Origin of the sequence: Thermococcus alcaliphilus, assembly GCF_024054535.1 — an archaeon.
GTDB lineage: Archaea > Methanobacteriota_B > Thermococci > Thermococcales > Thermococcaceae > Thermococcus_A > Thermococcus_A alcaliphilus.
This window is the reverse complement of sequence record NZ_JAMXLV010000019.1, coordinates 1-55452: the sequence shown is the minus strand read 5'-3', so window position 1 is coordinate 55452 and position 55452 is coordinate 1. Positions and strand designations below refer to the sequence as shown.

The 55452-nt window shown below is 43.6% G+C and carries 61 protein-coding genes and 2 pseudogenes (1 of these 63 only partly in view); 38 read left to right on the top strand and 25 right to left on the bottom strand.

Annotation, left to right across the window (positions count from 1 at the left end):
* Nucleotides 1-294, bottom strand: the start of a protein-coding gene (locus tag NF859_RS04075) for an MFS transporter (protein WP_252743134.1). Its footprint begins 813 nt before the window's first position; 294 of the gene's 1107 nt are visible here — the first part of the coding sequence; it begins with the start codon at nt 292-294; the stop codon falls past the left edge of the window.
* A gap of 83 nt (nt 295-377) precedes the next feature.
* Between NF859_RS04075 and NF859_RS04070 the strand changes: the two genes are divergently transcribed.
* Together NF859_RS04070 and NF859_RS04065 are read left to right on the top strand one after the other, a co-directional pair.
* Nucleotides 378-1037, top strand: coding sequence for a M48 family metallopeptidase (locus NF859_RS04070; RefSeq protein ID WP_252743133.1), 660 nt, complete (start codon nt 378-380; stop codon nt 1035-1037).
* Nucleotides 1034-1789, top strand: a complete 756-nt coding sequence (locus NF859_RS04065; RefSeq protein ID WP_252743132.1) for an MBL fold metallo-hydrolase — start codon at nt 1034-1036, stop codon at nt 1787-1789. The genes NF859_RS04070 and NF859_RS04065 overlap by 4 nt, the downstream gene beginning before the upstream one ends.
* An 81-nt stretch (nt 1790-1870) precedes the next feature.
* Here the strand turns inward: NF859_RS04065 and NF859_RS04060 are convergent, their stop codons facing one another.
* From NF859_RS04060 to NF859_RS04050, 3 genes are read right to left on the bottom strand one after another with little or no spacing between them, the layout of a single operon-like run.
* Entirely contained in the window at nt 1871-2284 is a 414-nt protein-coding gene (locus NF859_RS04060; RefSeq protein ID WP_252743131.1) for a secondary thiamine-phosphate synthase enzyme YjbQ, read from the bottom strand.
* A complete protein-coding gene (locus NF859_RS04055) occupies nt 2259-2558 on the bottom strand; it encodes a VanZ family protein (RefSeq protein ID WP_252743130.1) in 300 nt (99 codons plus the stop codon). Before NF859_RS04055 ends, NF859_RS04060 begins: the two co-directional genes overlap by 26 nt.
* Entirely contained in the window at nt 2555-3451 is an 897-nt protein-coding gene (locus tag NF859_RS04050) for a thiamine-phosphate synthase family protein (protein ID WP_252743220.1), read from the bottom strand. Before NF859_RS04050 ends, NF859_RS04055 begins: the two co-directional genes overlap by 4 nt.
* Nucleotides 3452-3546: 95 nt before the next feature.
* Here NF859_RS04050 and NF859_RS04045 point away from each other — a divergent pair, with 95 nt between their 5' ends.
* Nucleotides 3547-5082: a D-glucuronyl C5-epimerase family protein gene (locus tag NF859_RS04045; RefSeq protein WP_252743129.1), complete on the top strand. Its 1536-nt coding sequence runs from the start codon at nt 3547-3549 to the stop codon at nt 5080-5082.
* Nucleotides 5079-6203, top strand: a complete 1125-nt coding sequence (locus NF859_RS04040; protein ID WP_252743128.1) for a D-glucuronyl C5-epimerase family protein — start codon at nt 5079-5081, stop codon at nt 6201-6203. Before NF859_RS04045 ends, NF859_RS04040 begins: the two co-directional genes overlap by 4 nt.
* Here NF859_RS04040 and NF859_RS04035 read toward each other — a convergent pair.
* Nucleotides 6183-6770, bottom strand: coding sequence for a hypothetical protein (locus NF859_RS04035; protein ID WP_252743127.1), 588 nt, complete (start codon nt 6768-6770; stop codon nt 6183-6185). The two genes, NF859_RS04040 and NF859_RS04035, sit on opposite strands and share 21 nt — an antisense overlap.
* Nucleotides 6771-6900: 130 nt before the next feature.
* Here NF859_RS04035 and NF859_RS04030 point away from each other — a divergent pair, with 130 nt between their 5' ends.
* From NF859_RS04030 to NF859_RS03965, 17 genes and pseudogenes are all read left to right on the top strand, one after another.
* Entirely contained in the window at nt 6901-8097 is a 1197-nt protein-coding gene (locus tag NF859_RS04030) for a cysteine desulfurase (protein WP_252743219.1), read from the top strand.
* Between the two features lie 33 nt (nt 8098-8130).
* Complete coding sequence (locus NF859_RS10635) at nt 8131-8256, top strand: hypothetical protein (RefSeq protein ID WP_289846415.1); 126 nt, start codon at nt 8131-8133, stop codon at nt 8254-8256.
* Nucleotides 8257-8427: 171 nt separating this feature from the next.
* Complete coding sequence (locus NF859_RS04025; RefSeq protein ID WP_252743126.1) at nt 8428-9630, top strand: hypothetical protein; 1203 nt, start codon at nt 8428-8430, stop codon at nt 9628-9630.
* 28 nt (nt 9631-9658) lie between these two features.
* The gene (locus NF859_RS04020) at nt 9659-10231 is read left to right on the top strand and encodes a hypothetical protein (RefSeq protein WP_252743125.1); all 573 of its coding nucleotides are present in this window, start codon (nt 9659-9661) and stop codon (nt 10229-10231) included.
* 68 nt (nt 10232-10299) lie between these two features.
* Nucleotides 10300-10575: a hypothetical protein gene (locus NF859_RS04015; RefSeq protein WP_004068159.1), complete on the top strand. Its 276-nt coding sequence runs from the start codon at nt 10300-10302 to the stop codon at nt 10573-10575.
* Nucleotides 10575-11375, top strand: coding sequence for a hypothetical protein (locus tag NF859_RS04010; RefSeq protein ID WP_252743124.1), 801 nt, complete (start codon nt 10575-10577; stop codon nt 11373-11375). Before NF859_RS04015 ends, NF859_RS04010 begins: the two co-directional genes overlap by 1 nt.
* Nucleotides 11376-11387: 12 nt before the next feature.
* The gene (locus NF859_RS04005; protein WP_252743123.1) at nt 11388-11963 is read left to right on the top strand and encodes an AAA family ATPase; all 576 of its coding nucleotides are present in this window, start codon (nt 11388-11390) and stop codon (nt 11961-11963) included.
* 133 nt (nt 11964-12096) lie between these two features.
* Nucleotides 12097-12279, top strand: coding sequence for a hypothetical protein (locus NF859_RS04000; protein ID WP_252743122.1), 183 nt, complete (start codon nt 12097-12099; stop codon nt 12277-12279).
* A 30-nt stretch (nt 12280-12309) separates the two neighbouring features.
* Nucleotides 12310-12537: pseudogene (locus NF859_RS10695) on the top strand (type II toxin-antitoxin system RelE family toxin); the annotation flags it as partial.
* Nucleotides 12538-12584: 47 nt separating this feature from the next.
* Nucleotides 12585-12719 (top strand): hypothetical protein, encoded by a 135-nt coding sequence (locus NF859_RS10630; protein WP_289846414.1) that lies wholly within the window; start codon nt 12585-12587, stop codon nt 12717-12719.
* A 67-nt stretch (nt 12720-12786) separates the two neighbouring features.
* Nucleotides 12787-13359, top strand: a complete 573-nt coding sequence (locus NF859_RS03995; protein ID WP_252743121.1) for a hypothetical protein — start codon at nt 12787-12789, stop codon at nt 13357-13359.
* Entirely contained in the window at nt 13356-13622 is a 267-nt protein-coding gene (locus NF859_RS03990) for a hypothetical protein (protein WP_252743120.1), read from the top strand. The genes NF859_RS03995 and NF859_RS03990 overlap by 4 nt, the downstream gene beginning before the upstream one ends.
* A 163-nt stretch (nt 13623-13785) precedes the next feature.
* A complete protein-coding gene (locus tag NF859_RS03985) occupies nt 13786-15165 on the top strand; it encodes an ATP-binding protein (protein WP_252743218.1) in 1380 nt (459 codons plus the stop codon).
* Between the two features lie 123 nt (nt 15166-15288).
* Complete coding sequence (locus NF859_RS03980; RefSeq protein WP_252743119.1) at nt 15289-15498, top strand: hypothetical protein; 210 nt, start codon at nt 15289-15291, stop codon at nt 15496-15498.
* 68 nt (nt 15499-15566) lie between these two features.
* A complete protein-coding gene (locus NF859_RS03975; protein WP_252743118.1) occupies nt 15567-16112 on the top strand; it encodes a hypothetical protein in 546 nt (181 codons plus the stop codon).
* Between the two features lie 167 nt (nt 16113-16279).
* Nucleotides 16280-16858 (top strand): hypothetical protein, encoded by a 579-nt coding sequence (locus tag NF859_RS03970; protein ID WP_252743117.1) that lies wholly within the window; start codon nt 16280-16282, stop codon nt 16856-16858.
* Nucleotides 16858-17340, top strand: coding sequence for a flavodoxin family protein (locus NF859_RS03965; RefSeq protein ID WP_252743116.1), 483 nt, complete (start codon nt 16858-16860; stop codon nt 17338-17340). Before NF859_RS03970 ends, NF859_RS03965 begins: the two co-directional genes overlap by 1 nt.
* Here the strand turns inward: NF859_RS03965 and NF859_RS03960 are convergent.
* From NF859_RS03960 to NF859_RS03950, 3 genes are all read right to left on the bottom strand, one after another.
* Entirely contained in the window at nt 17302-17724 is a 423-nt protein-coding gene (locus tag NF859_RS03960) for an EamA family transporter (protein WP_252743115.1), read from the bottom strand. The genes NF859_RS03965 and NF859_RS03960 overlap by 39 nt on opposite strands.
* Nucleotides 17725-17726: 2 nt before the next feature.
* A complete protein-coding gene (glmM, locus tag NF859_RS03955) occupies nt 17727-19076 on the bottom strand; it encodes a phosphoglucosamine mutase (protein ID WP_252743114.1) in 1350 nt (449 codons plus the stop codon).
* Between the two features lie 72 nt (nt 19077-19148).
* Entirely contained in the window at nt 19149-19604 is a 456-nt protein-coding gene (locus tag NF859_RS03950; RefSeq protein WP_252743113.1) for a hypothetical protein, read from the bottom strand.
* 126 nt (nt 19605-19730) lie between these two features.
* On the opposite strand from NF859_RS03950, the gene NF859_RS03945 reads away from it, so the two are divergent.
* Genes NF859_RS03945 through NF859_RS03930 form a run of 4 tightly spaced genes read left to right on the top strand, consistent with a single transcriptional unit; the run spans nt 19731 to nt 24498 of the window.
* A complete protein-coding gene (locus NF859_RS03945) occupies nt 19731-20999 on the top strand; it encodes a BMP family lipoprotein (RefSeq protein ID WP_252743112.1) in 1269 nt (422 codons plus the stop codon).
* Between the two features lie 46 nt (nt 21000-21045).
* Nucleotides 21046-22575, top strand: a complete 1530-nt coding sequence (locus NF859_RS03940; protein WP_252743111.1) for an ABC transporter ATP-binding protein — start codon at nt 21046-21048, stop codon at nt 22573-22575.
* Entirely contained in the window at nt 22565-23596 is a 1032-nt protein-coding gene (locus tag NF859_RS03935; RefSeq protein WP_252743110.1) for an ABC transporter permease, read from the top strand. The genes NF859_RS03940 and NF859_RS03935 overlap by 11 nt, the downstream gene beginning before the upstream one ends.
* The gene (locus NF859_RS03930; protein WP_004068173.1) at nt 23593-24498 is read left to right on the top strand and encodes an ABC transporter permease; all 906 of its coding nucleotides are present in this window, start codon (nt 23593-23595) and stop codon (nt 24496-24498) included. The genes NF859_RS03935 and NF859_RS03930 overlap by 4 nt, the downstream gene beginning before the upstream one ends.
* Nucleotides 24499-24504: 6 nt before the next feature.
* Here NF859_RS03930 and NF859_RS03925 read toward each other — a convergent pair whose 3' ends face one another.
* Nucleotides 24505-25476, bottom strand: a complete 972-nt coding sequence (locus tag NF859_RS03925; RefSeq protein ID WP_252743109.1) for a metal ABC transporter solute-binding protein, Zn/Mn family — start codon at nt 25474-25476, stop codon at nt 24505-24507.
* Between the two features lie 83 nt (nt 25477-25559).
* Here NF859_RS03925 and NF859_RS03920 point away from each other — a divergent pair, with 83 nt between their 5' ends.
* Nucleotides 25560-27359: a DUF4932 domain-containing protein gene (locus NF859_RS03920; RefSeq protein ID WP_252743108.1), complete on the top strand. Its 1800-nt coding sequence runs from the start codon at nt 25560-25562 to the stop codon at nt 27357-27359.
* A 373-nt stretch (nt 27360-27732) separates the two neighbouring features.
* Here NF859_RS03920 and NF859_RS03915 read toward each other — a convergent pair whose 3' ends face one another.
* From NF859_RS03915 to NF859_RS03905, 3 genes are all read right to left on the bottom strand, one after another.
* On the bottom strand, nt 27733-28026 hold the full coding sequence (locus tag NF859_RS03915; RefSeq protein ID WP_252743107.1) for a hypothetical protein: 294 nt from the start codon (nt 28024-28026) through the stop codon (nt 27733-27735).
* 12 nt (nt 28027-28038) lie between these two features.
* On the bottom strand, nt 28039-28686 hold the full coding sequence (locus tag NF859_RS03910) for a phosphoribosyltransferase (RefSeq protein ID WP_087035864.1): 648 nt from the start codon (nt 28684-28686) through the stop codon (nt 28039-28041).
* Between the two features lie 76 nt (nt 28687-28762).
* Nucleotides 28763-30109: a M20/M25/M40 family metallo-hydrolase gene (locus tag NF859_RS03905; RefSeq protein WP_289846412.1), complete on the bottom strand. Its 1347-nt coding sequence runs from the start codon at nt 30107-30109 to the stop codon at nt 28763-28765.
* Between the two features lie 156 nt (nt 30110-30265).
* On the opposite strand from NF859_RS03905, the gene vapB reads away from it, so the two are divergent.
* The 3 genes from vapB to NF859_RS03890 are packed head-to-tail and all read left to right on the top strand — an operon-like array spanning nt 30266 to nt 31163.
* On the top strand, nt 30266-30487 hold the full coding sequence (vapB, locus tag NF859_RS03900; protein ID WP_252743105.1) for a type II toxin-antitoxin system VapB family antitoxin: 222 nt from the start codon (nt 30266-30268) through the stop codon (nt 30485-30487).
* Entirely contained in the window at nt 30474-30866 is a 393-nt protein-coding gene (locus NF859_RS03895) for a type II toxin-antitoxin system VapC family toxin (protein WP_252743104.1), read from the top strand. The genes vapB and NF859_RS03895 overlap by 14 nt, the downstream gene beginning before the upstream one ends.
* Nucleotides 30867-30908: 42 nt before the next feature.
* On the top strand, nt 30909-31163 hold the full coding sequence (locus NF859_RS03890; protein ID WP_252743103.1) for a hypothetical protein: 255 nt from the start codon (nt 30909-30911) through the stop codon (nt 31161-31163).
* Here the strand turns inward: NF859_RS03890 and cysS are convergent, their stop codons facing one another.
* Complete coding sequence (cysS, locus tag NF859_RS03885) at nt 31164-32594, bottom strand: cysteine--tRNA ligase (protein ID WP_252743217.1); 1431 nt, start codon at nt 32592-32594, stop codon at nt 31164-31166.
* Between the two features lie 122 nt (nt 32595-32716).
* Here cysS and NF859_RS03880 point away from each other — a divergent pair, with 122 nt between their 5' ends.
* Both NF859_RS03880 and mrtA read left to right on the top strand, forming a co-directional pair.
* Nucleotides 32717-33634 carry an FKBP-type peptidyl-prolyl cis-trans isomerase gene (locus tag NF859_RS03880; RefSeq protein WP_289846411.1) on the top strand — a complete coding sequence of 306 codons (918 nt, stop codon included), beginning with the start codon at nt 32717-32719 and terminating at the stop codon, nt 33632-33634.
* Nucleotides 33635-33665: 31 nt separating this feature from the next.
* On the top strand, nt 33666-34262 hold the full coding sequence (gene mrtA, locus NF859_RS03875) for a CPBP family archaeomyxosortase MrtA (protein WP_252743102.1): 597 nt from the start codon (nt 33666-33668) through the stop codon (nt 34260-34262).
* On the opposite strand, the gene NF859_RS03870 is transcribed toward mrtA, so the two are convergent.
* Together NF859_RS03870 and NF859_RS03865 are read right to left on the bottom strand one after the other, a co-directional pair.
* A complete protein-coding gene (locus NF859_RS03870) occupies nt 34249-34920 on the bottom strand; it encodes a DUF4097 family beta strand repeat-containing protein (RefSeq protein WP_252743101.1) in 672 nt (223 codons plus the stop codon). The two genes, mrtA and NF859_RS03870, sit on opposite strands and share 14 nt — an antisense overlap.
* A gap of 52 nt (nt 34921-34972) precedes the next feature.
* Nucleotides 34973-36856 carry an ATP-binding cassette domain-containing protein gene (locus NF859_RS03865; protein WP_252743100.1) on the bottom strand — a complete coding sequence of 628 codons (1884 nt, stop codon included), beginning with the start codon at nt 36854-36856 and terminating at the stop codon, nt 34973-34975.
* Nucleotides 36857-36952: 96 nt separating this feature from the next.
* On the opposite strand from NF859_RS03865, the gene NF859_RS03860 reads away from it, so the two are divergent.
* Nucleotides 36953-38812, top strand: a complete 1860-nt coding sequence (locus tag NF859_RS03860) for a prolyl oligopeptidase family serine peptidase (RefSeq protein ID WP_252743215.1) — start codon at nt 36953-36955, stop codon at nt 38810-38812.
* 77 nt (nt 38813-38889) lie between these two features.
* On the opposite strand, the gene NF859_RS03855 is transcribed toward NF859_RS03860, so the two are convergent.
* The gene (locus NF859_RS03855; RefSeq protein ID WP_252743214.1) at nt 38890-41481 is read right to left on the bottom strand and encodes an ATP-dependent helicase; all 2592 of its coding nucleotides are present in this window, start codon (nt 41479-41481) and stop codon (nt 38890-38892) included.
* Between the two features lie 100 nt (nt 41482-41581).
* On the opposite strand from NF859_RS03855, the gene NF859_RS03850 reads away from it, so the two are divergent.
* Entirely contained in the window at nt 41582-41863 is a 282-nt protein-coding gene (locus NF859_RS03850; protein ID WP_252743099.1) for a hypothetical protein, read from the top strand.
* Here the strand turns inward: NF859_RS03850 and NF859_RS03845 are convergent.
* From NF859_RS03845 to wtpA, 4 genes are all read right to left on the bottom strand, one after another.
* Entirely contained in the window at nt 41839-42948 is a 1110-nt protein-coding gene (locus NF859_RS03845; protein ID WP_252743098.1) for an aromatic amino acid transport family protein, read from the bottom strand. The genes NF859_RS03850 and NF859_RS03845 overlap by 25 nt on opposite strands.
* Before the next feature lie 106 nt (nt 42949-43054).
* The gene (gene wtpC / locus NF859_RS03840) at nt 43055-44089 is read right to left on the bottom strand and encodes a tungstate ABC transporter ATP-binding protein WtpC (RefSeq protein ID WP_252743097.1); all 1035 of its coding nucleotides are present in this window, start codon (nt 44087-44089) and stop codon (nt 43055-43057) included.
* Complete coding sequence (gene wtpB, locus NF859_RS03835; protein WP_252743096.1) at nt 44082-44825, bottom strand: tungstate ABC transporter permease WtpB; 744 nt, start codon at nt 44823-44825, stop codon at nt 44082-44084. Before wtpB ends, wtpC begins: the two co-directional genes overlap by 8 nt.
* A 31-nt stretch (nt 44826-44856) precedes the next feature.
* Nucleotides 44857-45930: a tungstate ABC transporter substrate-binding protein WtpA gene (gene wtpA, locus NF859_RS03830; protein WP_252743095.1), complete on the bottom strand. Its 1074-nt coding sequence runs from the start codon at nt 45928-45930 to the stop codon at nt 44857-44859.
* A 133-nt stretch (nt 45931-46063) separates the two neighbouring features.
* On the opposite strand from wtpA, the gene NF859_RS03825 reads away from it, so the two are divergent.
* From NF859_RS03825 to NF859_RS03810, 4 genes are all read left to right on the top strand, one after another.
* Entirely contained in the window at nt 46064-47368 is a 1305-nt protein-coding gene (locus tag NF859_RS03825; RefSeq protein ID WP_252743094.1) for a 2,3-diphosphoglycerate synthetase, read from the top strand.
* A complete protein-coding gene (locus NF859_RS03820; RefSeq protein WP_004068208.1) occupies nt 47365-48264 on the top strand; it encodes a 2-phosphoglycerate kinase in 900 nt (299 codons plus the stop codon). Before NF859_RS03825 ends, NF859_RS03820 begins: the two co-directional genes overlap by 4 nt.
* 62 nt (nt 48265-48326) lie before the next feature.
* Nucleotides 48327-48737, top strand: coding sequence for a CBS domain-containing protein (locus tag NF859_RS03815; protein WP_004068209.1), 411 nt, complete (start codon nt 48327-48329; stop codon nt 48735-48737).
* 5 nt (nt 48738-48742) lie between these two features.
* Nucleotides 48743-50254, top strand: coding sequence for a metallophosphoesterase family protein (locus NF859_RS03810; protein WP_252743093.1), 1512 nt, complete (start codon nt 48743-48745; stop codon nt 50252-50254).
* Here NF859_RS03810 and NF859_RS03805 read toward each other — a convergent pair.
* The 5 genes from NF859_RS03805 to NF859_RS03785 form a co-directional block, all read right to left on the bottom strand.
* Entirely contained in the window at nt 50251-50721 is a 471-nt protein-coding gene (locus tag NF859_RS03805; RefSeq protein ID WP_252743092.1) for a hypothetical protein, read from the bottom strand. The genes NF859_RS03810 and NF859_RS03805 overlap by 4 nt on opposite strands.
* A gap of 51 nt (nt 50722-50772) precedes the next feature.
* Entirely contained in the window at nt 50773-51369 is a 597-nt protein-coding gene (locus NF859_RS03800) for a potassium channel family protein (RefSeq protein WP_004068212.1), read from the bottom strand.
* Complete coding sequence (locus tag NF859_RS03795) at nt 51356-51973, bottom strand: potassium channel family protein (protein WP_004068213.1); 618 nt, start codon at nt 51971-51973, stop codon at nt 51356-51358. The genes NF859_RS03800 and NF859_RS03795 overlap by 14 nt, the downstream gene beginning before the upstream one ends.
* 57 nt (nt 51974-52030) lie before the next feature.
* Nucleotides 52031-53215: a magnesium transporter gene (locus NF859_RS03790; protein ID WP_252743091.1), complete on the bottom strand. Its 1185-nt coding sequence runs from the start codon at nt 53213-53215 to the stop codon at nt 52031-52033.
* A 137-nt stretch (nt 53216-53352) separates the two neighbouring features.
* Entirely contained in the window at nt 53353-55227 is a 1875-nt protein-coding gene (locus NF859_RS03785) for a phosphoenolpyruvate carboxykinase (GTP) (RefSeq protein ID WP_252743090.1), read from the bottom strand.
* Nucleotides 55228-55359: 132 nt separating this feature from the next.
* Between NF859_RS03785 and NF859_RS03780 the strand changes: the two are divergent.
* Nucleotides 55360-55452: pseudogene (locus tag NF859_RS03780) on the top strand (IS6 family transposase); the annotation flags it as partial.

The window sequence follows — 55452 nt, the reverse complement described above, 5'->3', positions numbered from 1 at the left end:
TACCAAAGCTAACGCTATAGCATTGTTAGCAAAGAAGTAAAGAAGGGGCGCAGAGAAGAATACAAAGCCGCTTATTTTAAGAAGCTTTTTTCGTCCATAGATATCGCTCAAAAGCCCTGAGGCAAAGTTCATAAAAATACCCGTTATAGTTGATGCCGCCGCAACAATTCCAATCTCTCCCCTGCTTAACCCCAAACTTTGAGCATAGAGTGGCAAAGTTGGAGATTTACTCATGGTAGAGCCAAGTATTGCAAAAAATCCTGCTATTAGGATTGCGTAAAGTATCTTCTTCATGTTTACCCCACCAAAGTTTGATCCCAGGATATTAATCGTTACCATTAGATAAATACTTAAGCTTCAAGCTTCAAAGAGATAATATGCCGGAAATAGACCTTAATGGAAAAAAGATTCAGTACGAAGTCAGCGTGAGAAGGGTAAGATACGTGAGAATCTACATAGCTCCAGAGGGAAAACTCTATATCGTCTCCCCAACGAGAAGAGTTGAAAGGTTCCTAAAAGAAAAGGAGGATTGGATACTCTCAAAGCTTGAGAAAATTGAGAGGGCAAAAAACATTCAAGGGTTTCCTTATCTGGGAAAGTTCTACCCATTTAAAGACGGAAAGATTTTCACCGATAACAAAGTTTTAGACGTTTCAGACAAAAGAAAGCTTGAGAAAACTCTAAAAAACGAGCTTAGGACATTATTGGTGTCCCTTGTTGAAGAACGTGCTGCGAGTTTGGGTGTCAAGCCAAAAAGAATTTTCATCCGAAAACAGAGGACGAGATGGGGAAGCTGCTCCCCAAAGGGGAACTTAAGCTTTAATTTAGCAATGCTGGCCTTACCTCCGGAGCTCATTGACTATCTCGTAACACACGAAGTGACTCACCTTATAGAGATGAACCACTCCAAGAGGTTTTGGACGTTGGTTGAGGAATTCCATCCAGACTGGAGGAAAAAGAGGAAAGAACTTAAGGATTGGTGGATAATTGTCCACAACAACCCCATCTGGAGAGAGATACTGGGGGGAAGAGAATGAAGGTCATCCTTTTGGGCTCCGGCTCTTACAGCGGGACTCCTAAGGCATTGTGCAACTGTGAGAACTGCACAAGGGCGAGGAAGTTCCCCCAATACAGAAGAACAAGGTTTTCAATGTACATCCCAAAGATAAAAGCTCTCATAGATCCCTCTCCAGATCTGTATTACCATCTAAAGCACCTAAATGAAAAAATCGAGAGGGTTTTTATAACTCATCCCCACTTTGACCACATTGCCGGGCTTCCCGAGCTACAGGTTTTTAAGGAGATTATCTTTTACTCCCATGAGAAAACTCTTAGCATTGCGAAGCTCTTGCAGGAAACTTTTTTAGGGCAGAGAGAGTGGAGATACATCCCCTTAGAGTTCAACAAATGGTATGATTTTGGAAACTTCAAGGTAAAGCACTTTCCAGTTGTTCACCAGCCCGGAGAAGTTGCCGGTGGATTCATCCTAGAGATAGGGGAGAAAAGGATCGCCATAACTGGAGACACGGGGCCAGAAATTTTGAGGGACGAGAAAACATTGAAAGAAATTCAAGGAGCCGATCTTCTCGTCGCAGAGATGACCCACAAGCATTCAATTCCTAGAACCCATCTCGGGGTGGATGATGCAGTTAAGCTCGCACAAAAAGTCAATGCAGTAAAAACGCTCTTCGTGCATATAAGCCATTCAAACTATACCCATGAGGAGCTGGAAGAAAAGGTTGGAGAGGTAGGAATAATTGGAAGGGACTTTATGCACTTGGGGATTTAAACAAGAAAGAGCTCTTCAAAAGCCCTTCTCCAAGGAAAATCATTGGAACAGAACATAAAAATGAGAAACCCAAGCGAGTTTTCACTCTCCCATCACCTGAACAACCACTCTCCTTCTTCTTGGCCTTACATCGAGCTCCACAAAAAATATCTGCTGCCATATGCCCCTGACAACTTTTCCTTCAACAACGGGGAGTACAAGTGAAGGTCCCAAAATGGTAGCCCTTAGATGAGAGTGAGCATTGTTGTCTATCAAATCGTGCCTGTAACCAGCACCTCTGGGCACAAGCTCCTTTATAATTCTTTTAAAGTCCTCAAGGAGACCGCTCTCGTGTTCTATTGTTACAACGGCTCCAGTTGCCCCGGGAACAAACACAAGAACTTGACCGTTTTTTATTTCGCTCCGTTCTACTATCTCCTCTACTTCGGGGGTTATATCCACCAAATCTATTTCCCCTTTCGTGGAAAACCTAAGCTCTTCGGTTACTACCTTCATTCCACCACCTCCAGAGCAAATAACCGGCACCAAACCCTATTAGGTTTGCGGCCATGTCCATAAAGGAAAAGCTCCTTCCCGGGATAAAGACCTGCAGAAATTCAAGAATAACCGGAAAAACTATGTAAAACTTACTCCCACTAATCAGACCGAGAAATAAGAACTCCAAGAAATGTGCTATTTTGTCCCCTCCCGCTATCCCAACCGATGGCACCTTAGGAGAGAGATTGGCATAAATTAGAAAGATGAGGTAGAGATACTTCAAAGGCCTCATAGAAAACGCTCCAGTTTTTTAACTTTTTCAACGACCTCTATTGGGCTTTTGCCAAAGATATAAACACAAGGTTCTATTCCGAATCCCCCCTTATCTATCACAGCATCAAGAATCCCTTTTTTCTTAAACTCTTCGGTGATTAGTTTAACGGTTTCTTCCTCGCTTCTCTCGCTTTTTTCTACAGTTCCAACTTTAAAACCTGCCTTTTTAAGGGCACCCGATATTTTCTCGTCGTACCTTATGTTCAAAACACTTCTAACTTCGGGAAAAATTTCAGAAAGCCCAATCAACACCTCTGCCATGTGTTCGCTCACCCCAAATTCTGGAGGCAAAGCGTAGGCTTTTCCCTTTACCACTGTTATCCTCCCTGGAATGGCAGCAACATCGTTCTTTTCTTTTGGTTTTGGAAGGGAATAGGCAAAGTTGCTTCTGACCTCAGGAATTAACTCCAAAAACTTCTCATCACGAAGCAACTCACTTAAGGCCAAGGAAAGCTCTTCTAAAATCTGAGTTCTTGAAGGCTCTTCAGTGAATATTTCTCGGCATAGAGACTCATCACTGCTACCAATGTAATCCAAATAGCCCTTGCAAAGAATTCCGCTCCTGAACATTTCAAAGAACTTTCTGTTCAAAAACCTTACCAAGTCCTCCTTTTTTGCCCCATACAGAATAAGCCCCGCAACCTCTTGAGCGACCTTTTCAACCTCCTTACCAAGTTCACCACTCAGCCTTCTATACTTGCCAGTTAGGTATTTGCTAACCATCGCTTGGGTAATTCCCAGGTGTTCCGCTATTTTCGCCTGAGTTAAGCCTTTGGAGTATAAAATCCGAGCAACATTTGCCCTGAGGTTGGGCATAACTTCCTCAGCCCAGAATTCACAAGGGGTTTTCATGCTCTTCACCAGTTGTTCTTTTTTAAAACCAGGTTATAAACCTTTTCCAGAAAAGCTTATATCTCTAACCCTCTTTTTAACCACTGTGAGGAAATATGAAACTAATTAAAATAATACCCATTTTCCTGATAATTTTTTCTCTCGGATGCATTACCGTTGAAGATGGGCTCTACTCATCCCCCATAAACTCTAATGTCAAAGTATACGTGCAGATAGAAGAAAAAAGCGCAGTTTTTGACTTTTCAGAAGTGGAAATAAAAGTGGGAGATAAAACGATAAGTGAATTCAATAAGCCCATTTTTGTTGGATATGCAAGGGGAGATAACGGAGAAGTCAACGTTGCATTCATTGCGGAAGCAAGAGTAAAAAACTGGTATGGAAAAAATGGGCATGCTAAAAACCTGATTACATTTAAGCTCCCCTATGGAGAAGAAGTACTTGTTACCTTGGAGCTCTACTATCAAGATGAGAGCATTAGGATAAGAGCAGATAGGGATAAATCGGGAGTTATCGGTGAGAGCATTCCAAAAGATGTTTTTCTATCTCCAGAAGAAGCCCTGCTCGAAGAAATAAGAGGCCTCTATGGAAAAATTCCAGAAGATATTCTGAGAGAAATCGAGAGAAACAAAAAATTGAGCAGCTTTTTCCTGCAAAAGTATTCCGAAACAGGCAACATCACCTATCTCATATCCTATAGGGATTCCTCCTATGTACTACGGGCTTTTGGGGAGCTTGCAAAATGGAAAGCCCTCACACCCGTTGACCTAAAGGTCTTCAACCTAACTCTGAAAGCCAATAACGAGTACTACTCTCGCTTTACTTCACCACAAAAGGACTTTTTTACTGTGATATTCTCGGACAGCACTCCCTACTACTCCCCAATAAAGATAAAGGGGGCACTAAACACCTCTTTGCCCTTCATATACTACCGGGGGAGGGGAATAAACCTCTATGCGGTGAGTGCCCTTCACTGGGTTGACCTGTACTTCCAAAGGGGAGATAATGAAAAAGCTCTAAGACTCCTGGACGAGCTTCAGGGGCTCCTCTATTATGGAAATTACAACGGCGAAGATTACGCTTTGTTTTTGAATTATTTTCATTTTGAGAATTCTTCCGTTCCCTGGGTTTCTGGCTACGCTCAGGGCTTAGGAGCAGGATTATACGCTAAAGCATACCAAATAACAAACAACAAAACATACCTAAAAACAGCAAACCTGCTATTAAATTCATTTGACCTGCCTTTAGAAATGAACGGATTTGTTGCAGATACAAAATACGGGCCATGGTATCTCGAATACAACTACAATTCAAATGAGCTGGTCTTAAACGGCCACATAATAGCTTTGCAAGGCCTCTACTACTACTGGGAAATCACGAAAGATGAAAAAGCATGGAAACTATTCAAAGCTGGAGTAGAGAGCACAAAGAGGGCACTCCCAATCTTTGACACCAACTCGTGGAGTAGATACTCAAACATTCACGGGGACGCGAGCGAGTTCTACCACAGACTCCACATAAGGCTCTTAAAATGGTTATACGATGTTACCGGCGATGAGTACTTTCTCAATTATGCCAGAAAATGGAACAATTACCTAATTTACAGAGGATTAAAACCGGAGGATCTCGGATGAGTCCGGTAAAGAAGTTCTACTCTCTGCTACTGCTCTTCCTCCTTTTAACGGGTTCATATCTCGGAAGCTTTGAATTTTCAAAGAGGACTATAACGGAAAGAGCCGATACATTGAAGAATATCTTAAACGAGAACCAAAAGGTTGTTTTAGATAACTTCTTCAAGTTCTTAAGCACCACAAATGTCCTTTTCTTGTTTTCAAGTGTAGAAGCAGGTTACTCAACAAGAACCTTTGCAGAGGTCTTGAAAAGGGAAGGAAACCTGAGCATAGGGGAGGTTAAGATGCTGCACTTGACCCTAAAGGCCAACAACGAGTATTATTCCAGATACATATCTCCACTAAGAAGCTTTTACCCAATAACCTTTGAAAACAAAAGCCCCTATGGAAATGTTTTCTTTGCTGAAGGGGGACTTAACACCTCCCTCCCCTTTGTGCATTACAATTTCAGGGGGCTTGTTCTGTATCCGGTAAGTGCCCTTCACTGGGCTGATCTGTACTTTAAGAATGGGAACATAGAAGAAGCCCTAAAAATCTTGGATGAGCTGGAAGGGGTTATGATTCTCAGAAAGAAAGACAAAATTGAGTATGCTTTGTTTTTGAATTATTTTCATTTTGAGAATTCTTCTGTACCTTGGGTTTCTGGTTATGCCCAAGGCTTAGGAGCAGGATTATACGCTAAAGCATACCAAATAACAAACAACAAAACATACCTAAAAACAGCAAAACTCTTCCTCAATTCCTTTAAGATCCCCTACAAAGAAGGAGGATTTGTAGTGAATTCTCCATATGGACTTTGGATTCTAGAGTATGGATACAATCCAAATGAACTGGTTTTAAATGGGCACATTATAGCACTCCAAGGCCTCTACTACTACTGGGAAATCACGAAAGACCCTTATGCAAAAGAGCTATTTGACAACGGGACAGTCTCTGTTGCAAAGGCTCTTCCGTACTTTGATAAGGAAGGATGGAGTTTATACTCGAACATTCATGGAAAAGCAATGAGAAAATACCACGAACTCCATATCCAGCTCTTGGAATGGCTCTATGAAAAAACGGAAAATGAAATCTTTAAAGAATATGCAGAAAAATGGAAGAGATCACTCAAGGATGTGCGGTAGCGACCTAATAACCGGCAGAGCGACGAGAATACCGATCACAACATCCACAGCACTTTGAATGGCATTTGGAATGCCTATCACTAGCCAGAATGGAATATGGAACCACTCTTCAATAGTTGGAATTACTTGTTCTCTTGGAATGCCCAGCCACAGCGGTAGGGCATAGTAGTAGTTCATTGCAACCATTGCGGGGATCCTTATCGCAATTCCTATCAGATACGCCACAAGCACAAATATTACAAGGTCTCTCTCCCTCTTGTAGTTCTTGAAGTCAAACCTTGTGATCCTTTTAGCAATTTCAAGGCCTATTACCACACTCAAGGTTGCAAAGAACTTCATACTGGCTCCCAACCAAGAGGCAGACGATACTAAACTCAAACCCAAAAACAATAACACTAAAGCTGTTACACTGCTCCAAAAGCCCAACAAAATGTAGATAACCACTATCGGGACGGCTACAAGATCAATTGTCATTCCCCATTGAGTCGGAACCTTAAGTGGGGAAATCTGCAATACCAAAGATAAGCTCAGCAGCAGTCCGATTAATCCTATCTCCCTAGCCTTCATTTAAACCACCACCCGTGCTTTTGTTCCAATCTTTATAAAATTTTGTTCCATAATCGGAATATTTGGGAGGACAAAAATGAGAAGCAAAGCATTTATATGTTCCATGAAAATAAATTCTACGGTGGTTGGCATGAGAATACCCGAAGATGTTCGGAAAGACATCCCTTTAACGCAAGAAGTTATATATTTTGACAACACCGCAACTTCTCTAACCCCCAAACCAGTTGTTGAGGCCATGGACGAGTATTATTTGAAATATAGGGCAAACGTCCACCGTGGAGTTCACAGGCTCTCTCAAAAGGCGACCCATGAATATGAAAAGGCAAGGGAAATCACAGCAAAGTTCATTGGAGCTAAATTTGAGGAGATTGTGTTCACAAAGAACACGAGTGAAAGCTTGAATTTAACGGCTCTTGGTTTGGAGGGGATTTTTAAGAAAGGAGACAAGATAGTGACAACTCCCTACGAACATCACTCCGACTTGCTCCCTTGGCAGAGATTAGCCAAAAAACTTGGACTGAAACTGGAGATAATCGAAGGAGACAACGAAGGAAACTTGGATTTAGCGGATGCGGAGAAGAAAATCAAGGGAGCAAAGCTTGTAGCCATACAGCATGTCTCCAATGCTCTTGGAGTTATCCACGAGGTAGAAGAAATCGGAAAGATGGCAAAAGAAGAAGGAGCAATATTTGTTGTCGATGCAGCCCAAAGCGTTGGCCACATGGAGGTTGACGTTAACAAACTTCACGCAGACTTCTTGGCATTTTCGGGACACAAAGGGCCAATGGGCCCAACTGGAATAGGAGTGCTTTACATAAGGGAGGAATTCTTCGATGTGTTCGAGCCCCCGTTAATAGGTGGGGGAACAATTGAAGACGTCGATCTCTACGATTACAAGCTCACCGAACCACCAGAGCGCTATGAAGCCGGTACGCCAAATATTGGAGGGGCAATAGGTCTTGCTGCTGGAATAAAGTACATTGAAAAAATAGGCATAGACAAAATCGAAAAGCAAGAGCACAAGCTTGTGAAAAGAACAACTGAAGGCTTAACAGAGCTTGAAGTTCCATGGTACGGACCAAGAGACCTCAAAAAGCATGCTGGAGTTGTGAGTTTTAACGTCCCTCCGCTTCACCCCCATGACGTTGCCGCCGTTCTGGATGAGCACAACATTATGGTAAGGAGCGGTCATCACTGTGCATTGCCGGTAATGAAAAAGCTTGGCATAAATGGAACTGTTAGGGCTTCTTTCCATGTATACAACAGCATTGAAGAAGTTGAAACGTTCCTTGGGGTTATGGAGGAGCTTGTGAAAAGTTTAAGGTAATTTTTTCTTTTTTAAACTTTTGGAGGAGTTTACTTGAGGATAGAGGAGATTCCCGCTTCAAGTGCACACCTTCAAGACAGCAAAGTTCAAGACCCATCGTTTAAAGAATGCTGGGGCCTTTATGAAGCTCATTCTAAAAAAGATCTAAGCCTTATTTAATCCAAAATATCGTTTCTCATCGTTCACATGCAGATTTTCATAATTTTTAATGGGTTGTATGTGTAGAAAGCTGTTTATGGAAGCCTATACAAAAAAATGAAACGTTCCGGAACGTTCTTTTCACCGGGTTCCTAAAATAGGTAAAGAGCCTAGTTAAGAATGGTGATGGACATGAGATGGTTGAAAGTTTGGGTGTTAATAGCCCTGTTGGTTGGGAGCATAATACCAGCGGGCTTGAGCCTGGCAGATGAAAACACCACCATAGAAAATGAAACAGAGCCTTTGCCACCAGAAATACAAAACATAACGCAGGAGGAGAGGATAGCCGAGCATATTGTTGCAGCCCTTGAAAGACTGAGCGAAATAACAACAAGACTAATTAACAATACAAACTTGCCGGATAACTCAAGCGTTATGAGACACTACCAACTGGCCGAAGAATATAAGGAAGATGCCCTTGCTGCTTATGAAAGCGGCGACTATTACAACACCATAATCAATGGCTTAACGGCAATGCATCACTACAGAGAAGTTCTGAAGAGCTTTGAAAGAGGAAAAGAGGAGCTCAAAGAAAGGTTACCAGAGGAAATAAAGAGAATGGAAGGCTACTTTAGAATGGCTGAGAGAACTATAGAGATCGCTCAAAAACAGGGGATTGATGTAGAAAACGCAACAATGCTTTTACAAGAAACTAAGGAGGCTTACAGGACTGTGTTAGAGGACATAAAAGCCAGAGATTTCGAGAAAGCTAAAGAAGACCTCGAAGTTGCGAGGGAGAAAAAAGCGGCATTAGACGAGGAACTAAAGAAAATAAGAAAGGAACTTGTAGAGGCAAACGCTGACAAGATAGTAAATGAGTTCTTGGAGAAGGGTGCAAGAGGAATAGAAGTGGCAGAGAAGGTAATTGAGGCGGCAGGAGAAAAAGGCTACGATGCAAGTGAACTTCAGGAAAGGTTTGAAGCGTTTAGAAAAGTCTACGATGAGATTAAAGACCTAGCGGATGAAGGAAAATACGACGAAGCCCTTCAAGTCATGAGAGAGAACGCAGAGACCATAAAAGAATTTCACAAAGCAATGGCATTTATCCAGAGAAAGTTCCACGAGAGAGAAGCCCAAGAAAAGATGAGAGACATGAGAGCATTTCTCAGAGAGATTAACGGCAGAATTCAGAAGGATGCAAAGGCCTTGAGAGAGCTCAAGAGAAAAGGAGTAGATACAAGAAAGGCAGAACTGCAGCTTAAAACTTCGATACAAGAGGTAAGACTTGGAATCGAGCTCCTAAAACACAAAAAGCCAGCAGAAGCAAAGATGCACTTTGCAATCGCCCTGGACATGCTCCATAGAGTGGATGAGTTTATCCTAAGGCATCTCTGATTTCTAATTTTTTATGGAGGTGGGAAGTATGAAAAAGGCTTTGCTTGCCTTATTGCTTTTTATTCCCCTTGTAAGTGCAGAGAACGTAAACATAACTCCCTATGGAGACGGATATGCGACTGTAGAAATCGAAGTGCCCGTTGATGATTATGCAACGCAGGTTACATTATCTTTACTTGGGGATCATTACGAAGACGTCTTTGTTACCGACGAAAACGATAATCCCCTTGAATATTACATAAACGGAAACGAGATTACCGTAAACACTCAAGATGCCCAGATAGTGAAGATTACTTACACCACTCCAGATTTGATTAAGCAAGAGGGCCTTGTTTGGACAATCTCATTGAAATCAGACAATCCAGTGAGCGTTATATTACCAGAAGGAGCAAGCTTGGTGGATATGAGCGATGTCCCCCTTGAAGTTGAGGGCAATAAAATAACACTTCCAGCGGGAAAAATTGAGGTAAGTTTCACCCTTGAAGAGGGAACAGACACCCCGAATCTAACAAAAGAAAAGAGTGCCCCAACAAAAATTATCCTTTCACTGGGGGCGCTTTTGCTGATCTCAATTTTGGGATTTGCCCTCTGGAAGCGATGATGTTCGACCTTTTCTTTCAATCAATAAATTTTATGAAGTACGGTTCATAAATTCTGGTTGGTGGTTCTATGCTGGTTGCAAAGCCATGTACCAGCATGAAGGCAATAAACGTAACCCCTAAAGAAAAGTTTGATTTAGACCTCGAGGAAGTCTGCGAATGCTTAGCGGAGAAAGGCTACCAGATAAAGCGAGTAACCAAGTTCTTAGCCCTTGTTAGAAAGACATATGACATAAGCATATTCCCGAGTGGAAAAATTATAGTCAAGGAAACAAACAACAAAGAGGAAGCTTTAAAAATTGCCCAAGAAATCTACGAGTGCATCAAGGCGTACAAGGTGAGCTGATGTTTACAATAGAAGAGATAAGTGAGAAGGTCAACAGAATAAGAAAAGAAAACGGTTTTCCCCTAGTGCCATTTGTGATAGATGAAATTAGGTATGACAGGGAAGGAGATAAGCTGTTTATAATAGGCAGAGATAGAAGTGATAAAAGTGCAATAATCGGGAACAGCTTTGTAATCGGAAAGCTTAGAGAAGAACTCGGCGTGAAGCAGGTTACAGTATATTCAAAGCTTGACCTGCTTATAAAGCAGAAAAAGCTCGAAAAAAATTTGGAAAGGATTAGAGGAACTTTTTTGGAATTTTTGGAACCAATAATCGAGGCAGAGTTTAAATTTCCTCCCCGAAAGTGGCCCGAGTTAAGAGTAGACGAGAGAGCCCTTGTTTTTCTCAGCTTTAATGCAAAGGCCATGATAGGCTTTGCTGAAAAATTGGGGTTAAAAACTAAGAAAATCGGTATCAAGTACACATTTCCAAAAATAAGCTATGAACCAATAGACGGCTCTCTTAGAGAGCTCTTTTATCCAGATGAGGAAAAGCTGAAAGATATCGCCAAAGAAAGGGGAATCAATCTCGTCATTGGGGATTTTCCATTTGATTTGAAGTTTATTGAGGATGTGGCACTGTTAAATCCCCTTAGGTTTCTCCACATTGGATTCTTTGAGGCTAAGTACTTTTTCGGCTTTGAAAAGCCTGTCAGGATTGACAAGGATGCCATGATAGACTTTGTAGTTGATATGGTGGCTGAAGGATTAATGGAGTCCACAGATGGGGCAAACTTAATATGGTGGGCATGGAAAAAGTAACCTGGTGGTTAGATGATAATAGGAGTTGTTGGTAAAATCGCAGCTGGAAAAACAACAATTGCAAAGTTTTTCGAGGAGAGAGGTTTTTGCAGGGTTTCATGCAGTGATCCGTTAATTGATCTTTTAACTCACAACCTAAGCGAATATTCATGGCTTCCTGAAGTTCCAGAAAAGAGCGAACCAACAAGAGATAAACTCATTGAATACGGCAGATACCTAAAGGAAACCTACGGGGAAGATATCCTGATAAGACTCGCATTGGACAAGAAAAGAAACTGCGAAAACGTTATCATCGACGGAGTTCGCTCGAGAGGTGAGATAGAGGCGATAAAAAAGCGAGGCGGGTTTATAATCTATGTTGAAGCGAGGCCGGAGATAAGGTATGAACGCTTAAAGAAGAGAAACGCAGGTAAAGATAAGGTGATAAAAAGCTTTGAAGATTTCTTAAAGGCTGATGAAGCTGAGGAGGAGCTTTATCATACGAGCAATCTTAAAGATTTGGCTGACTTTTTGATTGTAAATGAAGGAACTTTGGAAGAGCTGAAGGCAAAGGTCGAGGACATAATAAGGAAGCTCACTCGTGCATGAGTTTGCTGAAGAGAGTGGCAACAAAGGAAGAGTCGTTTTGGTTTGGAACTTGAGGGATTTCGACTCTCTTGGAGATAGAGGTATAGGGCAAAAGTTTATTTAACAGGAGGGGAATTTTTAACTAGGTGGTAGTATGAGTAAAGTGATTGAGAGGCTTGAGAGGATTGAGCACCTTTTAATCCAGCTCAACGCGAAGATAGACAACTTCCTTGGTTACGAGTCCCTGAGCAAGAAGGAGAGGGAAGAGCTCAGGAAGATGCGCGAGGAGGTCAAGAGGGGCGAGTTCGTCCGCTTTGAAGAGCTCTTCGAGGAATGAGCATGTACGAAGTCGTTTTTTACTCGCAAAGCTGCGAAGCAGGTCAAGAACCTTGAGCCCTCCCACAGGCGAAAGCTAAAGGAGATAGTTCTGGCGCTCTCCCAGAACCCCTTTTCATACCCTTACAAGAAGATTAAAGGGGAAGAGCGCACTTACAGGATCAGGGTCGGCAGGTTCAGGATACTCTACGAGGTTGATGATGAGAATATGAGGGTGATCATCTTCAAGGTCGAGAGGCGCGAGAGAGCTTACAGGTGAGGAAAAGGCTTATCTCTTCCAAAGCCCAAGTTTAGAGGGTGGTTCCCTTGTCGCTCCTGCCGCTGGCCGGGATGTTCATATTCGGAAGCAAAAAGAAGGAAAAGTCCCCGGAGGAAGTATACAGAGAACTCGCAAGGAAATACGGACTAACTGTTGATCAAGTAAAAAAAGCGGTTATTTAACTTTAATGGGTGTCAAAAATCTGCCCGAACTAGCAGCAGAAGGAGATTCGGAAAAGGACATAAAAAAATGTACAAAATCCTCGACGTGATTAAACTCCCCAGTAAGGAAAGGAAAAAAAGGATACGTGTAAGAAGCTTATTCGACCATGATGTACACCACAAAATGATTGATGCTGAACACCCGAACGGCATTAAGATAATGATCACGCACCCGTTCCTTGCGCTGACACTGTCCCACATTGCTCGCAGTACCTCGAAGCACGTGGGCCACGCAGTCGGCGATGCCCTTGACGCGCTAATCGAGGAAGGTTATGAATTCGACAAACTAAAAGAAAACCCACAGATGTTGGCAGAAGAAATTGTTAGGGCAGCAAACAATAGAGGAATTCCCGTTAAAGAAGAAGATGCGGAGAAATTGGTTGAAGCATTCAAGAAGGCTGCAAAGATCGCTGAAAAGATGGTCGACGATGCTTCAGAAGAGCGGTTAGATGCACTCTATCAAGCATTAGCAGAAGAGACCGAAGACCCAGTGTACATACTAAAAAAGAACGGCATCGACATCGGGCCGGAACTTGAGGAGTTCCGTCAGTTCCTGGCGGAGATCAGCGGGAAAAGGTCGAGAAAAAGTTCAACCACTTGAAGGAGGAGAAAGAACTTACCACGGCTCAAATCCCAGAAGATGCTAAGCTCGAAGTCCTCTCCCTCATAAAAGCAGTGAAGCTCGTTGATTCCGCCGAGGCAAGGAGTAAAGCAGTAAAAGAGCTTAAGGAAAAGGTTAAAAAGATAGCTGAGGGTGAGCTCAGCGAGGAGGTCTTCCTTAGGGCCGGCCTCTACGCAGTTGCTACAGAGCTCATAATCAGAGAAGAGGAAGAAAAGCTCGAAAAGTTCTTGGGGACGAGCTGATTCGTTTCCGACTTTTTGATCCTTGACCCAACAGAGGAAAGCCAGCACCCAAACCACAATTTATGATAACTTGGAATTATCAAATATTTTGCATAGGGAGTCCCACTAAACATCGAAACCCTTAAATAGTTTACTCACAAGTAAATTACTGGTGAGTAAACAAATGTTCATAGACAGGAAGGATGAGCTGACCCTCCTTGAGGAGAGACTGAAGAGCGGGAAGGCGCAGTTCGTCGTGATCTACGGCAGGAGGAGGGTGGGAAAGACCGCCCTCATCCTTGAATTCCTAAGGCGACACGGCGGAGTTTACCTGCTTGCGAGGGAGACGAGCGAAGCTGAGAACCTCGAGCGCTTCTCCCTCCGCCTCGCTGAATACTTCAACGATTCATTCCTCAAAAAGAACCCCCTGCGGAGCTGGGACGCGTTCTTCGAGTACCTCTCAACTAAGGCCGAAAAGCCCCTCATCATAGCCATAGACGAGTTCCCCTACCTCGTGAAGGGAAACAAAGCCCTGCCCTCAATCCTCCAGGAGTACTGGGAGATGAGACTCTCGAAGGGGAAGGTATTTCTAATAATCTCCGGCTCAAGCGTCTCGATGATGGAGAGGCTCTTGGGCTACAAGAGCCCGCTCTACGGCAGAAGAACCGCTCAGCTCAAGCTTAAGCCCCTCGACTTCTTCAATGCAAGAGAGTTCCTTCCAAAATACTCGCTTGAGGACTTTGTAAGGGTCTATGGGATTTTAGGAGGCACGCCGGCCTACCTCCTTGAGTTCAGCGATGAAAAAAGCATTGAGGAGAACCTTAAGGGGTACTTCCGCGTTGATTCATTCCTCTATGGCGATGCGCTCTTCGTCCTCCGTGAGGAGCTTGACGAGCCGAGGAACTACTTTGCCATAATGGAGGCGATAGCTAGGGGAAAGACAACGCTCGGGGAGATAGTGAACGATACTGGCCTTGAGAGGGCCACCGTCGGAAAGTATCTCAGCGTGCTCATAGACCTCGACCTCGTGAGGAGGGAACTGCCCGTAACGGCGAGTAGAAAGAGCAGGAAGGGGAGATACTACATAGCGGACAACTACTTTGCCTTCTGGTTCCGCTACGTTTACCCCAACGCCGACATGATCGAGAGCGGCAGCGGGGAGCTTCTCGTTGATGCCGTCATGGCCGACATAGACCACTACACAGGGGGAGTGTTTGAAGGTGTGGCCAGGGAGTTCCTCCTGAGGTTGAACAGGAGTGGTGAGCTTCCGTTTAAGTTCACCAGGATTGGAAGGTGGTGGCACAAGGAAGAGGAGATTGACCTCGTTGCCCTCAACGAGCGTGAGAAGAAGGCGCTCTTCGTCGAGGTCAAGTGGAAAAACCTCAAAGAGAGGGAAGCGAGGGGGATTTTGAGGGACTTGGAGAGGAAGGCAGAACTTGTGGGTCTCGATGGATGGGGGAAGAGCTATGGACTTGTCGCTAAAAGTGTCGAGGAGAAGGAGGGACTTAGAGAGGAGGGGTTCTTAGTGTGGGACTTGGATGACATCGAGGAAGCGGCCCAGTGAGGTGAGCTCTCCGGGTCGTTCGAAAACGTTTTTAGGAATGGGGAGTAGATGAACTAAGCTGGAGTTAGTAACGGGAGAAATACCTGAAATATCGATAAACGCAGTTCCGTGAGGGGGGTAAAAATGCTCATAAAGCCGACCAAATACAGGGACGACCCAAAAATGGTGGCATTCCTCAGGAACTTCTTTACGATCAGCGAAGGGGCCGCCAAAATGTGGGGGCAACTCCTCGAATATACCCACCCAGAGGGGAGAAAAGCGCTCGAAAAATACAAGGAAATTGAAAAAAACGCGGATTTGGGGCAGCATCAATTGTTGGGACACCTGTTGTAAAGCACGACATCGCATCTGCCACAAAGCTGACGCTCTGGTTTAAGATCTTTGCAGAGGCAGCAGCAAGCGTGCTGGACGCTGATCCGCACAAAGTACTAACCATATTACTACTGGAAGGTGTGGATAAACGTCTGCTACAGTGGAAACACAACAGCGAAGATCCGCTTGGAGTCAACTGGGATTCTATTAAAACGGCACTTAAAGAAAGCAAGTATACCAAAAAATATTTTGGAAGAAAGGTAACAGACGAGGACCTGCAAAAGCTGGAGGAAATAGCAAAGGTCACGGCAAAACTCGTGGATGCGTGGGTACCAGACGATGAGGAGAGGGCAAAGGCATGGCTAAATCTTGGAAAAAATTACAACGACCTAAAGAAGTTCATAGAGGAGTTTGCGAAAGATCCCGAAAAAACGATGCAGTACCTGAACGAGCTAAGAAACGTGATGCACAAATACATCGGCAAGAAGGGGCTCCAGCCTGTGGGGAGCGCACCGCCGGAGCTGGAGGGCCTGAGCGAAATGAGGGCCATGCTTGAGGAGATCCTCCGGAGGCTGGAAAGAATAGAAAGAAGGATAGAAGCCATAGAGGAGGCCCTAAAGAACAAGCGCATGTAATTGCTGGACTTTGAGATCTTAAAATAAAAAGAATCATAGCAAAGATCAGCGGGGAAAGCTGAAAACCGAGGAAAGAAAAACACTTCGTCCATCGAAAAGCTCCAATGAAAGGCATCTTTTCCAACAGAGATATAAAGGTGAACTCTCAATAGCCCTTAGGTGATAGTATGAAGCTCCTCATTATGGCACCATGCCTCCTCAGCCCCTTCTACGTTTATCGAGGAGCAAAGGAAAAAGAGTACAAGACAAGTGAAAAGCTCCTAAGCTTTCTTGCAGAGCACAAAGGGAAGATGAAAATTTTAACCTATCCCTGCCCAGAATATGAGCTCATAGGCTGGCCAAGGCCTCCGATGAGCAAAGAAGTTTTTGAAAAGCTTGGAATGAGAGAAAAAGCCGAAAACATTGCGGACTTCATTGGGAGAGTTTTAACGGAAGAAAAGCCCGAAAAAATAGTCTTTCTTGGAGTTAAGGGCTCGCCAACGTGTGGAGTATTTCACACAACCTCCAGCAACCCAGAGACATTTCCTTACAAAGCTATCCAAGAGTTCTTTTATCTGCCAAAGGAAGAGAGAATAAAGAGATCAAAAGAGCTGATGAAAGAACAAGGCTTTGAGGTAGTTCAAGGAGAAGGTGTGCTATTTGAAGTCCTAAAGAGAAGATTCCCGGATGCCGTTTATCTAGAATTTGATAAAGACAGCATTGAGGAAAGCATTGAAAAGCTGAAGGAAGCTGTGGAGGGATTATGATGAGCGCTATCATTGTTTACGTCTCTATCCACCACAAAAACACGGAAAAGATAGTCAAAGCAATAGCAGAAGTTCTTAATGCAGAGCTCGTCAAGCCATGGGAAGTAAAACCTGAAGAACTCCTGAAATATGATCTCATAGGGTTTGGCTCCGGCATCTACTACTGGAAGCACCATAGGGCGCTCTTTAAGCTTATAGATAACCTTCCAGAAGTGAAAGGGAAGAAAGCATTTATTTTCTCGACAGCAGGGATAAATATCCCATTTATCAACCACAGGAAGCTAAGAAGGGCTTTAAGGAGGAAAGGATTTGAAATAGTTGGAGAGTTCTCCTGCAGGGGCTGGGACACCAACGGATGGCTAGAGAAGATTGGAGGAATTAGTAAGGGGCATCCAAATGAAAAGGATTTGGAAAGGGCAAGAAGGTTTGCAAAAAGGTTAGCCTCACTTCAGCGAGACCAAGATAGCGCCGATAACTATTAATAAAGCCCCAATAAAAGCCCTCAAAGTTACCTCTTCTCCAAGCAAAAGCCATGCAAACGCTATTGCAAAGACCACACTAGTCCTGTCTATAGCCACAACAGCTTTAACAGTCCCCGTTTTTAGTGCCAAAAAGTAGAAAAGCCAAGAAAGCGCCCCAGCAACGCCAGACAATACTATAAAGGCAAATTGCTTTGAAGTTATTCCTCCTTTCAGCTTTCCTTGAAAGGCTGAGACCAGAAGCAGAAACATAAACATGATAAACGCCCTAATCGTAGTGGCCAGAGTTGAATCTATCCCCTCAAGACCAATTTTTCCAAATATCGCAACCAAAGCGGCAAATATAGCGGATAAAATAGCATAAAATATGTAAATGGGAATTTCCAAGTCTAAGCCTCCCTTATAGCCCTTTCCACAAGTTCTTTCGCTTTGTTCATCAACTCCTTTGCCTTTTCCTCTGTGTGTGCCTCAAGGGTTATGCGCATTATCGGCTCGGTTCCACTAGGCCTGAAAAGGATCCACCACTCGTCGTTTTCAATCCTTACCCCATCGATGTCGATCAGTCTTTTGTAGTCAAAGGTCTCCAGAGCTTCCTTGGCTATGAGCTCCATTGCCTTTGCCTTTTTCTCATTGGGACATGGGATTTTAGCCCTCAAAGTTACATATCTTGGCACTTCTTTAGCCAGCTCGCTTATTGGGCCGAGTTTGTCAATCATCTCCAGAACCAAAGCCCCAGCAAATATTCCATCAGGGGTAAGGTTCCATTGCGGAATTATCCAGGTTCCAGAGGGCTCTCCCCCAAAGATTGCTTTTTCCCTCATTATTCCTTCCGCAACTGCAACATCTCCAACCCTTACCCTAACAACTTCTCCACCCAAAGGTTTAACGTAATCATCCAAGGCAAAACCGGCATCAACTGTGGTGATAATCTTTCCCTTTCCAAACTTTCTAAGCATGTAGCCGCTTATGAGGGAGAGCATAACCTCATACTCTACAAAGTTCCCCTGATCGTCAACAACACCAATCCTGTCGGCATCTCCATCATGTGCTATGCCGACATCAGCCCCAAGGGACTTGACAGCCCTCGAAAGGGCTGAAAGGCTTTTAGCATTTGGCTCAAGTTCCCTCACAAAAAATCCAGATGGGTGGGAGTTGAGTGAGACAACCTTATTTCCAAGCTCCCTCTGAAGATAGGGCGAAACTATGCTCCCGGCGCCGTTTCCACAGTCAACAACAACCTTATAGCTTTTTGAAAGTTCCACCATTTCGAGGGCTTTTTTTATGTACTCCCTTTTTGGATCAGCCTTTGTCAGCTTCCCTATTCTATCCCAAGATGCCTGCTGGAACTTCTCCTCTTCAAGAATTCTCTCCAGCTCACTCTCCATCTCGCTTGTATAGGCCATTCCATTCGGCTGCCACACCTTTATGCCGTTGTATTGGGGAGGATTGTGAGAAGCGGTAATAGTCACTCCTGCATCGGCCTCATAGAGCCTTATTGCAAAGCCCGTTAATGGAGTGGGAGAAAGGCCGATGTCAATAACATCCACTCCAGTGCTCAAAAGACCTGAGATTAGGGCGTTTTTAAGCATCTCGCCGCTAGTTCTAGTGTCCATCCCGACAACTACTCTCCCCTCGCCAAGGAAAGTCCCTAATGCCTTTCCGACCTTCAGAGCGAGATCCGGGGTTAATTTCTCATTAACGACTTCCCTTATACCACTCGTCCCAAAGTACTTCCCCATGAGAATCACCCTATGAACGCTAAACACTAAGAAGTACGAGGCTAAGTTAAAAGATTTTTTATTTCATCTCTCTCAAAATCTCCTCACGTAGGTTTTCTTTTTAACGACTCTACCCTCTTCAAGCTTATAAACGTCAACTCTATCCATTCCCATAGTCTCACGCTTGTAAGCGACCAGATAATCCACTAAATCCTTGAGGGCATATCTAAAAAGGGAATCTCTGAAGTACTTGGGCTCGTATATAAGGATAAGCTTATCCCTATGTTCTGCTATGAACGAATAATACTTGGCTCTCTCTGATTTTGGTCTGGAGAGAAGTGAATAGACCACATACCCGTCAAATTCAAATCCTTCTTCAATGCCCCCTATAAAGACTTTCTCTGGGTAATTCACCTCAAAAGGGAGGTATTCCACAAGGAAAACTTTACCTTTAGAAAGCCATAGGTTGAGAAATATCCTTGCGAGCTTCTTGGCATCCCCCGTAAGTAAAATCACACCCCTTTCAAGGCTCGCTATCTCTTTAAGCATATCACTCCCTCACTCAGTAGAATTAAACCCTTTAAAAACCTGAGGCAGTTGCCCAAAAATGACCATAAAGTATATATTCTTATTGTTCTCACTCTCATACGATAACTCCCCATGGAGGTCGATCTAATGAAGAATAGAGGATTAGCAGTGTTTTTAGTAGGAATTTTACTATTTAGCGTTGCTGTAAGTGGCTGTATTGGCGGAGGAGGAAAGACAGAAACACAAACAAGCACTCCCCAATACGCGGGAAAAATTGCAGTGGTTTATGATGTCGGTGGAAGAGGTGATCTTAGCTTCAACGATATGGCATACCTAGGTGCTTCAAGGGCTGCAAAGGACTTCAACCTTGAACTTAAGGAAGTACAAAGCAACAGTGAATCCGATTACTTGCCAAACCTCAGAAGCTTAGCCCAAAAGGGAGAATACGACATCATTATCGCAGTTGGATTTATGATGACCGATGCAATAAAGCAAGTAGCAGATGAGTTCCCCAACCAAAAGTTCGCCATAGTTGATGGATTTGTCCCAGACAAGCCAAATGTCGTGAGCATTCTCTTCAAAGAAAACGAGGGCTCTGCTTTAATTGGAGCTTTAGCCGGTTTAATTGCAGCTAACGACGGCAAAGACAAAGTTGGAGCTGTTCTTGGTATTGAAATCCCAGTGCTCTATAAATTCGAAGGTGGATACAGGTTTGGTGTTGCTTGGGCCGAAGATTACTACAAGCAAAAGACTGGAAAAGAGGTTAACATTGACATCTTATACACTTACACCGGTTCATTCACAGACCCGGCAAAGGGTAAAACAGCCGCTCAAGCCCAGCTCGGACAGGGAGCTTGGGTGATTTACCAAATAGCTGGTGCAGTAGGATTGGGTGTCTTCGATGCCGTCTATGAGTACCTCCAGAGCCAAGGAAAAGACATGGGGCCACCGTTTGCAGTAGGTGTCGACTCAGCTCAAGATTGGATTAAACCGGGAGTTATAATCGCTTCAATGATGAAGAGAGTTGATGTAGGTGTATACAAGGCTGTAGAGATGGCCGTCAAGGGCAACTGGCAAGGAGGAATAATGGAGCTTGGACTAAAAGAAGGTGGTGTTGGGGTAAGCACTATCGACGATGTCAAAGAGATGTTTAACTCACTGCCAGAGGAAACCAAGAAGCAGAAGCTCAAGGAGCTCGGCTTTACCAGCGAAGATGAGCTATTTGCCAAGCTCGAGGAGACAAGAAAGCAAGTTCCAGACTGGATCTGGAATGCAGTAAAAGAACTTGAAGAGAAAATCAAGAGCGGAGAGATAAAGGTTCCAATGGCAACCACAAAAGACCAGATAGAAGCCTTAAGAAACGCCCAAACATGGCAGGAAATGGAGGAGTTAGCAAAGCAGTGGGAAAGCGGCTGATTTCTCCTTTCTATTTTAAATTTTACAGCTTCTTGGGGGTGCATTTATGGAAGAAGTTCCAATTATCGAGATGAAAGGGATCGTCAAGATATATCCAGACGGAACAAAGGCTTTGAAAGGTGTTGATTTTTCCGTAAAAAAAGGTGAGATTCACGGTTTGTTGGGTGAGAATGGAGCTGGAAAAACAACTTTAATGAAAATACTCTCTGGAATGCTCCATCCAACAGAGGGTAAAATCTTTGTTAATGGTAAAGAAGTGAGATTTAAGAGCCCCGCAGATGCTCTTGCGAATGGAATTGGGATGGTTCATCAGCATTTTACTCTCGTTGATGTTTTTGATGGTCTTCATAATATTATACTTGGAATGGAAGGCCACGGGCTTTTCTCAAAGATAGATGTTGAGAAAGCAAAGGAGAAGTTACAAAAACTTATGGATGAGCTGAACTTTCAAGTTCCCCTTGATGTACCCGTCGAAAACCTTCCGGTGGGCGTTCAGCAGAGAATCGAGATATTAAAAACCCTATATAGAGATGTTGATGTTCTCATTTTGGATGAGCCAACTGCAGTGTTAACACCAATAGAGGTCAAGGAGCTCTTTGATGTTCTTAGAAAGCTAAAAGCACAGGGTACAACGATAATATTCATAAGCCACAAGCTAAGAGAGGTCATGGAGATAACCGACAGGGTAACCGTTCTGAGAAAGGGGGAAGTAATAGGAACCGTCAACACAAGCGAGACATCTCCAAAAGAACTCGCCAAAATGATGGTTGGGAGAGAAGTTGTTCTCAGGATAGAGAAACCACCAAAAGAAGCTGGGAAACCCGTTCTTGAGGTAAGGGATCTATGGGTAAAGGGGGACAGAGGCGAAGATGCAGTAAAAGGGCTGACATTTGAAGTGAGGGCAGGGGAAATATTCGGAATAGCTGGTGTAGAGGGCAACGGACAAACCGAGCTTATAGAAGCGATAAGCGGGTTAAGGAGAATAGAAAAGGGTAAGGTAATCCTCAACGGCAAAGATATAACTGGTAGACCACCAAGGGAGCTCTATGATCTCGGAGTGGCACATATTCCAGAGGACAGAATCCATATGGGACTAGTCACAGAAATGAGTGTAGCCGAAAATTCAATTCTCGGGCTCCACTGGAGAGAGACTTTTAGAGGGCCGTTGGGACTTATAAGGTGGGACAAGGTTAAAGAACATGCGGCAAAGCTCGTGAAGGATTTTGAAGTTGTTGTCCCAAGTATAGAGGCTCCCGTAAAGAGCCTGAGCGGAGGAAACCAGCAAAAGCTCATAGTTGCAAGGGAAGTCAGCAAAGAGCCCGAATTTATAATCGCATCTCAACCAACGAGAGGTGTAGACGTCGCGTCAACCGAGTACATAAGAAACTACCTGATAAAGCTTAGAAACGAAAACAAGGCCGTTCTTCTGGTTTCTGCTGATCTCGACGAAGTACTGCAACTCAGTGATAGAATGGCGATAATCTATGAGGGCGAATTTGTAGGCATAGTAAAGCCTGAAGAGGTTACCGAAGAGCAAATAGGACTAATGATGGGAGGTATCAAGCATGAGAGTTGACATCAAAGGATTCGCAAAGCCACTTGTAGAGAGCCTGATAGCGATAGTGATTGGAATTGTAGTTGGAGGAATTATACTAGCGTTCTCAGGCTACAGCCCAGTTAAGGCTTACGTGGCACTTTTTGACGGAGCCGTAGGCTCAAAGTACGGATGGGCCATGACACTAAGTGCAGCAACCCCCATAATATTAACCGCTTTGACCTTTGGGATAGGAGCGAGAACAGGACTTTTTAACATTGGTGGGGAAGGTACAGTATATTTTGGAGCTATAGCGGCAATCCTGCTAACAAACCTCTGGGGAAACATTTTAATGGGCCTTCTTGGTGGAATAATAGCAGGAATCGCATGGATGGCAATTCCTGCCTTCCTAAAGGTTCTAAGAGGAGTAAATGAAGTTGTATCTACAATCATGCTCAACTGGATGGCCTACTTCATAGCCCTCTACATAGTCCTGCAAAAAATACCAAATCCCGAAGATCCAAATAAGACAATAGCAGTCCCGGCTAGTGCAAGGTTTCCGATAATAATGAAAGGAAGTGAGCTTTCATGGGCCTTTGCGATTTCGGTAATAGCAGCCCTCATCACATACTACATCCTCTGGCACACTGAGTTGGGGTATGAACTTAGAGTAAGCGGATACAATGAGAGAGCAGCTCGTTATGGTGGAATAAACCCAAAGAAAGCAGTTATATGGTCTTTCCTACTTGGAGGTATTATGAGCGGCCTTGCCGGAGCAACGGAAGTCATGGGAAGACCTCCAAGCTATGCAATAAGCCAAGGAATGGCGAACATCTACGGCTACGGATTTGATGGAATAGGTGTTTCCTTAGTAGGAAGAAATCACCCGCTTGGAATAATATTCAGCGGTATATTCTTTGGAATGCTTAAAGCTGGAGCCACAGCTATGCAGATTGAAGCAGGAGTCCCGTTAGAGATGGTGAGAATGGTTCAGGGTGTGATAGTTGTTGCCGTTGCAGTTCCAGGACTTTTAGACCTTCTAAAGAGGGTGGTGAGAAAATGATTGAGGCAGTCATTTCAACACTTATAGGAGCACTAACGGCAATGGTTCCACTGGTGCTTACAAGCGTGGGGGCTGTAGTGAGCGAGAGAGCCGGTGTTGTAAACATAGGATATGAGGGAATACTCCTCATGAGCGCCTTCTTTGGAGCAATATTCGCAGAAATAACAGGAAGTCCATGGATCGGCCTTCTTGGTGGGGCTTTTATAGGGATGCTTCTAGGGATGCTCCACGGATTTATTACCGTCTATCTAAAGGGAGATCATGTGATTCCGGGTATCGGAGTTAACCTTCTTGCATTAGGTGTTGTAGCCTTTGGAATTCCAGCATACTGGGGAACTGCAGGTCAGCATCAAGTTCCGACGAACTTCAGGGTTACACCGATAATAAACACCCCCTACGGAAGTCTAAGTCCAATGGTTCTCGTGACAATTGCCATAGCAATCTTAACCCACTGGGTTCTCTTCAGAACTCCACTAGGACTTAGAATAAGAGCGGTAGGTGAAAATCCGGAAGCAGCGGATGCACTAGGTATAAACGTTGAGCGCTATAGATTTCTAGCCACAGTGTATGGAGCAACGCTTGCAGGACTTGGCGGGGCATTCATGAGTGTAGACTGGCTTGGAACGGTCACAAAGCAGCTTTCAGCAGGCAGAGGATTTATCGCCCTGGCAAATATGGTGTTCAGCGGATGGAACCCGTTAAGGGCTCTCCTTGGAGGATTCATTTTCGGATTCTTCGACAACCTCTCAGTATGGGTAAGAACGAATCCAGAGGTTCAGAGAATCATTCCATGGCAGTTTGTTGCTACACTTCCATACCTAGTGACATTAATCATTGTGGCAGGAATAATAGGAAAAGTAAGGCCTCCAAAGGCCGATGGAAAGCCCTACAAGAGAGAGTGAACTCTCTTAATTTTTTATTATTACACCGAGAGCTGTCCCAAGGGTAATGCCTACCACAAGGGCAAGGAGAATATACGTTGTGTTGAGGTTTGTTTGCTGGAATGTCTGCCCTTGCTCCGGAGCATAGCTTCTAAATGCGGATGCTATATTGGCAGAATTTTGGGCTAAAACTTCGGTATAATCCCTCCCACTCCACATAACAGAAACTTTGACCACTGGGATTCCTGTTCTTTTTGAAAGCTCAAGGGCAGCACTTTTCAAAGGTTCTGGAGATTCCTCCGAGTAAACTATTACATCAACCGTTTTTGCAACAGTAAGGAGCTCATCCACACTCTTAGCTGGGACTTCTTCTTCAGGTTTTATAGAGTCAACCGCTATAATTCCCATCCACTCCAAAGTATACTGTTGAGAGGGGAGCTCTATCAATGCCTTCTTCCCTTCCAAGCCCAATTTTTGATATGCTAAGACAATCCCTTCGAGTTTTGCCTCAAACTCTGAAAACCGAGAATCCAGGGAAGTGTATGCAGGGGAGTTAGCTAAAGCATCCTTTACGGCTTCAGCTATGGCAAGGGCATTATAGGGGTCAAGCCAAATGCCGTGAAGATTGTACTTGTTGTTGTACCACCTCTCAGGGAGATAGCGAAAGCCGTATCTTTGATAATCCTCTATCCCAAGAACCTTACCTTTCAAGATGCCTTCTCGCTTGAGCTCCTCTATTTTTTCTTCAGCTGGCAAGTGACCAATTGTAACTACAACATCTGCCCTTTGAATCTCCTCAATCTGATCCGGTGTAAGCTGGTATTGATGAGGATCAACTCCAAGAGGAACGAGGTATTCCACCTGAACGGTATCTCCAAAGGCTTCCCTAAGTATCTCTGCTATTGGGGCTATGCTCGTGACCACTAAAGGCTTCTCCTGAGCGGTAGTTAATGGAGCTAGAAAAAGGATAAGTACAAACAGTATTACCATTCTCTTCATTTTAGGTCACCCTAACAAAGTTGGAGCATGGTATTTTAAAGTTTTGCAGAGAGTTTAAATATATCGAATGAAAAATTAGTGTGATGCATATGAAGCGCAGGCTCTTGGCACTCCTGCTTATCTTTCTCCTGGCTCCAAACGTTAGTGCGTATCAGTTCCAGCGGAATAGTGTTCTAATAAAGATAAACCCAAATGAAGAGCTCCTATCGATTGTTTACTACCTTGCATTTGGTCACGATGAGTTCGTCCTCAATAGAGAGGGGTACATCAACGATGTAAAACACTGGTTTTGGAAATACAGAAACCACAGGGCGGTAGAGATACTTAGGGAATATTTCAAGGATGCAAAGACTATTCCAGAGAGGGACTATAGGCTATTCATCATTGACGCGTACCTTCTGCAGTTCTCAGAGCCACCGAAGATGGAGAGGATCTACACTGAATGGCAGGATCAAGAGCTTGACGAAATAGTGGACGCCCTGAGGGAGTTTTCCCAAGATACAAACTTCATGGAATTCTTTAGGAGCCATGAGAATTACTACAATGAAGACCTAGAAGTTTATGCTTCTGCCATAACTCTACTCCCACCAGATGAGTTCATGGAACCATATATGAACTTGACCAACGTTCGCTTCGAGTTTCATTTTCCATATCTGGTCTGCATTCATGGACACAGCTTTAGGGAAAAAGTGAATGAGACTGTAATTTATGGCTCCGGAGGAATGCTTCCATTGGTCAGAAGAAACCCTCCCAAAACATACTGGGGATTTCTTAGGGCAAAGGATACAATTTTTGGGCTTCCGCTAAACAGTGTTTATGTGAACAATTCAGAATTTGACAAATTGTGGATTCTGGAGTTCATATACCACGAACTTGGGCACGACCTAACTACAGCCAAGCTCAACGAGTATTACGGGTACAAAGTAAAGCCTCTCAAATACCTTGAAGACACCATAGAGGAGGACATGCCTTACTTGGCAACCTATGACATACACTTTTGGAGCGATACAACCATGATATACGAAAGCTTTGCAGATGCCTGGGCGTACTTTGCCCTAAGCGGAATAAACAAAGACTATGCCGAGCTTTCCCTTCAGATGGAGAAAGCATGGGGAGAATTTTGGATCGAGGATGTTGTAAAGCTATACAAAAAATATGCCAAGATTGCCGTTGAGAATAACAGGCCCTTGGAGGAGTACATCTTCAATATGTTAACAGAGTTGGCCCATATGGTGCCTGAAAGTGAAGCAAAAGCCCTTTATGAAGAAAAAGTACCGGTAACTCCATTGAGAGCACTGGATGATGGAGTGAAGGAGGGAGAAATAATCATAGTTTACGGCACACAGAACCCCGACAAAAATGGTGTGGATTATGATAGAGAAACAGCCGAAATAGTTAAAGATTATCTCCAGAGGTTCTACTCTCAGTGGATGGGAGAGGTAAAAGTCGAAATAAAGAGCGATGTGGAGATAACTAAGGAAGATTTAGAGAAGGATATGATCCTCATAGGTGGTCCTTTGAGTAATAAAGTTGTGGATCAACTGGATGAGGACTTCCCCTTAAGATTTGTGCTCTCAAACGGAACATGGATTTTGGAGAAAAATGCCGAATTCGAAAACGTCAGAACGTTCTTAATAACGGATCAAAACATAAAAGAGATTGAATTCGCCGAAAAAACTTACAGCTCACCCTTTACATCCGTAATAATGGCAATAAGAAACCCATATCGGGAAGACAACTATATAATATGGATCGCCGGAGCAGATAGATATGGAACAAGAAAATACAAAAATCCAACATACTATCTAGTAAGCTATCAAGTATACGACGGAAGAGTCATTGAAGATGGATTTTATTTTTCTCTCAGAAAACCTGCCCTTTAGGAGGGTGCAGTAATTGAAGGGTAACCTTTAAAGAACCGAAACTCTTTTAAACTTTATATAGTAATAAGAAGCTTGAAGATGTCAAACTTAGAACCTGATGAGGCGAGGAGTTTAAGTGTCCCCTTCAAGCTGAAGGGGAGTGGACGCCGTAAGGCGTCCTTCAAAAAATTGTCCTCTCGGGTAGTCAAAAACTGAAGAAGGTTGTCAAAACGATAACCCCAAGTCCCCTTTGGGGATAGGGGTAATGGGGGCGAGACCGTCCCCTCGGGCTGAACCGAAACCGGCAGCGGGAGTAGGGAATGAGTTGCCCGTAAACCTTCCCGTCCTTAGCGAGGGATTAAAGCTTAGCCTCTCGCTAAAGGCGGGAAGGAGGTCAGTCCTGATGCCCGTTGCTCTTTCCATTCTTTATATAGGGCTTGCCTATTGCTATGCTGAAGCCTTTAAAGGAATCATCCTTCCGATGGAACTCTATGGCCAACGGCAAATTATTATCCTCGTTTATCACGATTCTAACGATTCTAGCACGCGAATGGTCATTTAAATATTCTTCTTTCAGCTCGTCATAATGTTCTAGGGCCTCGTTTATAACGTCCTCGTGCATATCGTAAATTTCTCTAGAGTAGTTGCTGTGCTCCCTTATTGATTTTATCATATCCTCCTTATCCAAGATATCACAACCTTAAGCTTTGCGCCAAGATTGCCCATCCCATTTAAATATTTTTCTCATCTGGGCAAACTTCAAAGCCTCCTCAAGCTTCTCCTTCGGAACCTCCATACCATGGAGCTCTTTAAACAGCTCAATTATTTCATCCGAAGTAAGGGCATCCTTCTCCTCAAACAGGTTGTTTACGAGGTTTATCATATCCTCAACAAAGTTCCACGGAAAGACTATCCATGCCCAATCAATCTCCTCTCCAAAGTAATCTGGCCTAAACTTTGAGGTTTTTATCGTCAAAAGAGTTGCAACTTTTATTTCAGCTGGATTTTTGCTCTCGACGTAGTTCTTTGCCAAGGTTAAGCTTTCTCCAGTGTCCGCTATGTCATCAACTATCAGGACTTTCTTGCCCTCAAAATTGTATTGCGTGCCGTACTTAAGTTTGGCTTTTCCGTCTGGAGTTGCCGTAACTCCCCAATGCTCCACTTTAACGCTCACAAGGTCTTTAACTCCCAAATAGTCGCAGTAAAGCCTTGCCGCAACCCAGCCGCCTCTTGCAAGGCCTACAATAACATCCGGCATCCAGCCTTCTTCAAGAACTTTAATTGCTCCTTCTTTAGCCCACTTCTCTATGTCGTCCCAAGAAGCCAGGTATGCTGGAAACTTCTTCATGATTTCCCTTACTGACGTTAATAAACAAGGAATATTTAAGCTTTTCCCACAGGAAAAACAGAAAAAAGAACCAAAACTACTCCCTAATCAGCTTCAATGCAACCTCCTTGTACACCTCCGGAAGAATCTTAAGGGGGTTTATCTCAACGTACTCATTCGGCCCGTGAATATTGCCTCCTCTCGGTCCAAAGTCTATTGCCTTAACTCCATAAGGTGTGAAGAACCTTGAATCCGCTGCTCCAGGCCCTTCTACGGGTTCGGCTTTCTCGCCAAATTTTTCAAGCGTTTCAAGCATTGCCCTTACTATCTCCTCCTCCGGGTGGGTAAAGAGGTAACCTGCTTTCTCGTTGCTGTTTACGATAACCTCTGCCTCTGGGATGTTAAAAGCAACAACCTCTTTTATAGTACTCTCGATGTCTTTATGGGAATGGCTCATTGCCCTTATGTCTAGCCTCAGAACATGCTTGCCATCCTTAAAGGAATAGATGTTGGGCGTTATCGATACTCCATAATCGCTGTACTTTTCAGGCTTTATTGGAGCTCTCACCAAAGGCACTATCGCCTTTAAAAGCTTCATTAAGCCCATATCTGCTTCAACTTCCTCTCCTCCCTCTCCTGGCTCAAGATACTTGAGCGTTACCTCACTCGGCACGACGTTTCCCTTGAGGAACTTCCCTTCAAGAGAGACCGCCAAAGCGTTTGAATTCCTCAAAAAGTGCGACAGTGCTATCATCGGATGAGTATCAACTCCAGGAAGGAAATATGCCGCATGCCTCGTTTCAAGAATTGGAGTGTTCACCTTAAACTTCCTCTCTTTTAGGACCCCTATGAGCTTGATTCTTTCAGAAGGCACACTTATAGTAACTCCAAATCCCTTTCTCCTGCGTATTATGGGTTTCATGCCAATGCCATCTGCGTTGATCATGTATTCCGGAAGGTTATTTTCGCTCTTCAGCTTTTCAGCAATGTGCATTGCCATTTTTCCACCAATTTCTTCATCACCGGTAAATGCGAACAGAATCTTCCCCTCAAGCTCTATTTTTGAGAGCTCTTTCAATGCTAACATTACTGAAGCTACGTTTCCCTTGTCATCGGCACTTCCCCTTCCGTATGCTCTGCTACCTTTAATGGTCAGCTCAAACGGTTCAGTCTCCCACTCTTCTCTGTTTACGGGAACCACATCAAAGTGTGCCATGAAGAGGAGCTTTGGTTTCCCACTCCCTATTTCACCATAGACTGCATAATAGCCATCTTTTTCTATCAGCTCAGAGTCAATGCCCCAAGAAGACAGTGTATCCATTATAAACTTCGGGCAGTCCTTTGAGGGTTTTATACCTTTTGCCGGGTCGTTTGTTGTGTCAAATTTCACTAGTTCGGAAAGGAGCTCCACAACGTCCATAGATGACACCATTAAAATTTTCATCGAAATGATATTTAAGAGTTTTCACCCTCGTTCACTAGTGTTAAAGAGAAAAGTTTACGATTCTCTAACTCATCTCTCTAAAAGGGCAAAGCTCTCACGAGATAAACACAAATTTTATATACTTCGTATTGCATAATGTATTTCAGGTGATATTGCATGGCCGTCATTACAGTTAGAGTTCCAGATGAGATAAAAGCAAAGATGAAGGGGATAAATATAAACTGGAGTGAAGAAATAAGGAGGTTCATAATCAAGCGCATAGAAGAGGAAGAAAGGAAGAAAAACCTTCAAAAAGCCCTTGAAATTCTCAAGGGGAAAAAGAGCGTTGAGAGAGGTTTTTCAGCGAAATCTGTGAGGGAGGATCGTGATAGTAATTGATGCATCTGCTCTTGCTAAAGTGCTCCTTCAAGAAGAGAACTGGGAGAGTGTTCCACTAACGGAAAAAACTGCAACGCTGGATTACGCTCTTGTTGAGGCACTAAACGCTATTTGGAAAGCTGTTATCCAAAAACGGCTAGATGAAGAAGACGCAAAAGACAGAACTGAAGCACTGAAGTATCTCGCCAAAAGCCTGTTGCTCTTCGAAGCCAAGAATTACTTTGAGCGTGCTTTGGAGATAGCATTGAAAGAAAAAATTACCATTTACGATGCTCTCTACATAGCCCTCGCGGAAGAACTAAAAGCTGATCTCTACACCTCCGACGTTAAGCAGTTTGAGGCAGCAAAAAAATACGTAAGGACAAAGCTCATCCAATAAATTTATTTTGCAAGAACCTCAAATCCATTAGGAGGTGAAAAAATGAAGCCAAAACCAATGCTCTTTGAGGAGATACCAAACGAAGTAATAGCGGCTGAAGAGGGAGATGAAGGAGTGGAAGAAGAAACCACTGTGGAGCAGTTTTTTGCCGAGAGCAAGGGCAACACGCTGTATTTCTCCTACGTAACGACAAACGCAAAGATAACTATAGGCATAACACACGACAGAGCAAGCCTAGAAGAAATGGTAAAGGCGGCAAAGGAACTCTTGGCAGAGTTTAAGAAGAAAAAGGAATAATCAAACGTTTATTCTTTTCCATATTGTTCCTTGGGGTGTGTCTTCGAGTTGAATACCAAGCTCTCTGAGCTCGCTCCTTATTTTGTCTGCCAGCTCAAAGTTTTTCTGTTTTCTAAGTGCACTTCTAACTTCAATTAATAATTCTATTAGTTCTTCTTCCTTTGTCTCTTTGGCCTCTTTGAAGTAGTCCTCGAATATTCCAAAGACTTCGCTTACCATCTTGAAGAACTCGAGGGCTTTTCTAAGAACGCTTTCCTTTGGCTTCTCAACCTTCTCCAGATACCTGTTTACGGCATTTGCCACCTCAAATATTGGCTTCATAGCCTCAGCCGTGTTGAAGTCATCGTCCATCGCTTCATAAAACTTCTTCCTCGCATCCCTTACCACTTCATAAAGCTCAAACTCTTCTTTGTCCCATTTGAACGGCGTTTCTGCCTTTTCAAGGGCTATTCTAATATTCTCAAGGGTGTTGTAAAGCCTCTCAAGGTTGTTCTTTGCGTGCTGAATTCCCTCTTCCGTGTAATCTAACGGAGAGCGATAGTGCTTTTGAAGGACAAAGAACCTAATGACCTCTGCCGAATATCTTTGAAGGAGCTCCCTGATAGTAACGAAGTTTCCAAGGCTTTTGCTCATTTTCTCTCCTTTGACCATTACAAAGCCCGTGTGAAGCCAGTAACGCACCCATTCTTTGCCGGTGCATGCCTCTGTTTGAGCTATCTCGTTTTCGTGGTGCGGGAAAATTAAATCGTTTCCTCCTCCGTGAATGTCGAACTGTTCGCCGAGGTATTTGGTGCTCATGGTAGAGCACTCTATGTGCCACCCAGGCCTTCCCTCACCCCAGGGACTTTCCCATTTGGGCTCCCCAGGTTTTGCTTTCTTCCACAGGGCAAAGTCCTCTGGATTCCTCTTCCCTTCTCCAGGCTCTACTCTCGCTCCTTTTCTAAGATCCTCGAGGTTTATCTTGCTCAACTTCCCGTATTCTTGGTACTTTCTAACTTCAAAATAAACGCCATCGCTTCCTTCGTATGCATAGCCTTTTTCCTCAAGCTTCTTCACGAATTCTATTATATCCTGAATGTGCTCCGTTACCCTTGGGTAAATGTCGGCAGGCTTTACCTTCAAAGCCTTCATATCCTCAAGAAAATACTTCAAGAACTTCTCAGCCAGCTCTTTCGGATCTTCTCCGGTTTCATTTGCCCTTCGGATAATCTTGTCATCTATGTCGGTGAAGTTCATCACCATTAAAACCGTGTACCCCTTATGCTCCAGGTATCTTCTAATAACGTCAAAGGCAATATAAGTCCTTGCATGGCCGAGATGGGTGTAATCGTAAACAGTCGGTCCACACACGTACATTCTGACCTCGCCATCCCTCAAAGGCTTAAATTCCTCCTTTTGCTTGGACATCGTGTTATAAACCTTCACCCCAATCACCTAGAGAGAATTCTCCGAAGTTTTTATTAGATTATCGCTTCCGGCAAGTGCAAAGCTTAAAAACCCCCTCCCATAATCTAAACCAGTTTTTGAAAAAAGGAAAGAGGGAGGTTATGATTATGAAAGTTGCAAAGAAAGACGTAATAAGGCTCCACTACACCGGAAAGATAAAAGAAACAGGAGAGATATTTGACACGACTTATGAGGATGTTGCAAAGGAAGCCGGAATCTACAGCGAGAAGGGAATTTACGGGCCAGTTCCGATAGCAGTTGGTGCTGGACACGTTATAAAAGGCCTTGATGAAGCCCTCGAAGGCCTAGAAGTTGGAAAGAAGTACACCATTGAGCTCCCGCCAGAGAAGGCATTTGGAAAGAGAGACCCAAAGCTCATAAAGACATTCACAATCGGCCAGTTTAGAAGACAGGGCATCTATCCCTTCCCGGGACTTGATGTGGAAATCGAGACGGAGAGCGGAAAGAAGCTCAAGGGCAGAGTAATGAGCGTATCCAGCGGTAGGGTTAGAGTTGACTTCAATCATCCATACGCTGGAAAAACCGTCGTTTATGAAGTTGAGATACTTGAAAAAATAGACGACCCAATAGAGAAAGTGAAAGCCCTAATTGAGCTCAGAATCCCAAGAATAGACTTTGAGAAAGTGCAGATCGAAGTTGGCGAAAACGACGTTAAAATAGACTTTGGAGAGCAGACAATAGACCCAAGGACTCTCGTTTTAGGCGAAATCCTTCTTGAGAGCGACCTCAAGTTCCTTGGGTATGAGAAGATTGAGTTCAAGCCAAGTGTCGAAGAGCTTTTGAAGCCACCAGAGGCCAAGGTTGAGGAGGAACTCGAAGAGGAAGCCAAAGAGGAAATGAAAGCAGAAACAGAAGAAAAAGCTGAGGAAACAAAAGAGGAAGCCGAGGAGACAACGGAAACAGTAAAGGAAGAGACAACAAAAGAAGAAAAGGTCGAAGAAAAAGAGGAAAAACCAGAAGAAAGCGAAGAAGCCCCAAAAGAAAGTGAGGAGAATAAAGAGTGATTCCTTTATCTTTTTCTATTTGGTGAAAGCTTTGAAGAGGATAATCACCCTTTATGCCTTTGCTGGCTTTCTTATTTTGATTAACTATCGATTGGGGAGGAACATCTATGAGTGGGCGTTCTACGATGTCCTCTTCTATGTGGTTATACCTCTCATCGCTGCTTATTTACTTGGCTTCAAACCCAACGAGCTCGGCTTTAAAATAGGGAAAAGAGATGGCTATATCTGGGCTCTTGCCCTCTTTCTCCTCTCTCTTCCTATAAGTGTTTATGCCTCCCAGCTAGAAAACTTCAAGGCGTATTACCCGATATTTGCCTACTCTTCTTGGGAAGATTTCCTCCTTAAGGAGCTTTTGATTGGCGTTATCATGTTTGCTCACGAGGCATTTTACAGGGGGATTATCCTCTTCCCCCTTGCAAGAAAAAACGAATTAGCTGCCATAATTGCCCAAAACATCCCATACACTCTCGTTCACATAGGCAAACCGCCATTGGAAATCCCATATTCCTTCATAGCAGGAATAGTCTTTGCAAAAATGGATCTAAAGAGCGAAAGCTTTCTGCCGAGCTTCCTTCTTCACTGGATTGGTGCGGTTGTTTTTGACATCCTCTGCACTATAGGAGCCTGAGGGAGATGTTGCCGTTTACGGTAGATAGCACAACCTCGTATTTACCGCTTCCAAGAACAGTACTGAAAGATTTTGGTCCATGAACCGGGGGCTTCGAAAGCTCCCCTGGGATCTCTGAGTCTATTTTTCCGTTAACAGTGGTAGCTTTGATTACTGCATCGGCATCTTTTGGAATGTAGGCTTCAATTCTTCCGTTAACTGTAGAAATCTTGACATTGTTGTTTATGCGAGACAGCAGAGCTGTTATTGAACCATTCACAGCAGATATTTTTTCAGCAGAAGTGTTTTTTATGGAAATGTTTCCATTCACAGTGCTGACTTTCCCGACTTTTTTAACGTTCTTTATGGATATTGTGCCATTAACGTTTCCAGCTTTTTCTATTTCAACGCCTTTTGGCACTCTGATATCGAAGTTAACAGCACTTCCTCCAATGTTAATGCCAAAGTTCTTTTTCTGTTCAACTTTAATCGTAAGAGTATTTCCCTCTTTTTTGACCTTTATCTTTGGCTCTGCACCTAAAAGCCCCCACTTTTTCTCGGCCTTTAGTTTTATAGTTTCGCCCTCATAACCTTCGATCTTTATGGTGCCGTTTACGTTTCCAATCTTCAGCTTTGTTCCTACTCCTACCTTGTATTCTCTCTCAACAACTTCTATCATATTTCCCACCTCTAATTAAATATGGTGTGGTCAAAGGAAAAGAAAAATGTGGTCAAAATTGATCAGTTAGCTTTGCAGTTCCATAGCCTACAAAGAGAACCTTATCTGGGTCCAAGGCCTTGACCACTTCCGGCCTGTGGGTTATTATCAAAGCTGTTATGCCAGCTTCCCTTAGAATTTCACTTACCTTTTTGGCGACCCTCATAGCGGTGAGAGTGTCAAGATGTGCCGCAAATTCGTCCATAAGCAGAAGATTTGGCTTTTCTGCAAGTAAAGATGCTATCTTTGCCCTCTCCTTTTGGCCAGTGGAGAGCTCACTGAACTTTGCCCTATAAAGAACGGCATCACTTAATCCAGAACGGTTTAGAACTTCAACGGCAGCATTTAAATCCCCTATTTTTCTGTAAACGTGCTCCAAAATGCTTTCACTACCAAAAGTAGGCTCCTGCTCTCCAGGCAGTAGAGCTGAAACCTTAACGTTCTCCGGCACCTTAATCTCTCCACTCGTAGGTCTGTATTTCTCCTCCCAATAGCCAAGTGCTGCGCCAAGGAGAAGTCTAATGAGGGTCGTCTTTCCAGCTCCACTTGCCCCAACCACCGCAACTATTTCGCCAGGCTTAATTTCAAAGTTTAAATTCCTCAAAACAGGCCTCTGTATTACCCTATGTCTAACCCCAAAGGCTTCCAGAAGGAACCTTATCTCCTCTGGAAGACCTTTTATATCCAGTTCACTCTCAAACACCTTGCTAACATTCTCAAAGACTATCGACCCCTTTAGGGACTCAACCTTTCCATAGCTCGGCTTCCATAACCTACCATCCTTGGGAGCATATGAGTCTTCTCTGAGGAATCTTTCGATGTATTCTTTAGCCTCCTCCGTTAGTGGGTAGAAAAGCACTGGTCTTCCGCTTGCGGTTTCCCAGAGAAACTTAAACCCAACTTTCTCAAAGAACGGATTGAAGCGGGCCATCTGGGCTATAGTTTCTACAATGTGCTTTCTTTTCCTCATCTCCGGGACTCTTCTCTCACTTATCCACTCAAGGGCAGCTTTAACGCTGAGCTGTCCAAGCCCGTCGCTTCTATAGTCCGGATGCACAACGACCCTCGCTATTCTAGCTCCAGCCGTGTTGCTTTCTCTTAAAGCCTGCCATTTAGCCTTCTCCCATAGCAAATGGCGTGCAATCTTTTTTGTGTGCTTTTTCTTGAGCTCTTCATAAAGCTCTTTCATGATTTTCTCCGGCCAGAAGGAGGGCTTAAACCACTCCTCTGGAAAAACCTTCTCTCTTATATTCTTTTCTATTTCTCCATTGGGCAAACGACGGTGCATTAGCGGAATAGGCGGGTCAACTCTTACATAAGCCAAAATCCTAGGCTCATATTCCTCCCTGTTTTCAAGTTCAAGGAGCAGAAACCTCGAGGCTGGAGTGGAACCCTTAATCTCGAGGATGTGAACGTCTTCACTTCCACAGACCGGGCACGGCTGCTTCGTGTTTGCCTCGAAGATGTGGTTGTTCTCACACCTCCAGAGGGCAACCCTCTCCTTTTGTGAGGCGTAGTGATACTGCTCAAGCTCCGCTATTGCCTCAAAGTCGCTTTCATAAGTTGCTTCCCTTGCCCTTATCCTATAGGTGTACAAAAGCTCTCCAGTCAGGGGAGAAAAGCGCTTCGCCTCATACTCCTTTTCCCACAACGGCCAGACCTTTATTTTGTCCCCTTCGTAAAACTTGTAGAGCTCATAATCGTCAAAGTCGAGCACATTACCTTTTTTGGATTTGTTCTTGATGTGTATCTCAACTTCATCCCCCGTTACAAACCATTGAGCGATACCGCTCATGTACAGCTTGTACCTCTCCCCGGCATCTACCTCAAGAACTCCAAACCACCTGTGCTTGAAGCGAGGGACTTCACTCCCCACGACCTTTCCCCTAATTATCATCTAACCACCCAAGAGATTTGGGCGAAGGGATATTTAAGTGTTGAGCGGGGCAATAGGTTTAATAACGCTAAGGTATATATCTGAACGGTGATGACCATGGAAGACCCCTATATCTGGATGGAAAACCTAAGTGACGAGAGGATTTTAAAATTCATAGAAGAGGAAAATACCCGCTTTAGAGAGTTCCTGGGCGATTTGCCCGATAAACTCATCGAGGAGGTTAGAGAGCACTATTACCTCCCCAACGTCGTTGAAGCTCACATAACAGAGAGAGGGACTTTTGTAAGGATAAACGAAAAGGGAAGGCAGGCAATAAAGATTCTCGAAACAAACGAAGTCATAGTCGATTCAAAGCAGCTTGAAGAGGAACTTAAGGATGAAATTCTTCTGCAAAACTTCACCGTAGACCGAGAAGGGGAAAGGTTAGCGTACAGCTTCTCAATAGGCGGGGCTGATGAGGGCATTACAAAGATAGTTGACCTAGAGAAAGGCGAGGTAATTGAAGAGATAAAACCATCACTCTGGAACATCGTTTTCCTTGATGACGGCTACTATTTTGCACGCTTCTATAGGAAGGGAAAAACACCAGACGGAGTTGATGCTCCTGCGGAGAGAATCTTTCTCAAAAAGGGCGGAGAAGAAAGGATGGTCTTTGGGGAAGGGTTAGGCTCAGGATACTTTATGAGCATCCGCAAGAGCAACTACGGTAATTATGCGTTAATAACGCTCTCACTAGGGTGGAACAAGAGCGAGATTTACTTTGGTCCCCTTGAAGAGCCGAAAAAATGGGGAAAGGTGTATTCAAGCGAAGTTCCAGCGTATCCAATTGATTACGTGGATGGAAAACTTTACATTTACACAAGGGAAGGAAAGGGACTCGGCAAGGTCATTGCCATTGAAAATGGAAACGTAAGAGAAGTCATCCCAGAAGACGAGTTCCCGCTGGAGTGGGCTATAATTGCTGGCGATAAAATCCTTGCCGGCTATCTCGTGCATGCTTCATCACTGCTGAAGGTCTTCACCCTCGATGGGGAACTTCTTGAGGAGATTAAATTTGACATGCCCGGACAGGTTCAACCCCTAGACACCGACGGAGAAAAGGCAATACTGAGGTATGAGAGCTTTACAATCCCATATCGCCTCTATCTCTTCAAAGAAAGGCTTGAGCTGATTGATGAAGTGAAAGTTGAAGGTAGCTTTAAGGTTGGCGAAGACTTTGCAACGTCAAAGGATGGAACTAGGGTACATTACTTCACTGTAAAAGGAGAAAAAGACGAAAAGAAGGCATGGGTCTTTGGCTACGGCGGCTTTAACATTGCCCTAAAGCCCAGGTTCTTCCCACATGCAATACCGTTCATAAAGCGCGGTGGAACCTTTGTAATGGCAAACCTCAGGGGAGGAAGCGAATACGGTGAAGAGTGGCACAGAGCTGGAATGAGGGAGAACAAACAGAACGTCTTTGACGACTTTATTGCAGTTCTCGAGAAGCTCAAAAAAGATGGCTACAAGGTTGCCGCCTGGGGAAGAAGCAACGGCGGTCTTTTGGTTTCAGCTGTTTTAATCCAGAGACCGGACGTCATGGATGCCGCTTTAATAGGGTATCCGGTTATAGACATGCTGAGGTTCCATAAACTTTACATCGGAAGCGTATGGATTCCCGAATACGGCAACCCGGATGACCCAAAGGACAGGGAGTTTCTCCTTAAGTATTCCCCATATCACAACGTAAAGCCCCAAAAGTATCCCCCGACATTAATCTATACCGGCTTGTACGATGACAGAGTTCACCCCGCACATGCACTTAAGTTCGCAAAGAAGCTCAAAGACCTTGGAGCTCCCGTTTATCTGAGGGTAGAAACAAAGAGCGGACACATGGGGGCTTCACCAGAGACGAGGATTAAAGAACTGACAGATCTGCTCGCTTTCGTGGTTAAGACCTTGGAGATTAGGGTTTAGAACCTAAGGCGCTTTTAATTTCTTCGTATCTTTTTCTAGATTCTTCCCTTTCCTTTTGCAGTTCTTTACCCAGAAGTTTAGGCCTTTTCCTCTATCAGCTTCATAATCTTGCTGTGCAGCTGCTTAATTAGCTCCCTTCTATCCTCCATGAGGACAACGTCGCTCGCTCCGATTACCTCAAGGTTGAAGGCAAATGGACTCGGAAGCTCGTTGTGCTCTATAACGACCTTTATCTTCCCCTCTTTCACCCAGCTCAAAAAGAGCTCCGCGTTTTCTATGTCCATCTTGTCCTCCATTATTTCCCTGTAAACCTCCTTTAAAAGTGGAAAATCAGGATAGTTCTTCTTCAAGAGCCTCAAAAGGGTTTGTGCATTCAGCTGTTGCCTGCTTAAGCTCTTCTTTCTCCCCATGTACCTCCTGAGGATGAGCAACCCTCTGTTTGCCACATGCCTAAAGCGTCTTTTTAAGAGCTCCGTGTTGTCTAATGCTCTCTTTAAAGTCTCTCTTAAGTCATCAACCTGAAACAGCTCCTTAATTTCCTCTTCGCTTAGGGGCTTCTCCTTAGGGAGGATAAGCATAAAGCCGTTATCGCTTATTGCTATTCCCACGTTTGTTCTCTTCTTCTTGCTGATAAGGTATGCAAAAGCCCTGCTGAGGGCTTCGTTTGCTCTGCGCCCTATTAGGGTATGGAAGAAATACTTAGCCCTTCTCTCGTCAAAGACCTCCTCAACTAAAAGAATTTCGTCATCTGGAATTGTGGAATACTTCTCCTGCTCCCTGAAATATCCTAAAATTGCCTTTGCAGCTTTTTCATCGATTTGATACTTTTTCATGAGGAAACTTTTAGCCCTTCTGTTGTTCAAGAGACCCTTAACTTCTTTTCTAAACCGCTGAACGTCTATAGCCAAATCAAAGCTCAGCGGCAGCATCTCAGAAAACCACGCCGGGATTGTGGGCTTCGCCCCTTCCTTTGGCACAACATATATTCTGTTGCCCCTAGATTTTTTAAACTCATACGTCCTGCCGGCTAAAACGAAGATATCCCCAGGCATTAACCTCTCGGCAAATTCTTCCTCAACCGTTCCTATGAAGCGCTTATCGAGAGTGTAAACTTCAATTTTTGCCTCATCAGGGATAGTGCCGGTATTCATGTAGTAGATTGCCCTTGTCATTTTCCCTCTCTTACCGAACTTGCCTTCCTCCTCATCGAGCCAGATTTTTGCATAAACCTTCTTCTCCTCTAAACCTGCGTATTCTCCAGCGAGATAGCGTAAAACGCTCATGAAGTCCTCAAAACTCAGATCATGATAAGGATAAGCTCTCTTCACAAGGGAGTACGCTTCGTTTATATCCCATACTCTTTCAAGAGCCATGCCAAGGAGGTGCTGCACAAGAACATCCAGCGGATTCTGAGGGATTTTAATTCTATCCAGCCTTCTATTTCTCGCGTTATGGGCTAAAACCGTACACTCCACTAAATCATCCCTATCCAAAACAAGGATTACGCCTTTGCTGACCTCATGCAACCTATGCCCAGCCCTTCCAATTCTTTGAAGTGCTCTGTTGACGCTCTTGGGGGAGCCTATTAAAACAACAAGATCAATGCTTCCGATATCAATGCCAAGCTCCAGAGAGGTGCTTGAAACTACCGCCTTGAGCTCACCTCTCTTCAGTTTCTCCTCAACTTCAAGCCTAACATCCCTAGAAAGGCTTGAGTGATGTGCTTCAATTAGCTCAGCGTATTTTGGAAACTTCTTCTTGAGATGATAAGCTACTCTTTCGGCACCGCTTCGTGTGTTTGTAAATATTAAAGTCGTCCGATGCTGCTCTATAAGTTCATCCAACCGTTTATACAATGCTTCGCTGAGTTCACTTGCTGGGGCATAGATGAGATCCTCAACAACGCTCTCAACCTTAATTTCAGTTTGCTTTGCAAAGCTAACATCCACTATAAGGCCAGGCCTTGGACTTCCATCATCGTTGTAGCCAAAGACAAACTTGGCAACCTCCTCCAAGGGATGTATCGTCGCACTTAGGCCAATTCTTACGAAGTCTCCAGCAAGATTTTGAAATCTCTCAAGGCTTAAGGTCAAATGAGTGCCCCTTTTGTTTTCAGCCAAAGCATGGACTTCATCAATGATCACGTATTTAACTGTTTTCAGTCTTTGACTAAATTTAGGGGCATTTAGGGCTATTGCCAGGCTTTCAGGAGTGGTTATCAAAATATGGGGTGGCTTTTTTACCATCTTCTGCTTTTCATAGCTTGAGGTATCGCTAGTTCTAACAGCCACCCTTATCTCCGGCAATTCATACCCGAGCTCTTTGTAAACTTCCCTTATCTCACTTAACGGCTCCTCAAGGTTCCTTCTTATATCGTTGTTCAAAGCCCTCAGCGGAGAAACGTAGAGAACGTAAATCTGGTCTTCCAGCTTACCCTCCTTCCCAAGAAGAACAAGCTCGTTTATAGCAGCTAAAAAAGCCGATAATGTCTTTCCACTACCCGTTGGAGAGGATATTAGGACGTTTTCTCCCTTGTGGATTTCTACAACGGCATATCTCTGGGGAGGAGTAAAAGTACCGAACTTACGCCTAAACCACTCTGCAATGGGCTTATCGAGTATGGCATAGATTTCCTCATCGCTGTATTCCCTGTTTGCAAACCTTATCATAGCTCTCAATCATCCTACATAGTCGGACTTTAAAAATTTTGATACGATTTTCGAACAAAATCATTTAAAGACCCAAAACTAAATTTCGGTAGGGAAAAGCATGGAGAAGCTTAAGAAGGCCGTTGAAGAGTTTAACAGACTTCATGGAAGCGAGGCTCAGGCTGAGATAATAGAAGTAAAAGAGGATGAGGCAATAATCGAATTTAAAGGCTCCTTCTGCAAGACCTGCGGATTATTTGACTATTTTGAGGACATTACATGGGAAGCTATTGAATTCGGACTAAAAGTGGAACCAGTTGAGATTGTTGAAAAGGAAGAGGACTTTGAAAAAGGGAGGTACGTGGTAAAATACAAAATTTATCCCAAGGAGACAACTGAATAGAGGAAAAGTACAAGGAAAACCAGTCCAGAGAAGTAAGCGATCGAATGTGGTAGATCAAGATGAAAGCTCTCTTGCTTTCTCTTTGCCTTTAGATACATCGCCGTTGGTAGTATGCCTGCATAGAGTATTCCGCCAAAAGTCCCAGCCAGCCATAGAGCATTCACAAAGCTCTTGAGACCGGCAAAGTATATTAGCAAAGGCGGAAGCACTGTTAGCAGCCATGCATAAAGCCTACCTATTCCTAAAACATCTTTTATGTTATCCATTTCCGAGAGGGCTATACCTATGTAACTTGTACATATTGCTGCAAGGGGCAGAACAAGACCTAGAATCCTTCCCAGATTTCCGTATAACCTTTCAAGTGCGCTTGTTGCGAGCTCAGGCGTATCTGAACCAAAGGCTCCCACAAATGAAAGGACAAAGAAAGCATAAAACACCATTGGAACAAGGTAGCCTATAAAGACCGCTTTTGTGGTTGTTTTTATGTCTTCGAGTCCTTTGAGGAGCTCAGGGATTACCATGTGGCTGACATAAGCAAAAATCACAACTCCCAATCCGTTTAAAGCTGCAGAGGTGTTGAAAGTGGACAAATTATTTACGTCAATCCTTCCCAAAACAAGACCTATCGAGACTGCAAGGACTAAAAGAAGAAGCCCCGTAAGAGCCAATTCCGCCTCCCCAGAGACTTTAAGATCCATAAAGACTATCAGGCTCATTAAACTCCAGAAGGCTAAAGCAGCGAACTCAGGCTTAACCCCGGTTAAGGAAGATAAAATATCAGCACTCCCTGCAATGTATGCTATGAGAGCCCCATAAGCCAAAGCAGAGATGCTGAGAAACATTGAAACTCCACCTATATTTCCCAAATGCTCCTCAGTGAGTTTTGAAAGGCTTTTTCCGGGATTTTTGGATGAGACTTCAAGGACGAACAGGGCAGTAAGGAGTGTCATCAATCCAGCTAAAATTACAATAAAAATCCCAAGAACTCCTGCTTCCCTCAGTGCATACGGTAAGCCCAAAACACCCGCACCAATTTGAGTACCTATAAGTATTGCACTTGCCTCAGCTAATCTCAGCCTCCTCATGCTCCCACCGATTATGAAAGGAATTTCATGAATATAAAAGGCTTGCTATATGTAAAGGAGAGGACTCCAAAAGACAAATGAATGCACCCAGGTATACTTGTACACATTAAAAGACATGGATCGCCGTTGCTTTAAAGCTTAGGTAAACCTCTTTTCCCTCTTTAATCCCCATCTCTACAAGAGAAGAGCGGGTTATAAAAGCTCTAAGCTCAATTCCACCAATATCAAGGGTTACCCTCACCAGCGAGCCCAGATCTTCAACCGCTAACACCTTAGCTTTGAACTCGTTTCTTGCAGAGGTTTTTATGGGCTCATTGGATATAACGATGTCTTCCGGCCTTATTCCAACTCTCAGCTTCCCTTTAAACTCTCCCGGTAGCTCTATTGAAATTCCGTTTGCCCTTAATATCCTCCCTTCCGCAATCCCCTCTATTATGTTTTCAAACCCAAGAAACCTCGCGACTTCTTCATTTTTAGGCTTGGAAAAGACTTCCCTAACTTCTCCGGTTTGAATCAATTTTCCGTTCAGCATTACACCAACTCTATCCCCTAAACTGACAGCCTCTTCAAAAGAATGCGTTACGTGTAAAGCCGTGAAGCTAAGCTCCCTTCTCCAGCGTTTCATCTCTTGAATAAGCTTAGCCCTAGTTTGAACGTCCAGATTCGCAAAAGGCTCATCAAGAAGTATAAGCCTTGGCTCCAGTACTAAAGCCCTCGCAATGGCAACCCTTTGAGCTTCACCGCCGCTCAGCGTTTTTGGTTTTCTGTGCAAAAGATGTGAGATTTCAAGAATCTCTGCAATCTCCTTAACCCTCCTATTGATTTCATTTTTTGGAATTTTTCTGAGCTTCAATCCGTAGGCTATGTTGTCGTAAACTTTCATATGAGGAAAGAGGGCGTAGTTTTGGGGAATATAGGCTAAGTTCCTCTTCTCCGGTGGAAGAAAAGTTATCTCCTTCCCATCCATAAAGATTTTTCCAGAATCTGGTGTAAAGATGCCAGCGATGAGCTCGAGGAGAAGGGTCTTTCCAGCACCACTGGGGCCCAAAATTATGAAGTATTCCTTCGCTCTAACCTCAAAGCTGATATCTTTAAGATTGAACTCCCTCCACTCTTTGCTGACGTTTTCGACCCTAAGCATTTCTCGACCTCCCTACAATCCACCTTAGAACAACAAAGATGCTCAAGCTCAGCAGTACAAGGATAACGGAAATTGGCCTTGAAGCCCTCAAACCATAGTTGTTAAAGTACTCCATGACCAGAACCTGCGCAGTTTTTGGGTAATATGCAACGATTAGAATCGCACCCACTTCGCTTATCGCCCTTGCCCACGTCATTATGGCACCGCTCAAGATAGAGGGCATCGCAATGGGAAGCGAAATCGTCAAGAATGCCTTAAGCCTACCCGCCCCTAAGGTTCTTGCCACATGCTCAAGCTTCTCATCTACCGCCAAAAACCCGTCTCTGGCAGCATTGATTGTGAAAGGTGCAGAGACAAAAAGCATTGCCATTATTATTCCGAGATAGCTGTCCAAAATTTTGTTTGAAAATGTCACAAGAAGCATTATGCCAACAACAGAGTGTGGGATAACTATTGGGACGTCAACAACGGCCTGAACAAAACTCTTCCCCACAAAATCTTTCCTTGCGAGTATATAGCCAAGGGGAACTCCAAAAAAGAGAGAAATAACCATTGCAGCCGTGGACGTTAGGAGGGAATTCCTAAGAGCCTCTAAGACAAGATCATCGTGGAGAACATTTATAATCATCTCCCAGTCCAAAAGCTGCTTTCCTATGATAACGGCTAACGGAAGGAGAATGTACAGAACAAGGAACGTGCCAAGCAGAGCGAAGAACCATGTTACGTAATCCCTCATATCCTCACCTCTAAAGAAAAAGATAAAAAGTTTAGCCTTCTACCTTCACCTCATCTTTGATCTCCTCCGGGATGTTTCCAAATCCAACAGGTGGCCATATGAAATCCTGATAGTTCTTCTCAAAAATTTCCTTGCCCCTTTCGCTCAGCAAGAACTTCAGGTACTCTAGAGCGAGCTCCTTATTGGGAGCATCTTTTAGGACTGTCACCCCATAAACAATTGGTTTTGCTTTGATCGTTTTTCCTGTTGAGCCTAGAGTTATTGAAACCTGCCCATAATAGTCTGCTAGAGTAAAGTCCTTCAGGTTGATCTCTTTGGGCAACTCAACGAACTTTAAGCCGTGCTGCATTGCGACACTTTTGTAAATGAAATAATAATCCAAACTACCGCTCTCCACTAAGCCAGTTAAATCCGTTTCCTTTGGTCTTATAATAACCTTGTCAGTCTTGATTTGAATCTCCTTTGGGGCAACTATGTGGTTTCCTTCGGCATAGATGTTGGTGTTTCTCTCTACTAAAGTTTCAAAAATCGGCTTCCCATAATAGATATCGGCAAGCTTCATTACCATAACACTTCTATAACCACAAGGGTCTTGATTGGGGTCACTGAATCCAAAGGAAACGTCTTCTCTTGCCAGAATCTCGTACCAATTGTTAGAGTTGATTTCATCGGCGTACTTGCTCCTATCGGTAAAGGCTATGACTATCTCATTGGTCGCAAAAAGGACGTAAAAGTCCGTATAGTTGGGCACCAGCAACTGAGGGATTAGGGTGTAATCTGCAAGGGCAATGATATCGGCTTTTTTCCCCAAATCTGTGACTTTTCTAACGGCCATAACACTTCCGCTAGCCTCTGCTTGAATTTCCACATCATAACCAAGGGTCTTAGCGTATTCCCTGAAAGCTTCGCTGACGTCTTTTAAGGGCTCGCTCAGAGAGCCAGCATGGAAAATCTTCAAAGTTGATTTTTTAAGTTCCGTTTGTTCTGATGAAGGGGCAATACTTTCCTTCGTTCCAGTGTCCTTAACTTCATTCCCCCCAATGCAGCCGCTGGCAATTACCGCAAGAAGGAAAATTCCTATGAGAATCAACGATGCCCGCTTCATAACACCACCAAAAGAATACTCAACTTTGGGTATTTAAACATTTTGAGTAAATAAATGTGTTGAAGTTAAACTAGCTCGCTTAACTCCAGAAGGATTTTATACCTAAACTAACTAAACTTCTAAAGGTGGGAGAATGAGAATGGTGCTTATTGATGGGGAGCACTATCCAGATGTAACTGCGTGGGCTATAAAACAGCTCGGAGATGTATGCTGTGCAGTGTTTTTGGGAGGCACGGAAAAGATAGGCGATATGAAATCCTTGGAGGAAAAAATAGGGGTTAAGCTGTACTACGGTAAAGACTACCTTCTTGAAATCGAGAAAGCCATTAGGGAGAACAAAATTGAGGAAGTCGTTGACCTGAGTGATGAGCCCGTGCTAAACTATGAGGACAGATTTAGAATAGCGGCAGTGCTCTTAAAGAACGGTGTAAAATACAAGGGTGCTGATTTTGAGTTCTCTCCCAAGAAGATGATAAAAATAAGCAAACCTAGTATTACAATACTAGGGACCGGCAAAAGAGTTGGAAAAACAGCGGTAAGTGGTTTTGTTGCAAGGACTCTAAAACAAATTACAAAGCCCATAATAGTAACAATGGGCAGGGGAGGACCAGAAGAGCCGGAGATAATTGAGGGAGATAAGATAGAGATAACTCCCGAGTTTCTAGTAGAAATTGCGGAGTCAGGGAAGCATGCCGCATCCGATCATTTTGAAGACGCTTTAACGGCTAGAGTTTTAACCATCGGATGCAGAAGATGCGGAGGCGGAATGGCAGGCTTTAGCTTTTTCGATATCGTTGACAAAGGGATAAAACTCGCGGAGAAGCTTGAAGGAGATATAGTGATACTTGAAGGAAGCGGCGCAACTTTCCCCGCGGTTAAGGCAGATAAATACATAACCGTCGTCGGTGCAACTCAGAGAATTGAGTTCATAAGGAGCTATTTCGGACCCTTCAGAGTGGGACTTGCGGACTTAATCGTGGTCACACTTGCCGATATGGTAAGCAAAGAGAAGCTTGAAGAGCTCCAAAGAGTTTTGAGGGAAATAAACCCAAAAGCTGAAGTTCATGTAACGGCCTTTAGGTCAAGACCTTTGGGGGATGTAAGGGGCAAAAAAGCCCTCCTTGTTATGACTGCACCTCCAGAAGGACTTAAAAAAGCCGCGAAGTACTTAGAAGATCATTATGAGGTCGAGATAGTTGGAAAAAGCCCAAACTTAGCAAACAGAGAAAAACTCAGAGAGGACTTGAAACGCTTTGATAACTACGATACGGTTATAGTGGAACTGAAAGCAGCTGCCGTAGACGTGGTTACAAGGGAAGCCCTCAAGCATGGAAAGGAAATAATATACCTAGACAATGAACCGGTGAATATAGACGGAAAGGACTTGAAGGAAGCTGTTTTGAAAATCGGAAGGGAGCTCAAAGGTGAGGGCAAATGATAATCGTTGTTGATCCCGAGAAGAAAACCAAAATACCCTTTTCACGAGGAATCTTAACTAGATCAATAACTTCTACCGGCGTTGACGTTGGGATAGCCTATTCAATAGCAGCAGAGATAGTAAAGGAACTTGAGAGAAAAAAGGTAAAGGTAATCACCAAGGATGAAATCCGGAAGATGGCCTATAAGAAGCTCTTGGATCATGGGCTGAAAGATGCCGCTAGGAAGTATCTTTTCTGGCATGAGCTTAGAAGGCTGAAATATCCAATGATAATCCTCCTTGGAGGAGCAACTGGAGTTGGAAAGTCCACGCTGGCCACGGAGTTAGCTTTTAGACTTGGGATAAGGACTGTAATAGGAACTGACACCGTTAGAGAGGTAATGAGGAAAATAATAAGCAAAGAGCTCCTACCAGCGATCCACACTTCCTCATTTTTAGCATGGAGAGAGCTCAGAAACTTGCCAAAAGATGTAGATCCTCTAATATACGGGTTTGAAAGTCAAGTACGATATGTAACCGTAGGAATTAACGCAGTTGTGGAACGTTCATACAAGGAGGGTTTCAACACGATAATAGAGGGAATTCACTTAGTTCCAGGATATGTGAGCCTAAACGACAGGAGTTTTATGTATCTGATAACTGTAAAAAACAGCGAAGCACTTGAAGCGAGATTTTACGAAAGAGCCCGTTACAGCCTCAGACCAGCGGAATACTACGTGAAGAATATCGATAACATAATGCACATCCAAGAGTATCTAATCGAAAAAGCGAAAGAATACGGGATTCCGATTATAGAGAACATCGAACTTGAGCAGTCTATAAATTCCATAATGAATAATCTCATGGAGGAAATACCAAAGCGGCTTAAGGAGAGGGGTATTGAGCTTTCAATTTAAGGACAAAACTCTTTTATCTTTTTGAGACCAATTAATTTTTGAGAGCTTTTATGGTGATCCCAATGGATGAAAACGCTCCTATCAAAGTATATATGACAAAGAAGCTTATAGGGGTAAGACCAGAAGACACTGTTCAAGAGGCATGCAAAGTGATGGTGGATTTTGACATTGGTTCTCTGGTAGTTATTGATGAAAAAGACAATGTTGTGGGTTTCTTTACAAAAAGCGATATTATTAGAAGGGTAATCGTTCCAGGCTTGCCCTACACGACCCCCGTAAAGGAGATAATGACAAAAGACCTCATTACCGTAGACACGAATACACCGCTAAAGGAAGTGCTGAAGATTATGGCTGCAAAGAGAATAAAGCACATATTGGTGAGGGAAGAAGGAAAAGTCGTCGGGATTTTTACACTGAGTGATTTGCTCGAAGCAAGTAGGAGAAAGCTCGAAACTTCAATAGCAGCGGAGTGAGGGATATGAAAATAGCCCACATAAGTGACACCCACATAACCAGCGGAGAAGCCTACAAGGGCTATGCCTACGATTTAATAGCCAACGAAGTCAATACACTAGACTATGATATAGTTATTCACACGGGAGATGTGACAAACGAGGGATTGAGGGAAGAATACGAGAGAGCAAGTTATGAACTAAAAAAGATTCAGAAGCCTTTAATCGTCGTTCCCGGAAATCATGATGCAAGAAACGTCGGTTATGAACTCTTTGAGAAGTACATAGGCCCGTTAAATGGGGTTTACGAAAAAGACGACCTCGTCATAATATGGGTAGATTCTACGATCCCTGACTTAAGTGATGGAAGAATAGGGGGCTACAAATTCCACTGGCTCAAAGAAAAGCTTGAGGAGTATTCTCACAAAAAATTCAAGATCGTTGCTTCCCACCACCATTTAGTTCCCTTACCGGACACGGGGAGGGAAAGGAATGTTTTATTCAATGCCGGCGATGTGTTGGACTTACTTTTAAAGCACGATGTTAACCTTTATATCTGCGGGCACAAGCACGTGCCCAATATCTACAAAGTTGAGGGGCTTGTTGTGGCAAATGCCGGCTGCACCTCATGCAGAAAGACCAGAAAAGGTGACGTAAACAGCTACAACATAATCAAAATCAAAGATGATGGAAAAATCTCGGTAAGTATAAAGCGGGTAACGGGAGATATCACAAGAAGAGAGTTTAAAATCAAAAAGCAAAGGATTTTTGTTCCAAAAAAGAGAAGATTGTTAAGAATCGTCCAGATGAGCGAGAGCAATGTTTCAGATAGGGTTTATTTCAGAGAGAGAGTTTTGAAAAACGCAATTAAGGCTATCAACGAGAAGTACAAACCAGATTTAGTCATACACTGCGGAGACATGGTAGATGTCGGAACCGAGAGATATTATGCAAAAGCTTACGAATTCTGGGAAAAGATTAAGCCAGAGAAGATTATAGTGCCCGGGCACAACGACATTACCTATCTCGGCTACGACCTCTTCAAAGAGTATTTTGGAGAGCCAAAAATTCTGGAAATGGAGAATTTTGCATTCATTCCAATAATTTCAGCCCAATATGAGACTCCTATAGGAGTGGTTGGGAGAATAGGCCAGAAGATTTTGAGAAAACATCTACAGGAACATGAAGAAAAGTTCAGAGCTGTAATAATGCACCACAACATAATTCCAATACCTAAAAGCAGAGAGATAGGATTTTTAGAAGATGGGGGCAATGTTTTGAAGATATTAACAGATGAAAAAGCAAACTTAGTTCTGACCGGTCACGGTGGCAACACATTGGGAATAAAAGTCGAAGAAACACCAATAATAAACGCAGGGTCAATAAGCTGGGAGCTCCACAGAAATCCCTTTGGAAACTCCTTCAACTTAATAGACATCTATGAAGATATGATAGCGGCGTTTGAAATACAGGCAACATGGGGATCAAGAAAACTCCTCGGAATATGGAAAATAAAAACAAAAGTGCCATGGGCTTAGCCAAAGAAGGCGCCCATCATGTCCATCTGCTCTTCAGAGAAGCCCTTAACTTTGAACTCGGGCATCTTAGGAATAAGTTCCTCGTATTTCGTCTCATCTATTTTCTCAACTTCTGTGCCCTTCACATGAAATGCCCTTAAAGTATCCTCTGACCTGTATGCAACCAGAAATTCCTCGCTTTCTATATTTTCGAAGTTCACAAAGATAGCGTTTCCTCCTGTATAGGGCTTTTTACATTTAAAGGGAAAGCTTGCAGAGTTCAACATTGCATCTCCAAGGGCAAAGTTAGCTTTTTTGCCGTTTATCTCCGTCCAAAATGGTTTTCCCTCAAAGTCCCCCTCAACAACTACGAGAGTTTTCTGCCCATCAAACTCTATAATCGGTGCACCTTTCTTCTCAAGGATATCAAAGAGCTCTTCAATTGTTTCAGCGTTTTTTAAACTTGCGACAAATCCTTCCACTTTCATTCCAAATCCTCCATTTTCTTTTCAAAAACAAGTAACCTAAAGGGTTTATAATCATTCCTCCTCTTCTATGAATTCTCCTTCCTCTCCTTTTTCGTTGGAGAGTTCTCTCAGGCGATCAATTCCAGAGCCTACGGCTATCAATATGTCCCCCTCTTCAATTTTCTCGTCCTTGGAGGGGTTGTAAATATATCTTCCTCCCCTCTTTATTGCTATTAACCTTACACCCACTTTAGTTGGAAGCTTAAGCTGTTTGAGGGGTTGTCCTATTAGTATTGACCCCTTGTTAACCTTTATGCGTCCTATTTCTTCATCAACATCGTGCATTATTTTCCTTATTATAGGGTGAGGCTCAACATCCCTGAGAACAAGGTCTGCTATCTCATAGGCGGAATCGCTTATCTGCTCGTTTATTGTAGCCATCTCAATTATACTTAGGAGCTTTTCGGGATTTTCTTCATACTTGGCAGCCCTCAAAGCAAGTTTTTTGACTTTTAATGTGAGCTCATCCATTTTTTCTTCCAGAATATAAACCTCATCGGCTATGTCCTCACTATCGTACATGACTGAGGAGAAGGCAAGGTCAACCATAAGAGAAGAAAGGTTTTTCATTTCTATGAGACAATCTTTTATCTCTTCAAGCTCTTTCATCACCAACCACCCTGATAATTCCTCTCGCAATTTCTTTAAGGTGTTCAACAGACGTGTGAGTTCCCCTTCCTATCAAAATATCTCCCGGCTTTATCTTGAAGTCCTTATCCGGGGCAAAAATCCACCTTTTACCCCTTTTCACCGCTATTATCCAAACCCCGGTGTTTGTGGCAAGGTCAAGCTCCCCAAGTGTTTTTCCTACGATGACAGAATCTGCAGAGACTGGAACCTTTGCTATTACTTCCTCGCTTTCCATAATTGCCTCTGTAATAACTGGATGAAGTTCAACTCCTTCAAGAACCATCTTTGCAAGGTCTCCAGCGGCGTTTGAGATGTCCTCTATTGAGTTTGCCATCTGCAGAACAGAAGTTATCTGCTCCGCCTCCTTTGGATTTCTTGCTGCCAAAACAGCGTGTGTCATAAGGTGGTAATTAAGGAGATCCATCCTCTCCTCAAGATCGAGCACTTCCTCGGCTATCTCTTTATCCCCGAAGAGGATTGCTGTGTAAGCAAGATCAACCATGAGCTCGACGATGTTTTTCATCTCAATGAAAATTTCTTTAACGCTCTTAGGCTGATACTCAAACTCCTCAAACTCTTCCATCCCTTTGTCCTCCCCGTTTTTATCTCATATCTCATTTTCTTTTAAGGTTTTCTTAGACTAAACAATCAGATGAGCAACCCCCACAGTGAAGAGGGTGGAAAATATATCTGCTAAAGTTGTTATCGTTGGAACAGTGGCATTATCGGGGTCTAAGCCAAGTCTATCAAAGATTATTGCGAGGAAGTATCCAATGAACATGTTAAACAAGACCAAGAGGGGATAAAGAAAAATAAACGGGAGAACAAGTCCAATGCTCTTTCCCAAGCTTAGTTTTACCACACCTATTGCCACTAAGTTCATTAGAACTGCTATGAAAAAACTCGTCACAAAGTACACAAAAATATCTAGTATAGAATCCCGGTTGAGAAAGCCCTCAATTTCCCCAAGATGAAGCTTCGTTGAGGTTTTTGCTCCAATAATTGATCCGTAGTTTCCAGCAGTGCCAAGTATTGCAGGGTACATGACGCTGAACACAACAGAAGCATAAATAATTTCGCTGTAAGATTCAAGCAGTCCTCCCGAAATGCTTGAAAGCAATGCTAAAGCCCCAATAATTCCTAGAATTTCTCTAATCATGCGCTTCTCTTCATTTTCAAATTTTGTTTTGATGAACATAGCTAACAAAAGCAAAAACGCCAAAACTACTAAGCTATCGAAGACATGGGGAATATCTTCATAAAGGAGAATAAATAACACCAAAAAAGGCATTGTGACGAGATCTCCAGCGGAAGTTACCAAAGGTGCCGCCACGGTGTCTGGATCAATGCCCTTCTTGAAGGGCAATACGGTGGCAAGTGCCGTTGCATAACCCATTATCAAGCTTACGAAAATAGTCGAAGTTAGAACTATTAAAAGCACAATCATTCCGGATATGGCGTTTCCCACTTTAAGAACTCCTATAGCCCACAGTACAATAACAGGGAGGAGAGATAGGAGAATGCTCAAGAAGATGTTTTTCACAACATTTTTATCTCTCAGCTTTGGCTCCATCTCACCTAGATGGAGCATTGTAGTAAAGCGAGAAGCCATTGCGCCAAAAATGTTGCCTCTCAACCCCATAAGTCCCGGGAGAATCACGAATATGACCGGGTAACTCAGCATAATCTTTTCAAAAAATCTACCCAAGAACGCTCCGGCAAAGAAGTCCATAAGAAGACAAACTATTAGCGCTGGAACTGCTATCAATGCTTCTCTGAATTTCTCTGAAAGCTCCCTTCCAAGAACTACTTGGAGGCTTTTCATATTCCTCCCCCCTCATTTCTGCTCCCTCCTTGCCACTGTCTTTTACCTTACCGAGTAACTCTCCGAAAAGTCATATAAAAAGGTTTTGGTGACCCTAACCGAAGAAAAAAGAAGTAAGAGACGAATTTTCTTATATGTTAGCTCTTTTCTAGCTGGAATGGGGATATATAGTCTCCATACTTCTCCTTCGCCTTTAGGAGTCTTTGTCTTTCTTCCTCTAAAATCTTAAAGAGCTCTTCTGGGATGTTGCCAACATCCTTGTAAATCTTTTCAATCCTTTCTATCTTGGCAATGAACTCGGGAACTCTGATGGTAAACTGCTTTTCATAGTCTTCTCTGCTGTAATCCTTGTTGAGGACTTCCTTAAAGAGTCTCTTCAGGTCTTCGTATTTTGGAATGTATCCAACGGGAGTTTCTATTGCATTAACATCCCCATGAACCCTAAGCTCCATCCATTTGAGCCACACTGCCTTGTCGAGCTTATGATTCAGCCATCTGCCGTCTTTATCCCTAAGGAAGTAGTTAACGGCAAATATTTTCGGCTTTATCCTTAGCTTTTTCTCGAATTCAAGATAGTTCCTAAGATAGTCCCCAATATGAACGCTCAGGAAATCCAAAATAGCCATTGGATTGAATGCCCTCACTCCTTCCTTTCCAAGGGTGGCTGCGGTTGTTTCACTTTCCAACGCCGCTCCCATAGTAATGACTCCATGCGCCCAGTCAAATGCTTCCCTCACCGGGGGCCAGGTATCTGCATCTCTGCCACCAAATATCATGCCACCGATTCTAACGCCACAAGGAGCTTCAAGGGCTTCTAAATCAACGTTTGGAAATGCCTGAAGGCTGACTGTGAAGCGAGCATTTTTGTGGCTCGGTGGTATCTCGTTACCCTCGGCATCTTTCTTTCCTTTCCACCACTTCCCGCTGTGATTTTCTCCCTCGTCTGGAATCGGAATGCCCATGTCGTTCCAGTAGGGCTTTCCATCTTTAACGAGAACGTTCGAGAAGATTATCTCGTTTGGTGAGTGAAGAACCTGCCATATTATTGGGTCATCCTCCTGGTTGACTCCCTGGATTATTCCAAAAACACCCTTCTCGACGTTAGCCCCTCTGGCTTCACCTTTCATGTCAACTATGAACGTGAGGTCGTCGCCCACTATGTTCTCCCATGGAAGCATTGCTGTTGAGGTTTTGCCGCACATAGATGGATAAGCTCCTGTGAAATAGGTTTTTCTCCCATTAGGCCCGTTCACGCGCATAAGAAACATGTGCTCGCTCAACCAACCTTCTTGAACGGCTCTCCTAATCGTAAGCCTAAAGGCGAGCTTTTTGAGCCCTATTGTATTGCCACCGTACTGTGTGTTTGCTGAATAAACGGTCTCTCCTTCAAGGTCAATGTAAATCCTTCTCTTATCTATGTTCTTGCTGGTCTTTCTTTCGTCAAGTTCCCCCGCAGAATGGACAAACTTCAAAAACTTTGCATCTCTTCCAAGGCGTTTAAACTCCTCGTAACCTTTTCTGTAAAGGATAAACTCACTGTGAGCAACATATGCAGAATCGGTGAGCTGAACAGCGGGAATCGTGAAGATTGAGTTCTTAGGGCCGAGCACAAAGAAACATACAAACAGCTCCTTACCTTTTGCAATATCTCTCATGATTTCATGAATCTCCTTAAGCCCTTCTTCCCTGTCCATAGTATTTATGAACGGAATCTCCACCCCCTTAGGAACCAAGATTTTAGTCCTCGCTTTATCTCTAGCTTGATCGTAATAGCCATCGTAGTGGACGGTATGCCCTTCCATTGCGAGGGGCTTCTCCTCCCCGTATTCAATTGCCTTTCTCCTTACATAGTCCTCGTCTTCCTTCGAGTCTGTGCAAACAAAAACTTTTGCAGGATTCAAAAGATCAATGTACTTTGCCAAAAATTCATGGAGTTCGGGATTGTCAATTACCTTAATTTTCTCAAACTGTTCTGGCTCAAGTCTATTTTGAAGATATTCCAAAGGTTCCATTTACATCACCGTAAAAATTGTCATAATAACAAATTAAAAAGATTTCCACTAAAACCACGATACTGTCAGGATAAGCAGTGGGGCGTCAGGTTTAAATCTCAGACACTCCCTCAGAAAAAGAAAGAGGGGAATATGCAAGCTGAAACCATTATCCACTGGATGGTTTCAGCCTTAAAACCTTTTCGCCGAAACAAAATCCCACCAGAAAAGAAAATCAGAGCAACA

What these genes read in the sequence shown, in the direction of transcription:
- NF859_RS03805 (WP_252743092.1), bottom strand. Translation starts at nt 50,721, where the DNA reads ATGAAAGTGGAAGGATTTGTCGCAAGTTTAAAAAACGCTGAAACAATT.
- wtpB (WP_252743096.1), bottom strand. Translation starts at nt 44,825, where the DNA reads ATGAGGGATTACGTAACATGGTTCTTCGCTCTGCTTGGCACGTTCCTT.
- NF859_RS03940 (WP_252743111.1), top strand. Translation starts at nt 21,046, where the DNA reads ATGGAAGAAGTTCCAATTATCGAGATGAAAGGGATCGTCAAGATATAT.
- NF859_RS03810 (WP_252743093.1), top strand. Translation starts at nt 48,743, where the DNA reads ATGAAAATAGCCCACATAAGTGACACCCACATAACCAGCGGAGAAGCC.
- NF859_RS03980 (WP_252743119.1), top strand. Translation starts at nt 15,289, where the DNA reads ATGCTCATAAAGCCGACCAAATACAGGGACGACCCAAAAATGGTGGCA.
- NF859_RS03970 (WP_252743117.1), top strand. Translation starts at nt 16,280, where the DNA reads ATGAAGCTCCTCATTATGGCACCATGCCTCCTCAGCCCCTTCTACGTT.
- NF859_RS04045 (WP_252743129.1), top strand. Translation starts at nt 3,547, where the DNA reads ATGAAACTAATTAAAATAATACCCATTTTCCTGATAATTTTTTCTCTC.
- vapB (WP_252743105.1), top strand. Translation starts at nt 30,266, where the DNA reads ATGGCCGTCATTACAGTTAGAGTTCCAGATGAGATAAAAGCAAAGATG.
- NF859_RS03930 (WP_004068173.1), top strand. Translation starts at nt 23,593, where the DNA reads ATGATTGAGGCAGTCATTTCAACACTTATAGGAGCACTAACGGCAATG.
- NF859_RS04060 (WP_252743131.1), bottom strand. Translation starts at nt 2,284, where the DNA reads ATGAAGGTAGTAACCGAAGAGCTTAGGTTTTCCACGAAAGGGGAAATA.
- NF859_RS03910 (WP_087035864.1), bottom strand. Translation starts at nt 28,686, where the DNA reads ATGAAGAAGTTTCCAGCATACCTGGCTTCTTGGGACGACATAGAGAAG.
- NF859_RS04010 (WP_252743124.1), top strand. Translation starts at nt 10,575, where the DNA reads ATGTTTACAATAGAAGAGATAAGTGAGAAGGTCAACAGAATAAGAAAA.
- NF859_RS03845 (WP_252743098.1), bottom strand. Translation starts at nt 42,948, where the DNA reads ATGAGGAGGCTGAGATTAGCTGAGGCAAGTGCAATACTTATAGGTACT.
- NF859_RS03880 (WP_289846411.1), top strand. Translation starts at nt 32,717, where the DNA reads ATGAAAGTTGCAAAGAAAGACGTAATAAGGCTCCACTACACCGGAAAG.
- NF859_RS03795 (WP_004068213.1), bottom strand. Translation starts at nt 51,973, where the DNA reads ATGGAAGAGTTTGAGGAGTTTGAGTATCAGCCTAAGAGCGTTAAAGAA.
- wtpA (WP_252743095.1), bottom strand. Translation starts at nt 45,930, where the DNA reads ATGAAGCGGGCATCGTTGATTCTCATAGGAATTTTCCTTCTTGCGGTA.
- NF859_RS03935 (WP_252743110.1), top strand. Translation starts at nt 22,565, where the DNA reads ATGAGAGTTGACATCAAAGGATTCGCAAAGCCACTTGTAGAGAGCCTG.
- NF859_RS03995 (WP_252743121.1), top strand. Translation starts at nt 12,787, where the DNA reads ATGTACAAAATCCTCGACGTGATTAAACTCCCCAGTAAGGAAAGGAAA.
- NF859_RS04000 (WP_252743122.1), top strand. Translation starts at nt 12,097, where the DNA reads ATGAGTAAAGTGATTGAGAGGCTTGAGAGGATTGAGCACCTTTTAATC.
- glmM (WP_252743114.1), bottom strand. Translation starts at nt 19,076, where the DNA reads ATGGGGAAGTACTTTGGGACGAGTGGTATAAGGGAAGTCGTTAATGAG.
- NF859_RS04030 (WP_252743219.1), top strand. Translation starts at nt 6,901, where the DNA reads ATGAGAATACCCGAAGATGTTCGGAAAGACATCCCTTTAACGCAAGAA.
- NF859_RS03815 (WP_004068209.1), top strand. Translation starts at nt 48,327, where the DNA reads ATGGATGAAAACGCTCCTATCAAAGTATATATGACAAAGAAGCTTATA.
- NF859_RS03790 (WP_252743091.1), bottom strand. Translation starts at nt 53,215, where the DNA reads ATGAAAAGCCTCCAAGTAGTTCTTGGAAGGGAGCTTTCAGAGAAATTC.
- NF859_RS03890 (WP_252743103.1), top strand. Translation starts at nt 30,909, where the DNA reads ATGAAGCCAAAACCAATGCTCTTTGAGGAGATACCAAACGAAGTAATA.
- NF859_RS04050 (WP_252743220.1), bottom strand. Translation starts at nt 3,451, where the DNA reads ATGAAAACCCCTTGTGAATTCTGGGCTGAGGAAGTTATGCCCAACCTC.
- NF859_RS04005 (WP_252743123.1), top strand. Translation starts at nt 11,388, where the DNA reads ATGATAATAGGAGTTGTTGGTAAAATCGCAGCTGGAAAAACAACAATT.
- NF859_RS03925 (WP_252743109.1), bottom strand. Translation starts at nt 25,476, where the DNA reads ATGAAGAGAATGGTAATACTGTTTGTACTTATCCTTTTTCTAGCTCCA.
- NF859_RS03785 (WP_252743090.1), bottom strand. Translation starts at nt 55,227, where the DNA reads ATGGAACCTTTGGAATATCTTCAAAATAGACTTGAGCCAGAACAGTTT.
- NF859_RS03855 (WP_252743214.1), bottom strand. Translation starts at nt 41,481, where the DNA reads ATGATAAGGTTTGCAAACAGGGAATACAGCGATGAGGAAATCTATGCC.
- NF859_RS04040 (WP_252743128.1), top strand. Translation starts at nt 5,079, where the DNA reads ATGAGTCCGGTAAAGAAGTTCTACTCTCTGCTACTGCTCTTCCTCCTT.
- NF859_RS03850 (WP_252743099.1), top strand. Translation starts at nt 41,582, where the DNA reads ATGGAGAAGCTTAAGAAGGCCGTTGAAGAGTTTAACAGACTTCATGGA.
- NF859_RS04055 (WP_252743130.1), bottom strand. Translation starts at nt 2,558, where the DNA reads ATGAGGCCTTTGAAGTATCTCTACCTCATCTTTCTAATTTATGCCAAT.
- NF859_RS04070 (WP_252743133.1), top strand. Translation starts at nt 378, where the DNA reads ATGCCGGAAATAGACCTTAATGGAAAAAAGATTCAGTACGAAGTCAGC.
- NF859_RS03860 (WP_252743215.1), top strand. Translation starts at nt 36,953, where the DNA reads ATGGAAGACCCCTATATCTGGATGGAAAACCTAAGTGACGAGAGGATT.
- NF859_RS04015 (WP_004068159.1), top strand. Translation starts at nt 10,300, where the DNA reads ATGCTGGTTGCAAAGCCATGTACCAGCATGAAGGCAATAAACGTAACC.
- NF859_RS04035 (WP_252743127.1), bottom strand. Translation starts at nt 6,770, where the DNA reads ATGAAGGCTAGGGAGATAGGATTAATCGGACTGCTGCTGAGCTTATCT.
- NF859_RS03905 (WP_289846412.1), bottom strand. Translation starts at nt 30,109, where the DNA reads ATGAAAATTTTAATGGTGTCATCTATGGACGTTGTGGAGCTCCTTTCC.
- NF859_RS03865 (WP_252743100.1), bottom strand. Translation starts at nt 36,856, where the DNA reads ATGATAATTAGGGGAAAGGTCGTGGGGAGTGAAGTCCCTCGCTTCAAG.
- NF859_RS03870 (WP_252743101.1), bottom strand. Translation starts at nt 34,920, where the DNA reads ATGATAGAAGTTGTTGAGAGAGAATACAAGGTAGGAGTAGGAACAAAG.
- wtpC (WP_252743097.1), bottom strand. Translation starts at nt 44,089, where the DNA reads ATGCTTAGGGTCGAAAACGTCAGCAAAGAGTGGAGGGAGTTCAATCTT.
- NF859_RS03920 (WP_252743108.1), top strand. Translation starts at nt 25,560, where the DNA reads ATGCATATGAAGCGCAGGCTCTTGGCACTCCTGCTTATCTTTCTCCTG.
- NF859_RS04065 (WP_252743132.1), top strand. Translation starts at nt 1,034, where the DNA reads ATGAAGGTCATCCTTTTGGGCTCCGGCTCTTACAGCGGGACTCCTAAG.
- NF859_RS04025 (WP_252743126.1), top strand. Translation starts at nt 8,428, where the DNA reads ATGAGATGGTTGAAAGTTTGGGTGTTAATAGCCCTGTTGGTTGGGAGC.
- NF859_RS03820 (WP_004068208.1), top strand. Translation starts at nt 47,365, where the DNA reads ATGATAATCGTTGTTGATCCCGAGAAGAAAACCAAAATACCCTTTTCA.
- NF859_RS03950 (WP_252743113.1), bottom strand. Translation starts at nt 19,604, where the DNA reads ATGCTTAAAGAGATAGCGAGCCTTGAAAGGGGTGTGATTTTACTTACG.
- NF859_RS03945 (WP_252743112.1), top strand. Translation starts at nt 19,731, where the DNA reads ATGAAGAATAGAGGATTAGCAGTGTTTTTAGTAGGAATTTTACTATTT.
- NF859_RS03825 (WP_252743094.1), top strand. Translation starts at nt 46,064, where the DNA reads ATGAGAATGGTGCTTATTGATGGGGAGCACTATCCAGATGTAACTGCG.
- NF859_RS03985 (WP_252743218.1), top strand. Translation starts at nt 13,786, where the DNA reads ATGTTCATAGACAGGAAGGATGAGCTGACCCTCCTTGAGGAGAGACTG.
- NF859_RS04020 (WP_252743125.1), top strand. Translation starts at nt 9,659, where the DNA reads ATGAAAAAGGCTTTGCTTGCCTTATTGCTTTTTATTCCCCTTGTAAGT.
- NF859_RS03965 (WP_252743116.1), top strand. Translation starts at nt 16,858, where the DNA reads ATGAGCGCTATCATTGTTTACGTCTCTATCCACCACAAAAACACGGAA.
- NF859_RS03800 (WP_004068212.1), bottom strand. Translation starts at nt 51,369, where the DNA reads ATGAAAGAGCTTGAAGAGATAAAAGATTGTCTCATAGAAATGAAAAAC.